The 57,671-nt window shown below is 66.5% G+C and carries 45 protein-coding genes and 1 pseudogene (2 of these 46 only partly in view); 32 read left to right on the forward strand and 14 right to left on the reverse strand.

Annotated features, from left to right (window positions below):
• The 7 genes from PFY01_RS15565 to PFY01_RS05335 all read left to right on the forward strand — a co-directional run.
• On the forward strand, positions 1-146 hold the end of the coding sequence (locus tag PFY01_RS15565; RefSeq protein ID WP_333780228.1) for a baseplate hub protein. The gene continues 1,096 nt to the left of window position 1, outside the view; 146 of the gene's 1,242 nt are visible here — the last part of the coding sequence; its start codon lies off the left edge, out of view; its stop codon occupies positions 144-146.
• Positions 147-560 carry a hypothetical protein gene (locus PFY01_RS05310; RefSeq protein ID WP_271042695.1) on the forward strand — a complete coding sequence of 138 codons (414 nt, stop codon included), beginning with the start codon at positions 147-149 and terminating at the stop codon, positions 558-560.
• Entirely contained in the window at positions 527-868 is a 342-nt protein-coding gene (locus tag PFY01_RS05315) for a hypothetical protein (RefSeq protein ID WP_271042696.1), read from the forward strand. The genes PFY01_RS05310 and PFY01_RS05315 overlap by 34 nt, the downstream gene beginning before the upstream one ends.
• Before the next feature lie 90 nt (positions 869-958).
• Positions 959-1,885 carry a DnaJ C-terminal domain-containing protein gene (locus PFY01_RS05320; protein WP_271042697.1) on the forward strand — a complete coding sequence of 309 codons (927 nt, stop codon included), beginning with the start codon at positions 959-961 and terminating at the stop codon, positions 1,883-1,885.
• A gap of 46 nt (positions 1,886-1,931) precedes the next feature.
• The gene (locus PFY01_RS05325; protein ID WP_271042698.1) at positions 1,932-3,092 is read left to right on the forward strand and encodes a phosphoserine transaminase; all 1,161 of its coding nucleotides are present in this window, start codon (positions 1,932-1,934) and stop codon (positions 3,090-3,092) included.
• A gap of 75 nt (positions 3,093-3,167) precedes the next feature.
• Positions 3,168-4,463, forward strand: a complete 1,296-nt coding sequence (locus PFY01_RS05330) for an adenylosuccinate synthase (protein WP_039244628.1) — start codon at positions 3,168-3,170, stop codon at positions 4,461-4,463.
• A 140-nt stretch (positions 4,464-4,603) separates the two neighbouring features.
• The gene (locus PFY01_RS05335; protein WP_271042699.1) at positions 4,604-5,383 is read left to right on the forward strand and encodes a response regulator; all 780 of its coding nucleotides are present in this window, start codon (positions 4,604-4,606) and stop codon (positions 5,381-5,383) included.
• 47 nt (positions 5,384-5,430) lie between these two features.
• Here PFY01_RS05335 and rpoH read toward each other — a convergent pair whose 3' ends face one another.
• Both rpoH and PFY01_RS05345 read right to left on the reverse strand, forming a co-directional pair.
• A complete protein-coding gene (gene rpoH, locus PFY01_RS05340; RefSeq protein ID WP_026108409.1) occupies positions 5,431-6,318 on the reverse strand; it encodes an RNA polymerase sigma factor RpoH in 888 nt (295 codons plus the stop codon).
• 230 nt (positions 6,319-6,548) lie between these two features.
• Complete coding sequence (locus PFY01_RS05345) at positions 6,549-7,568, reverse strand: RluA family pseudouridine synthase (RefSeq protein ID WP_271042700.1); 1,020 nt, start codon at positions 7,566-7,568, stop codon at positions 6,549-6,551.
• 83 nt (positions 7,569-7,651) lie between these two features.
• Here PFY01_RS05345 and PFY01_RS05350 point away from each other — a divergent pair, with 83 nt between their 5' ends.
• Entirely contained in the window at positions 7,652-8,287 is a 636-nt protein-coding gene (locus PFY01_RS05350) for a DUF2799 domain-containing protein (protein WP_271042701.1), read from the forward strand.
• Between the two features lie 9 nt (positions 8,288-8,296).
• On the opposite strand, the gene fba is transcribed toward PFY01_RS05350, so the two are convergent.
• The 3 genes from fba to gap form a co-directional block, all read right to left on the reverse strand.
• On the reverse strand, positions 8,297-9,382 hold the full coding sequence (fba, locus tag PFY01_RS05355) for a class II fructose-bisphosphate aldolase (RefSeq protein WP_039244618.1): 1,086 nt from the start codon (positions 9,380-9,382) through the stop codon (positions 8,297-8,299).
• Between the two features lie 145 nt (positions 9,383-9,527).
• Positions 9,528-10,724, reverse strand: coding sequence for a phosphoglycerate kinase (locus tag PFY01_RS05360; protein WP_271042702.1), 1,197 nt, complete (start codon positions 10,722-10,724; stop codon positions 9,528-9,530).
• 165 nt (positions 10,725-10,889) lie between these two features.
• Positions 10,890-11,897 (reverse strand): type I glyceraldehyde-3-phosphate dehydrogenase, encoded by a 1,008-nt coding sequence (gap, locus tag PFY01_RS05365; RefSeq protein WP_271042703.1) that lies wholly within the window; start codon positions 11,895-11,897, stop codon positions 10,890-10,892.
• A gap of 258 nt (positions 11,898-12,155) precedes the next feature.
• Here gap and PFY01_RS05370 point away from each other — a divergent pair, with 258 nt between their 5' ends.
• From PFY01_RS05370 to PFY01_RS05420, 11 genes are all read left to right on the forward strand, one after another.
• A complete protein-coding gene (locus PFY01_RS05370; protein ID WP_156494693.1) occupies positions 12,156-12,308 on the forward strand; it encodes a hypothetical protein in 153 nt (50 codons plus the stop codon).
• A gap of 91 nt (positions 12,309-12,399) precedes the next feature.
• The gene (locus tag PFY01_RS05375) at positions 12,400-14,139 is read left to right on the forward strand and encodes a dihydroxy-acid dehydratase (RefSeq protein WP_271042704.1); all 1,740 of its coding nucleotides are present in this window, start codon (positions 12,400-12,402) and stop codon (positions 14,137-14,139) included.
• Between the two features lie 3 nt (positions 14,140-14,142).
• Entirely contained in the window at positions 14,143-15,156 is a 1,014-nt protein-coding gene (gene ilvC, locus PFY01_RS05380; protein ID WP_271042705.1) for a ketol-acid reductoisomerase, read from the forward strand.
• A 19-nt stretch (positions 15,157-15,175) separates the two neighbouring features.
• Positions 15,176-16,888: an acetolactate synthase 2 catalytic subunit gene (gene ilvG, locus PFY01_RS05385; RefSeq protein WP_271042706.1), complete on the forward strand. Its 1,713-nt coding sequence runs from the start codon at positions 15,176-15,178 to the stop codon at positions 16,886-16,888.
• 1 nt (position 16,889) lies between these two features.
• Positions 16,890-17,141, forward strand: coding sequence for an ACT domain-containing protein (locus tag PFY01_RS05390; RefSeq protein ID WP_271042707.1), 252 nt, complete (start codon positions 16,890-16,892; stop codon positions 17,139-17,141).
• Positions 17,141-18,391, forward strand: coding sequence for a 2-isopropylmalate synthase (locus tag PFY01_RS05395; protein WP_271042708.1), 1,251 nt, complete (start codon positions 17,141-17,143; stop codon positions 18,389-18,391). Before PFY01_RS05390 ends, PFY01_RS05395 begins: the two co-directional genes overlap by 1 nt.
• A complete protein-coding gene (leuC, locus tag PFY01_RS05400; RefSeq protein ID WP_271042709.1) occupies positions 18,384-19,796 on the forward strand; it encodes a 3-isopropylmalate dehydratase large subunit in 1,413 nt (470 codons plus the stop codon). Before PFY01_RS05395 ends, leuC begins: the two co-directional genes overlap by 8 nt.
• On the forward strand, positions 19,789-20,376 hold the full coding sequence (gene leuD, locus PFY01_RS05405; RefSeq protein WP_271042710.1) for a 3-isopropylmalate dehydratase small subunit: 588 nt from the start codon (positions 19,789-19,791) through the stop codon (positions 20,374-20,376). Before leuC ends, leuD begins: the two co-directional genes overlap by 8 nt.
• Positions 20,373-21,479 (forward strand): 3-isopropylmalate dehydrogenase, encoded by a 1,107-nt coding sequence (leuB, locus tag PFY01_RS05410; RefSeq protein ID WP_091748404.1) that lies wholly within the window; start codon positions 20,373-20,375, stop codon positions 21,477-21,479. The genes leuD and leuB overlap by 4 nt, the downstream gene beginning before the upstream one ends.
• A gap of 217 nt (positions 21,480-21,696) precedes the next feature.
• Complete coding sequence (locus PFY01_RS05415) at positions 21,697-23,040, forward strand: ammonium transporter (protein WP_420197047.1); 1,344 nt, start codon at positions 21,697-21,699, stop codon at positions 23,038-23,040.
• 70 nt (positions 23,041-23,110) lie between these two features.
• Positions 23,111-23,806, forward strand: a complete 696-nt coding sequence (locus PFY01_RS05420; protein ID WP_271042712.1) for a TorF family putative porin — start codon at positions 23,111-23,113, stop codon at positions 23,804-23,806.
• Positions 23,807-23,865: 59 nt separating this feature from the next.
• Here PFY01_RS05420 and PFY01_RS05425 read toward each other — a convergent pair whose 3' ends face one another.
• The 4 genes from PFY01_RS05425 to PFY01_RS05440 are packed head-to-tail and all read right to left on the reverse strand — an operon-like array spanning position 23,866 to position 30,759.
• Entirely contained in the window at positions 23,866-26,238 is a 2,373-nt protein-coding gene (locus PFY01_RS05425) for a glucan 1,4-alpha-glucosidase (protein WP_271042713.1), read from the reverse strand.
• 8 nt (positions 26,239-26,246) lie between these two features.
• A complete protein-coding gene (locus tag PFY01_RS05430; RefSeq protein WP_271042714.1) occupies positions 26,247-27,188 on the reverse strand; it encodes an alpha/beta hydrolase in 942 nt (313 codons plus the stop codon).
• A complete protein-coding gene (locus PFY01_RS05435; protein WP_271042715.1) occupies positions 27,185-28,696 on the reverse strand; it encodes an MFS transporter in 1,512 nt (503 codons plus the stop codon). The genes PFY01_RS05430 and PFY01_RS05435 overlap by 4 nt, the downstream gene beginning before the upstream one ends.
• Positions 28,693-30,759, reverse strand: coding sequence for a glycoside hydrolase family 97 protein (locus tag PFY01_RS05440; protein ID WP_271042716.1), 2,067 nt, complete (start codon positions 30,757-30,759; stop codon positions 28,693-28,695). The genes PFY01_RS05435 and PFY01_RS05440 overlap by 4 nt, the downstream gene beginning before the upstream one ends.
• A gap of 103 nt (positions 30,760-30,862) precedes the next feature.
• On the opposite strand from PFY01_RS05440, the gene PFY01_RS05445 reads away from it, so the two are divergent.
• Positions 30,863-31,876: a LacI family DNA-binding transcriptional regulator gene (locus PFY01_RS05445; RefSeq protein WP_271042717.1), complete on the forward strand. Its 1,014-nt coding sequence runs from the start codon at positions 30,863-30,865 to the stop codon at positions 31,874-31,876.
• Between the two features lie 5 nt (positions 31,877-31,881).
• On the opposite strand, the gene PFY01_RS05450 is transcribed toward PFY01_RS05445, so the two are convergent.
• The gene (locus tag PFY01_RS05450; protein WP_271042718.1) at positions 31,882-33,525 is read right to left on the reverse strand and encodes an alpha-amylase family glycosyl hydrolase; all 1,644 of its coding nucleotides are present in this window, start codon (positions 33,523-33,525) and stop codon (positions 31,882-31,884) included.
• On the reverse strand, positions 33,522-35,339 hold the full coding sequence (locus PFY01_RS05455; protein WP_271042719.1) for an alpha-amylase family glycosyl hydrolase: 1,818 nt from the start codon (positions 35,337-35,339) through the stop codon (positions 33,522-33,524). Before PFY01_RS05455 ends, PFY01_RS05450 begins: the two co-directional genes overlap by 4 nt.
• Before the next feature lie 289 nt (positions 35,340-35,628).
• Here PFY01_RS05455 and PFY01_RS05460 point away from each other — a divergent pair, with 289 nt between their 5' ends.
• Positions 35,629-38,433: a TonB-dependent receptor gene (locus tag PFY01_RS05460; RefSeq protein WP_271042720.1), complete on the forward strand. Its 2,805-nt coding sequence runs from the start codon at positions 35,629-35,631 to the stop codon at positions 38,431-38,433.
• 199 nt (positions 38,434-38,632) lie between these two features.
• The gene (locus tag PFY01_RS05465) at positions 38,633-39,907 is read left to right on the forward strand and encodes a sugar MFS transporter (RefSeq protein WP_017505130.1); all 1,275 of its coding nucleotides are present in this window, start codon (positions 38,633-38,635) and stop codon (positions 39,905-39,907) included.
• A 69-nt stretch (positions 39,908-39,976) separates the two neighbouring features.
• Here PFY01_RS05465 and PFY01_RS05470 read toward each other — a convergent pair whose 3' ends face one another.
• The gene (locus PFY01_RS05470; RefSeq protein ID WP_017505129.1) at positions 39,977-40,441 is read right to left on the reverse strand and encodes a TetR/AcrR family transcriptional regulator; all 465 of its coding nucleotides are present in this window, start codon (positions 40,439-40,441) and stop codon (positions 39,977-39,979) included.
• A 273-nt stretch (positions 40,442-40,714) separates the two neighbouring features.
• Between PFY01_RS05470 and PFY01_RS05475 the strand changes: the two genes are divergently transcribed.
• The 3 genes from PFY01_RS05475 to PFY01_RS05485 are packed head-to-tail and all read left to right on the forward strand — an operon-like array spanning position 40,715 to position 46,632.
• The gene (locus tag PFY01_RS05475; RefSeq protein ID WP_055803768.1) at positions 40,715-41,917 is read left to right on the forward strand and encodes an efflux RND transporter periplasmic adaptor subunit; all 1,203 of its coding nucleotides are present in this window, start codon (positions 40,715-40,717) and stop codon (positions 41,915-41,917) included.
• Between the two features lie 3 nt (positions 41,918-41,920).
• On the forward strand, positions 41,921-45,199 hold the full coding sequence (locus PFY01_RS05480; protein ID WP_271042721.1) for an efflux RND transporter permease subunit: 3,279 nt from the start codon (positions 41,921-41,923) through the stop codon (positions 45,197-45,199).
• Positions 45,199-46,632, forward strand: coding sequence for an efflux transporter outer membrane subunit (locus PFY01_RS05485; RefSeq protein WP_271042722.1), 1,434 nt, complete (start codon positions 45,199-45,201; stop codon positions 46,630-46,632). Before PFY01_RS05480 ends, PFY01_RS05485 begins: the two co-directional genes overlap by 1 nt.
• 79 nt (positions 46,633-46,711) lie before the next feature.
• On the opposite strand, the gene PFY01_RS05490 is transcribed toward PFY01_RS05485, so the two are convergent.
• Positions 46,712-48,799 carry a catalase gene (locus PFY01_RS05490; protein ID WP_271042723.1) on the reverse strand — a complete coding sequence of 696 codons (2,088 nt, stop codon included), beginning with the start codon at positions 48,797-48,799 and terminating at the stop codon, positions 46,712-46,714.
• Positions 48,800-48,981: 182 nt separating this feature from the next.
• Between PFY01_RS05490 and murC the strand changes: the two genes are divergently transcribed.
• The 7 genes and pseudogenes from murC to lpxC all read left to right on the forward strand — a co-directional run bounded on the left by murC (position 48,982) and on the right by lpxC (position 57,451).
• Entirely contained in the window at positions 48,982-50,394 is a 1,413-nt protein-coding gene (murC, locus tag PFY01_RS05495) for a UDP-N-acetylmuramate--L-alanine ligase (protein WP_271042724.1), read from the forward strand.
• Complete coding sequence (murB, locus tag PFY01_RS05500; RefSeq protein ID WP_271042725.1) at positions 50,391-51,293, forward strand: UDP-N-acetylmuramate dehydrogenase; 903 nt, start codon at positions 50,391-50,393, stop codon at positions 51,291-51,293. Before murC ends, murB begins: the two co-directional genes overlap by 4 nt.
• Before the next feature lie 77 nt (positions 51,294-51,370).
• Complete coding sequence (locus PFY01_RS05505; protein ID WP_271042726.1) at positions 51,371-52,312, forward strand: D-alanine--D-alanine ligase; 942 nt, start codon at positions 51,371-51,373, stop codon at positions 52,310-52,312.
• Entirely contained in the window at positions 52,300-53,187 is an 888-nt protein-coding gene (locus tag PFY01_RS05510; protein WP_420197048.1) for a cell division protein FtsQ/DivIB, read from the forward strand. The genes PFY01_RS05505 and PFY01_RS05510 overlap by 13 nt, the downstream gene beginning before the upstream one ends.
• Positions 53,188-53,242: 55 nt before the next feature.
• Positions 53,243-54,535: a cell division protein FtsA gene (gene ftsA / locus PFY01_RS05515; protein WP_039247066.1), complete on the forward strand. Its 1,293-nt coding sequence runs from the start codon at positions 53,243-53,245 to the stop codon at positions 54,533-54,535.
• A gap of 248 nt (positions 54,536-54,783) precedes the next feature.
• A pseudogene (gene ftsZ / locus PFY01_RS05520) lies at positions 54,784-56,365 on the forward strand (cell division protein FtsZ).
• Positions 56,366-56,551: 186 nt separating this feature from the next.
• The gene (lpxC, locus tag PFY01_RS05525) at positions 56,552-57,451 is read left to right on the forward strand and encodes a UDP-3-O-acyl-N-acetylglucosamine deacetylase (RefSeq protein ID WP_055803796.1); all 900 of its coding nucleotides are present in this window, start codon (positions 56,552-56,554) and stop codon (positions 57,449-57,451) included.
• Here the strand turns inward: lpxC and pgeF are convergent.
• Positions 57,448-57,671, reverse strand: the end of a protein-coding gene (pgeF, locus tag PFY01_RS05530) for a peptidoglycan editing factor PgeF (RefSeq protein WP_271042728.1). Its footprint extends 547 nt past the window's final position; only the last 224 of its 771 coding nucleotides appear in the window; the start codon falls outside the window, past its right edge; the stop codon is at positions 57,448-57,450. The two genes, lpxC and pgeF, sit on opposite strands and share 4 nt — an antisense overlap.

Genomic DNA, 57,671 nt, shown 5'->3' on the forward strand with positions numbered 1-57,671 from the left:
AGCACTGCGCCATCCTTAGCGATTTCGGCGAGTCTGAGCCGAGGATGATCCACGCTTATTGGGGGCGTGCGGTGGTCGAAAGCTGGATGGGCGTGTGGTGGCGAAGACGGCTGGTCGCGGTGTTTCGATTTCCCGAGGAGGTTTGATTGGCCCAGGTCGTATTGAGCGCGGTCGGCCAGCAGGTCGGCGGCGGGATGGGGCGTGTGATCGGCTCGACGATCGGACGGGCGATCGACAATCGGGTGGTGGGCTCGCTGGGTCCGGCGCGGCAGATCGGGGCACGTCTGGAGACGCTGAAGGTTCAGGGCACGGCCGAAGGGTCGCCGATGGCCTGCGTCTTTGGACGGGCGCGGGTGACGGGTCAGGTGATCTGGGCGGCGCGGTTGTGGTGTTTCTGGACGACCGGCTGGCGCGCGCAGAGATCGGGCGGGGCGAGCGAGGACTGCCGCTGGTCTGTCGCGCGGGACCGGCTGGCGCGGCGCCGGGCGGTGAGGGGTTCAGCGAGGCTCTGTTCGTGGCGAGGGGCGTGCATGATCGGCCGTGGTCGCCGTCTGGTCTGACGGTCGAGACGTCGGCCAAGGGTCTGGCGATCCGATGGACGCCACGCGTGCGGCTGTTCGGCGACAACTGGGACGGAGAACCGACACCGGTCGATCCGATGCGATTCCGTCTGCGTGTGCGAGATGGGGATGTCGTGGTGCAGACAATGGAGGTCGAGGGGACGTCAGCATCCTATTCTACGGCCGACTTGGCGGCGGACTTCCCAGACGGCGCGACATCGACGGCGCGGATCGCCGTGGCGCAGTGGGGCGAGGGGTTTGGGTGGGGCTCAGAAGCAGAGGTGGAGGCGGAAATCCGGCGGGTCTGACGAAATAGGGCGGGTCCAGCCCTTTGCGCGGGGCGGGGCATGGCTTAACTGACGGCCTCTCGACCTTTTTCAGCTGGAGCGACAACGGACGTGGCAGGCGACCCCTACAAGGAACTGGGCGTTTCGAAGGGCGCGAGCGCGGACGAGGTCAAGAAGGCGTATCGCAAGCTCGCCAAGGAGCTTCATCCCGACAAGAACCCCGGCGACAAGATCACCGAGGACAAGTTCAAACGGGTGACGGCGGCCTTCGACATCCTGGGCGACAAGGAAAAGCGCGCCAAGTACGACGCGGGCCAGATCGACGGCGACGGCAACGAACAGTATCGCGGCTTCGGCGGGGGCGGTCGCGCCGGCGGCAGCCCGTTCGGCCAGGGCGGCAATCCCTTCGGACAAGGCGGCGGGCCGGGCGGCCGGGCCAACTTCGAAGGCGTCGATCTGGACGACCTGTTTGGCATGTTCGGCGGGGCCGGGCGTCAGCGCGGCGCGCGGGACTTCACCTCGCGCGGTCAGGACGTGAAGGCGACGCTGGACATCAGTCTGGAAGACGCCATCGCCGGGGCGACGCGGCGGATTCAGTTCTCAGATGGACGCACCCTGGACGTGACCATCCCCAAGGGCGCGTCGGAAGGCCAGACGATCCGTCTGCGCGGCCAAGGATCGCCGGGGCGCGGGGCCGAGAACGGCGACGCCCTGATCGAACTGAGGATCGAACCGCATCCGATCTACAAGCGCGACGGGGCGGACCTGACGATGGATCTGCCGGTGTCGGTGCCGGACGCGGTGCTGGGTGCCAAGGTGCGGGTGCCGACGCCGGAGGGCGTGGTGCAGATGACGCTGCCGGCCGGATCAAACTCGGGCAAGGTGCTGAGGCTGAAGGGGCGCGGCGCGTTTGCGCAAGGCAGGCGCGGCGATCTGCTGGCGCGGGTAATGGTGACGCTGCCGGACGCGCCGGACGCCGAACTGACCCAGTTTGCCGAGGATTGGCGGGCCAAGCGGCCCTATACGCCGGGGCGGTGAGTGCGCTCAAGCCGCGTGAAGCGCGGTTGCGCCAAAGGAAGAGAGCATGAGCACGAAGCCTGATGTGAAGCCGGCGCGGCCGTGGTTTTCGGCGGGGCCGACGGCGAAGCGGCCGGGCTATGCGCTGGGCGGATTGCCGTCCGATCTGCTGGGACGCGGTATTCGCGCGCCGGAGGTGGTCGAGCGGTTCGCGCATGGCCTTCGGCTGACGCGCGAGGTGCTGGAAGTGCCTGACAGCCATGTGATGCTCTATACGCCGGGGTCTGACACAGGTGCGGTCGAGGCGGCGCTGTGGGGCATGCTGGGCGCGCGGCCGGTGCAGGTCGTGGCGTTCGAGAACTTCGGCCTGACCTGGCTGGCGGACGTGAAGGATCATCTGGGGCTGGAGCCCGAGGCGCTGACGGCCCCGTGGGGCGAACTGCCTGATCTGAGCCGGGCCGACTGGTCCAAGGACGTGGTGTTCCCGTGGAACGGCACGACCTCAGGGGTGCGCGTGCCGGACGCCGACTGGATCGCCGACGATCGCGAGGGGCTGGCGATCTGCGACGCGACCTCCGCCGCCTTCGCCATGCCGCTGCCGTTCGACAAGCTGGATGTCGTGACCTTCAGCTTCCAGAAGGCGCTGGGCGGCGAGGCGGGCATCGGGGTGATGGTGCTGTCGCCGCGCGCGGTCGAGCGGCTGGATACGTACCGGCCGGATCGGGCGATTCCCAAGCTGCTGCGGCTGACCGACGGCAAGGGACGGTTCGATCGGGCGCTAGCGGACGGGGTGGCGATCAACACCTTCTCGATCCTGACCATCGAAGACTGGATCGACGCCCTGGACTGGGCCAAGGACATCGGCGGGTTGAGCGAATTGATCCGGCGGACAGACGCCAACTATGCCGCGTTGGCGGAATGGGTGGAGCGGACAGACTGGATCGCCTTCCTGCCGGATCGGCCGGAGATACGATCGACGACCTCGGTCTGCCTCAAGTTCACCGATGCGCGGATCGCCGCGCTGGACGACAAGGCGCAAAAGGCCTTCGTCATGCGGTTCAAGGCCCTGCTGGAAGGCGAAGCGGCCGTGTTCGATATGGAGCCGCACCGCAATGCGCCGCCTGGTCTTCGGCTATGGTGCGGCTGCACGGTTGAGACGGCCGATGTGATCGCAGCGACGCCCTGGCTGGAATGGGCCTTCGAGACGGCGGTCGGCGAAGTCGGATAAATCCGCCTGACGGGACGACATCGGACGATTCCCTCGCTATAGGCTGCGCCCGCATTCCAGTGCGGAGAGACGGTTTTGGCGAACGTAGCGGTGGTCGGCGCCCAGTGGGGCGACGAGGGCAAGGGCAAGATCGTGGACTGGCTGTCCAACCGCGCCGACATGGTCGTGCGGTTCCAGGGCGGTCACAATGCGGGCCATACGCTGGTCGTGGACGGCAAGGTCTACAAGCTGGCGCTGCTGCCCAGCGGCGTCGTGCAGGGCAAGCCGTCGATCATCGGCAACGGCGTGGTCGTCGATCCCTGGCATCTGGTTGGCGAGATCGAGAAGATCGCCGCCCAAGGCGTGGCGATCAGCCCTGAAATCCTGACCATTGCGGACAACGCCTGCCTGATCCTGCCCATCCACCCTGCGCTGGATGTGGCGCGCGAGGCGGCGGCCAGCGCGCCGGGCGCCAAGATCGGCACGACCGGACGCGGCATCGGCCCGGCCTATGAAGACAAGGTGGGGCGTCGCGCCATTCGGGTCTGCGATCTGGCCAATGAAGACGATCTGAAGGTCAAGATCGACCGGCTGCGCTCGCACCACGATCCGCTGCGCGCCGGTCTGGGGCTGGAGCCGATCGATCCCGACGCGCTGCTGGCGCAGTTGCTGGAGATCGCGCCGAAGATCCTGCCCTATGTGAAACCGGCCTGGCGCGTGCTGGATCAGGCGCAGAAGGACGGCAAGCGCGTGCTGTTCGAAGGGGCGCAGGGCGCCTTCCTGGACGTGGATCACGGCACCTATCCCTATGTCACCAGCTCCAACACGGTGGCCGGCCAGGCGGCGGCGGGTTCGGGCATCGGACCGCGCGGCGTCGGTTATGTGCTGGGCATTGTGAAGGCCTATACGACGCGCGTCGGAGAAGGCCCCTTCGCCTGTGAACTGAATGATGAGGTCGGCGCGCATCTGGCGACAGTGGGCCGCGAAGTCGGGGTGAACACCGGCCGCGCGCGCCGCTGCGGCTGGTTCGACGCTGTATTGGTGCGCCAGTCCGTTGCGATCAACGGCATCGACGGGATCGCCCTGACCAAGCTGGACGTGCTGGACGGGTTGAAGACGCTGAAGATCTGCGTCGGTTACAAGGTCGATGGCGAGGTGCTGGACTATCTGCCCTCGAGCCTGAAGGCCCAGGGCGCGGCCGAGCCGGTGTTCGAAGAGCTCGAGGGCTGGAGCGAAAGCACCGCTGGGGTCCGCAGTTTCAAGGACATCAACGCCAACGCCATCAAATATGTGCGTCGGATCGAGGAGTTGATCGGCGCCCCAGTGGCCCTGCTGTCGACCAGCCCAGAGCGCGACGACACCATTCTGATGCGCGATCCGTTCCAGGGCTGAGGTCTTGGAAGGGGGCGGCGTGAGGCGGCGGACTACGCAGAAAGACCTATTCAACAGGTCTTAACCCGTGGTCGGTAAGGATAACGGCTCCAACTTCGGAGTCTGATGTGTTCGCCGCAAACGCCAGAACCATAAGCCGCATGGAGCCTGCGCTTCGTCGGGTGGTCATCGTGGACGCCAATCTGTCGTCAGCGCGACTGCTGACGGACATCGTGAAGGGCATGGGTGCGCGCGAGGTCTATTCCGAGGGCGACGAGGAGCGGGCGCTAGAGTTGCTGCGCGACGTCGAGCCGGGCGTGATCTTCACAGAACGGTCCGGCGACAGGCTGAACGGCGAGACTCTGGCGCGGCGCATCCGACGCTCCAGCATGTCGTGCCGCATGTCGCCGATCATCATGGTGACGGGCGAGGCGACCGCCGCGGCGATCAAGGGCGCGCGCGACGCCGGCATCCACGAGTTCCTGAGAAAGCCGTTCACGACGGGTGACCTGTTCAAGCGGGTCGAGAATGTGACGTTGAAGCCGCGACCCTGGATCGAGGCCGTCGGCTACGTCGGGCCGGATCGTCGCCGGTTCAACTCGGGCGAATATTCGGGCGCGCGCAAGCGCCGCAGCGATGGTGCGGCTGGAGGCGGCCCTGCTGAAATCCGCGATCAGGCGTCGCGAATCCTGGTTTCGGCCATGTCGCAGTTCGAGCAGGATCCGTCGCAGGCGACGCGCGCCATTCGCCAACAGGCCGAGACGCTGAACGGTCTGGCCATCAAGACGGCGGACGCCCGACTGGCGATGGCTGTGGCGACTCTGGAGGCCTATGTGGCCAGCGGTCAGGTGACGAAGGCGGGACTGGCCCAGCCCGTCGGAACGGTGGTGGCGGCTGCGAGAGCGGCCGACGATACGGCCCCAGTGGCGCGCGCGTCGTGACCATCGACGGTTCGCCGCGCCGTTGAGGGCGCAGCGAACCGAGTTGCTCAGGCGTCGACCAAGTTCCGCTCTTCGGCGGCGGCGCGCATGGCCTTTTGCAGCTTCTCGAAGGCGCGGACCTCGATCTGACGCACGCGCTCGCGCGAGACGCCATACTGGCCGGCGAGTTCTTCCAGCGTGACCGGATCGTCCTTGAGGCGACGTTCCGTGAGGATGTGCTTCTCACGGTCGGTCAGCTCTTCCATGGCCTCTTGCAGGAGGCTCATGCGGATGCCCTTTTCCTCGTCGTCGGCGAGTTGGGTTTCCTGAGACACGGCCGTGTCGTCGGCCAGCCAGTCCTGCCACTCGCTTTCGCCGTCGGCGCGCAAAGGGGCGTTAAGCGAGGCGTCGCCGCCGAGACGGCGGTTCATGTTGGTGACCTCTTCCTCCGTCACGCCCAGTTTGGTGGCGATGGCGGCGAGGTGTTCAGGATGCAGATCGCCTTCCTCGAATGCCGAGATCTGGCTCTTGGCCTTGCGCAGGTTGAAGAACAACTTCTTCTGCGCCGCGGTGGTGCCCATCTTCACGAGCGACCAGCTGCGCAGGATGTATTCCTGGATCGAAGCGCGAATCCACCACATGGCGTAGGTCGCCAGGCGGAAGCCCTTATCGGCGTCGAATTTCTTGACGGCCTGCATCAGGCCGACGTTGCCCTCGGAAATGACTTCGCCGATCGGCAGGCCGTAGCCGCGATACCCCATGGCGATCTTGGCCACGAGACGAAGGTGCGAGGTGACGAGACGGTGGGCGGCTTCGGGGTCCTGGTGCTCAGACCAACGCTTGGCGAGCATGAACTCCTCATCCTTGGTCAGCATCGGAAATTTGCGGATTTCCGTCAGATAGCGCGACAGGCCTTGTTCAGGCGACATCACCGCGAGCGTACTATTGGCAGCCATATACAGGTCCCTCCAACCGTCTTGAACGAGCGGGCTCTTCGTCATCGGCCACGGTGTGTGCGCCGACGTCTCACCCCTCAACCGGTGAAGTAGCGATGGGTTGCCGCCATTTTTAGAGGCGGATCGTCACACGAAAGCGTGACCGTGGCCCTGGCGCCACTCGCGCCGATCGACGTCCTATATAGAACTTTGTCAGTTGCTATTCAAGACCTGCCCAGACGGGCGGCTGTTCAGAGTTCGGCGAGCCGTGTTTCGAGACGCTGCATGTCGTACGGCGGCGCGGTCTCGAAGCGAAGCGCCTCGCCCGTGACAGGGTGGACAAAGCCCAGGACGGCGGCGTGGAGGGCCTGACGCACCAGGCCCGCTTCTGCGATGGCGGTGCGAACGGGAATGGCTGGACTGCCTGAGCCATAGGTCGCGTCGCCAAGGATGGGCGCGCCTTTGGACGACAGGTGGACGCGGATCTGATGGGTGCGGCCGGTGTGCAGGGTGCAGCCGACACGCGCAGCCATGGGTGCGCCGCCAGCTTTCGCGGGCTGCCCGAAGGTCGCTTGGACGACATAGTCGGTGATGGCCTCGCGACCGCCGGCCTTGAGGACCGCCATCTTCTTGCGGTCGCCGGTGGAGCGCCCGATGCGGGTGTGGATGCGGCCGGTCGCGGGCGACGGCGCGCCGCGTGTCAGGGCGATGTAGGTGCGCTCGATGTCGTGCGCAGCGAACAGGGCGGAGAGGCCGGCGTGGGCGCGGTCGGTCTTGGCGGCGACCATGACGCCGGAGGTGTCCTTGTCCAGCCGGTGAACGATTCCGGGGCGGGCGACGCCGCCGATGCCCGACAGGCTGTCGCCGCAATGGGCCAGCAGCGCATTGACCAAGGTGCCGTCGGGCGTGCCGGGCGCGGGGTGGGCGGCCATGCCCGCAGGCTTGTCGATGACGATCAGGTCGGCGTCCTCGTAGAGAACGGTCAGGGGAATGGCCTGGGGCTGGGGCGTAGCTGGCGCGACGGGCGGCAGGGCGACGGCATAGAGGCCGGGCTGGGCCTTGGCGGAACCGCCGGTCAGGACCGCGCCATCGCGGCTGACAGCGCCCTCGGCCAGCAGGGCCTGGAGCCGGGCGCGCGACAGGGTAGGGAAGGCGCCGGCCAGGGCCTTGTCCAAGCGAACGCCGGCCGCGTCGATGCGGGCCTCCAGCACCTCGGCGGGGGCGCCGGTCGCGGGGTCTTCGTCGTCATCGATCAGATCTTGGGCGGACACGTCGTCTCCCTAGCACGACCGGCCGCTTGCGCGAGGGGTGCGGGTGAGGCGATAGTCAAGCTTGGGGGCGTTGGGGACATCCGATGAAGCGGTTGATGATCGCCGGGGGCGCGTTCGCCGCGGCGGCGCTGCTGAGCAGCTGCACCACCATGAGCAAGGACGAATGCCTCGCCGGCGCCTGGGGCGAGAAGGGCTATGCGGACGGGGCGTCGGGCTATCCGATGACGCGGCTGGACGACCACGCCAAGGCCTGCGCCAAGTTTCAGATCGCAGCCAATCCGGCCGCCTATGGCTCGGCGCGTGAGGATGGCTTGCGGACCTACTGCACCTTCCAGCGCGGCTGGGAGGAAGGGCGGGCGGGCAATGCCTATTATGGCGTCTGTCGGCCCGAGGAGGAGCAGGCGTTTCTGCCGGCCTATCGTGACGGCCGAACGCTGCATGAGGTCGAGGACACGTACGAAACGGCGGAAAGCGCCTCGAACAGCGCTGAGGCCCGGATCGAGAACCGCGAAGACAAGCTGGAGGCCAAGGAGCGAGAACTGCGCGGGGAGGGCCTGACGGACGAGGAGCGGGAGCGCATTCGTGACCGCATCCAAGAGGTCAGAGGCGAGATCCGCGATGCGCGTCGCAATGCCCGGGAGGCACGCGACGCGCTGGATCAGGCGGAATGGGACGTTCGCCGGGTGCGGCGTGAACTGAGCGGCCGCTACCCGGTCTAGACGACGATCCTAGGCCGCCTTGACGGCGGCGCCGCGGAAGGACGGATCCAGGTCGCCCGAGGCGTAGCGTTTGGCCATCTGTGCGGTGGAAAGCGGGCGGATCTTGGAGGCCTGGCCCTCGCAGCCGAACTGCTGGTAGCGCTCCATGCAGAGCTTCTTCATCGCCTCCTTGGCGGGCTTCAGATAGTAGCGCGGATCGAACTCGCCCGGCTTCTCCATCAGGGCTTTGCGGATGGCGCCGGTGATGGCCATGCGGTTGTCGGTGTCGATGTTGACCTTGCGCACGCCGTGTTTGATGCCGCGCTGGATTTCCTCGACCGGCACGCCCCAGGTCTGGGGCATTTCGCCGCCATATTGGTTGATGATGTCCTGCAGATCCTGCGGCACCGAGGACGAGCCGTGCATCACCAAGTGGGTGTTGGGCAGGCGGCGGTGGATTTCCTCGATCACGTTCATGGCCAGGACCTCGCCGTCCGGCTGGCGTGTGAACTTGTAGGCGCCGTGGCTGGTGCCCATGGCGATGGCGAGGGCGTCGACCTTGGTGGCGGCGACGAAATCGACGGCCTGATCCGGGTCGGTCAGCAGTTGCGAGTGGTCCAGCTTGCCCTCGAAGCCGTGGCCGTCCTCGGCCTCGCCCATGCCGGTTTCCAGCGAACCCAGAACGCCCAGTTCGCCCTCGACCGAGACGCCGCAGGCGTGGGCCATTTCGGTGACGCGACGGGTGACATCGACGTTGTATTCGTAAGAGGCGGGGGTCTTGGCGTCCTCCTCCAGCGAGCCGTCCATCATCACGCTGGTGAAGCCGTACTGGATGGCGGTGGCGCAGGTCGCCGGGCCGTTGCCGTGGTCCTGGTGCATGCAGACCGGGATGTGCGGATAGAGCTCGGCCAGGGCGTCGATCAGCTTGGCCAGAACGATGTCGTTGGCGTAGTTCCGGGCGCCGCGCGAGGCCTGGATGATCACGGGAGCATTGACCTCGTGGGCCGCCTCCATGATCGCCAGACCCTGTTCCATATTGTTGATGTTGTAGGCGGGCAGGCCGTAATCGTTCTCTGCCGCGTGGTCGAGCAGCTGTCGCAGCGTGATGCGCGCCATGGGGTAGTCTCCTGAGCCGAATAGTCTTTTTTGGTTGGGCGAGAGATTAGACGCCGGACAGCGCGAAGTCACGCCGTGTTACAGCCGTTTCAACACCGATTTCAAAGACAGGATGCAGGCGTGATCCGCCTGCATCGCTGAGCCTTCAGGCGCGCAAGGCCTCAACGCCGGGCAGGGGCTTGCCCTCCATCCATTCCAGGAAGGCGCCGCCGGCGGTGGAGACGAAGGTCAGGTCCGCGGCGACACCGGCATGACCGACGGCCGCGACCGTGTCGCCGCCGCCCGCCACCGCGATCAGGGCGCCGGCCTTGGTGCGCTCGGCGACGTGCTTGGCGGCCGCGACCGTGGCGGCGTCGAAGGGCGGGACCTCGAACACGCCCAGCGGGCCGTTCCAGATCAGGGTCTTGGAGCCGTCGATCGCGGCGTTCAGGCGCGCGACGGTGTCGCGGCCGGCGTCCAGGATCTTGTCGTCAGTCGAGAGCGCTTCGCCGGTTTTGACGGTGCGGGCGTCGGCGCCGGGCTTGACCTCGGTCGCCACGACGACATCGACGGGCAGCAGGATGTCGCAGCCCTTGGCCTCGGCTTCCGCCAGGATTTCGCGCGCCGTGTCCGCCATATCCTTTTCGGCCAGCGAGCCGCCGATATCGACGCCTTGTGCATACAGGAAGGTGTTGGCCATGCCGCCGCCGATGGCGAGCGTGTCCAGCTTTCCGACCAGGTTCTTCAGCAGATCCAGCTTGGTCGAGACCTTGGAGCCGCCGACGATGCCGACGACCGGCTTCTGCGGATTGCCGAGCGCCGCGTCGAGCGCGTCCAGTTCGCGGCGCATGGATTCGCCGGCGTAGGCCGGCATGTGGTGGGCGACGCCTTCGGTCGAGGCGTGGGCGCGGTGCGCGGCCGAGAAGGCGTCGTTGACGTAGAGATCGCCGAGATCCGCCAGCTTCTGGGCGAAGACCGGATCGTTGGCCTCTTCCGCCGCATGGAAGCGCACGTTTTCCAGCAGGACCACGCCGCCCGCGTCTAGATCGCGAATGGCCTCGACTGCGTCGGGACCGATACAGTCGTCGGCGAAGCGGACGGGGGCGCCGAGCAGTTCTTCCAGCGGCTGGACGACGGGTTTCAGGCTCATCGACGGAACGCGCTGGCCCTTGGGGCGGTCGAAATGGGCCAGAAGAGCGACCTTGGCGCCCGCGTCGCGCAGGCGTTGGATCGTCGGCAGGGCGACCCGCAGACGGGTGTCGTCCGTGACCTTGCCGCCCTCCATCGGGACGTTGAAATCCACGCGGACCAGAGCCGTCTTGCCGGCAAGGTTCTTGGCGTCGTCGAGGGTGCGGAAGGTCATGATCGTTTCCCTGTCTCCTCCCTGTCGCAAAGCGATGGGGAGGTGGCGCGGCGCGCTTGCGCCGTGACGGAGGGGCTTTGGCCCCAAGTTCGGTGCGATGGAAAGAGCCCCTCCACCACTTCGTGGTCCCCCTCCCCACGGTGTGGGGAGGAGACTTTTGCGATCCTACAGGAACTTCGCCATCTGCAACGCCGTGTCGCTCATGCGCGTCGCGAAGCCCCACTCGTTGTCGTACCAGCTCAACACGCGGGCCAGCTTGCCGTCGACGACCTGGGTCTGGGGCAGGGCGGCGGTGGAGGAGGCGGCGATGTGGTTCAGGTCGTGCGAGACCAGCGGGTCGGTCGTCGTGAACAGGACGCCCTGCATCGGACCGTCGGCGGCGGCCTGAAGCGCCGCGTTGATCTCTTCGACCGTGACCTCGCGACCGGCGACGACCTTGAGGTCCACGACCGAGACGTTCGGGGTCGGGACGCGGATCGACGAACCGTCCAGCTTGCCCTTCAGCTCCGGCAGGACCAGGCCCAGGGCCTTGGCGGCGCCGGTCGAGGTCGGGATCATCGACAGGGCCGCGGCGCGGGCGCGGTACAGGTCCTTGTGCATCGTATCCAGCGTCGGCTGGTCGCCAGTGTAGGAGTGGATGGTGGTCATATAGCCGCGCTCGATGCCGAACAGGTCGTTCAGCACCTTGGCCACCGGGGCCAGGGCGTTGGTGGTGCACGAGCCGTTCGACACGACGATGTCGTCGGCGGTCAGGGTCTCGTGGTTGACCTTGTAGACGATGGTCTTGTCGGCATTGTCGGCGGGCGCCGAGACCAGGACGCGCTTGGCACCAGCCTTCAGGTGGGCGCTGGCCTTGTCCTTGGAGGTGAAGATGCCGGTGCATTCGAAGGCGATGTCCACCTTCAGCCCGGCGTGCGGCAGATTGGCGGGATCGCGCTCGGCCGTGACCTTGATCTTGCCCGTGCCGACGTCGATCCAGTCTTCGCCCGACGTCACGGTGCCGGGGAAGCGGCCGTGGACCGAATCGTAGCGGAACAGGTGGGCATTGGTCTCGACCGGACCCAGATCGTTGATCGCCACTACCTCGATGTCCGTGCGGCCATGCTCGATGATCGAGCGAAGAACAAGACGGCCAATGCGGCCGAAACCATTGATGGCGACGCGAACGGTCATGGGAAGCTCCTCTGAACGGTAGGGTGTTGTGCGCTAGATATAGGTTGGCGTCTCAATGGAGCGGTCGCGGACTGGTTTCAACCCCGCACACGTAACATGATGTGATGTACGGTTACGCTTCGAAAACCACCTGCGTCGGCTTGAGGTAAGAAACACCCCGAGCGAGGTTCTTTTCGATCCCTTGCGCAAAATTATTGCAACGGGGGTTGTGCGACTCCAGCGGCTATGGTTTCTTGGCGTCAGAACAGGGAGCCACCCGTGGCCACGATGACGCGCGACATGACGAAGGGACGCACCGCCAAGGCGGTCGCAGCCGTTCGCGCGCCGGTCGGCCTGGAAAGCCCCGTATTCCTCATTACCCTCGTACTTCTCGGCCTGCTTACGCAAGCGGCGTGGATGCACGCGACCTGACCCTAGACACACTCAGGATCGCCTCGCACCACCCCGCCTCCGAAAGGAAGCGGGGTTTTTAGTGCGCGGCGGTTCGAAACGAACCGGACCGATGACGCAAAATTCTACCTCCCAGCCCAGAAAGCCCAATGCGCGCAGCGCGGCGGTGACGGCTGGCCCGAACCGGGCGGCCGCCCGCTCTTATCTGCGCGCCGCCGGCATGCAGGACGCCGACTTCGACAAGCCGATGATCGGCATCGTCAACACCTGGTCGACGGTCACGCCGTGCAACATGCATCTGGACCGACTGGCTAAGGACGTGCGCGCCGGCATCATCGCGGCGGGCGGCTATCCGGTCGATTTCAACACCATCGTCGTCACCGACGGCATCTCGATGGGCACGGCGGGGATGAAGGCCTCGCTGATCAGCCGCGAGGTTGTCGCCGACTCCATCGAGCTGGCCATCGAAGGCCACCAGCTGGACGGCGTGGTCTGCATCGTCGGCTGCGACAAGACGATCCCGGCGGCGGCCATGGCCTTGGCGCGAATGGATATCCCCGGCCTGGTCTATTACGGGGGCACCATCATGCCGGGCGTGATCGGGACTAAGGAGGTCTCGGTCCAGGAAGTGTTCGAGGCCATCGGCGCCCATTCGGCCGGCGCCCTGGACGACGAAGGCCTGAAGGCGGTCGAACAGGCCGTCTGCCCCGGCGCCGGGGCCTGCGGCGGTCAGTTCACGGCCAACACCATGGCCATGGCCCTGTCGGTCATGGGCATCAGCCCCATGGGCGCCAACGATGTGCCCGCCGTCGATCCGACTAAGGCCGCCGAGGGCGAACGCTGCGGCCGCCTGATCGTCGACCGCGTCTTTTCCGGCGACACGGCCCGCAAATACATCACCCGCGCCAGCCTGAAGAACGCCGCCGTCGCCGTCTCGGCCTCGGGCGGGTCGACCAATGCGGTCATGCACCTGACGGCGATCGCGGCGGAGGCCGGCGTCGAGTTCGGCGTCGAGGACTGCCATCAGGCCTGCATCGAGGCGCCGGTCATCTGCGATCTGAAGCCGGGCGGCCGCTTCCTGGCCTCGCACCTGTTTGCGGCCGGCGGCACGCGTCTGGTCACCCAGCGGATGGCTGAGGCCGGCAAGATCGTGAACACTCCCACCGTCACTGGCCGCAGCCTGTTCGCCGAGGCCGCCGAGGCCGAGGAAACGCCGGGCCAGGTGGTGGTGACCAACTTCGACGCCCCTGTGATGGATCGCGGCAGCTTCGCCGTCATCTATGGCGATGTCGCCCCGGAAGGCGCGGTCATCAAGCTGACGGGCCACAAGGTCGACACGTTCGAAGGTCCGGCCTGCGTCTTCGACTCAGAGGAAGACGCCTTCCACGCCGTTCAGGACGGATCGGTCGGCGAAGGCGACGTGATCATCATCCGCTACGAAGGACCCAAGGGCGGTCCGGGCATGCGCGAGATGCTGCAGGTCACCGCCGCCCTGAAGGGGCGCAAGATCGACAATGTCGCCCTGCTGACCGACGGCCGGTTCTCGGGCGCCAGCTACGGCTTCGTCGCCGGCCACGTCTCGCCGGAAGCCGCCGTGGGCGGCCCGATCGCCCTCATTCGCGATGGTGACCGCATCACCATCGACGTCACCAACCGCCGCATCGACGTCAATGTCGATCTGGCGACGCGCCGGGCGGGCTTTACGCCCCACGTAGTCCGCCCGGCGCGAGGTGTCTTCGCCAAATACCGCGCCTCGGTCGCCTCGGCCGCCCAGGGCGCTGTCACCATTCCCAACCCGCCGCCGGCCCAAGTCCCGGCAAGCCACAAAACCAACGCTGCTCAGGACGCCTGACCCATGGCCATCACCATCTACACCAACGAAGACATCAAGCCGGGCGCCATCGCCGGCCAGCGCATCGCCATCATCGGCTATGGCTCGCAAGGTCGCGCCCATGCGCAGAACCTGAAGGACAGCGGCCACGATGTGGTCGCCGGCGTCCGTCAAGGCGGCACGGGTTGGAAGAACGCCACCGCCGACGGCGTGCCCACCGCTGAGCCGGCCGAGGCCGTCAAGGGCGCCGACATCATCGCCATCCTGACGCCCGACATGGTTCAGGGCGACGTCTATCGCGACATCATCGAGCCGAACGCCAAGGAGGGCTCGGCCCTGCTGTTCGCCCACGGCTTCTCGATCATCTACGAGCGCATCACGCCGCGCGAGGACATGGACGTGATCCTGGTCGCGCCCAAGGGACCGGGCGATCTGGTCCGCCGCGAGTTCCAGCGCGGTCGCGGCGTGCCTTCGCTGTTCGCCGTCGAGAAGGACGTCACCGGCAAGGCCCGCGACCGGGCCATGGGTTACGCCAAGGGCAACGGCGGCGCGACCGGCGGCCTGCTGGAAACCACCTTCCGCGAAGAGACCGAGACCGATCTGTTCGGCGAACAGGCGGTCCTGTGCGGCGGCGCCAAGGAGCTGGTCATGCAAGGGTTCAACACCCTGGTCGAGGCCGGCTACCAGCCCGAGATCGCCTATTTCGAATGCCTGCACGAGCTGAAGCTGATCGTGGACCTGTTCTACGAAGGCGGCATCTCCAAGATGCACCACTTCATCTCCGAGACGGCCAAGTACGGCGCTGTCGCCAGCGGCCCGCGCGTCGTGACCGAAGAGACCAAGGCCCGCATGAAGACCATTCTGGACGAGATCCAGGACGGCACCTTTGCGCGCAACTGGATCGCCGAGAACGAGGCCGGCAAGCCGCAGTACGAGGCCTGGCTGAAGGCGGACCGCGAGAGCCAGATCGAACAGGTCGGCGCTCGTCTGCGCGAACGCATGGCCTGGCTGAATACGCCCAAGGCTGAAGCGGCCTGATCGCCGCCTGAACGACCGGATGACCCTGATGACCGCCGCCGCCTTCAAACCCTCAGCCGAGACCGCACCCCACTCAGGTGCGCGTCTGCTGGTCTCCACCCTGGAGCGGCTGGGGGTGGAGGTGGTGTTCGGCTATCCGGGCGGCGCCATCATGCCGGTTTATGACGCCTTGGCTGGCTCCAAGCTGAAACACATCCTGGTCCGCCACGAGCAGGGGGCGGCCTTCTCGGCCGACGCCTATGCCAGGAAGAGCGGCAAGGTCGGCGTCTGCATGGCCACCTCCGGCCCTGGCGCCACCAATCTGGTCACCGGCATCGCCAATGCGATGATGGATTCGGTGCCGATCGTGTGCATCACCGGCAATGTCGCCCAAGGCCTGATGGGCACTGACGCCTTTCAGGAGATCGACATCCTGGGCGTCACCCTGCCGATCGTGAAACATTCGATCCTGGTCCGCTCGGCCGCCGAGGTTCCCGCCGCGATCGAGGAAGCCTTTCATATTGCTAGGTCTGGCCGCCCCGGCCCGGTTCTGGTCGATCTGCCCAAGGACGTGCAGTTCGAGACGACCGGCGATGACTACGGATTTTCAATCCCCAACGAGACGGCACGCGTCGATCACGACGCCATCGCCGCCGCAGAGGCTGCGATCCGCACGGCGAAGAAGCCGCTGGTCTATATCGGCGGCGGGGTGAAGATCGGCGGCGCGACCGAGGCCCTGCGCGCCTTCGTCGCCGCGACCGGCATCCCTCAAGTTTCGACGCTGAATGCTCTGGGCACCATCCCGACCGATGCGCCGGGCATGCTGGGCATGCTGGGCATGCACGGCACGCGCGCCGCCAACCATGCGGTGCAGGACAGCGATCTGCTGATCGTCGTCGGCGCCCGGTTCGACGACCGCGCGACAGGCAAGTTGGCCGAGTTCGCGCCCAACGCCAGGATCGTCCATTTCGACATCGACGCCTCGGAAGTCGGCAAACTGCGCAGCGCCAATGTCGCCGTCGTCGGCGAGCTGCGCGAAGGCATTGAGGCGCTGACGGCGCGGATGCGGTCGGGCGCGGCGCTGGACATTCAGGCCTGGGCCGACGACTGCGCCGGTGCGGCCAAAGCGGGCGTTCACCGCTATGATGCGCCGGGCGAGGGGGTCTATGCGCCCGCCCTGCTGAAGGAAATCTCGGAAGCGGCGGGCGATGACTTCGTCGCCGCCTGCGACGTGGGCCAGCATCAGATGTGGGCGGCCATGCACTGCCGCTTCGCCAAGCCGGAAGCCCACATCACCTCGGGCGGTCTGGGCGCGATGGGCTTTGGTTTGCCCGCCGGCATCGGGGCGAAGCTGGCCGATCCTTCGGCGACGGTCGTCACGATCGCCGGCGACGGCGGCTTCATGATGAATATCCAGGAGCTGGCGACGCTGAAGCGTTACGGCATCCCGCTGAAGATCGTGCTGATCGACAACTCCTCACTGGGCCTGGTGCGCCAGTGGCAGGAGCTGTTCTTCGCCGAGAACTATTCCGAGATCGACCTGTCCGACAATCCGGACTTCGTGAAGGTCGCCGAAGCCTTCGGCATCGAGGCCTTCCGCATCGATCGCCGCGATCAGGTGTCCGACGGCATCCAGCGCCTGCTGGCCGCCGACGGCCCCTGCCTGGCCCATGTGGTCATCGACCCCCGAGACAATGTCTGGCCGCTGGTTCCGCCGGGCAAGAGCAATGCTGAAATGATGGAGGGCTCCTGAGATGAGCAACACGATCCACATCCAGATCGACCGTGCGGACGGTTCGCTTCAGCGTCTCATCGGCCTGGTGGAGCGCCGCGGCTTCTACATCGACGGCATGGCCCTGGCTGACGAGGGCGCATTCCGCCGCATCGCCCTGACGGTGCGCGGCCGCGACGCCGGCCGTTGCATGGACAATCTGGGTCGCCAGATCGACCGGCTGTTCGGCGTGCGCCGCATCAGCAACGACATTACTCAATCCGAGGCCGCGTAATGATTGCTCCCGAAAGCGTACGAGTATCGGGCGTATCCCGCACAGAGGAGATCGCCGCCGATCCCAACCGCGTCATCGTCTTCGACACGACGATGCGGGACGGGGAACAGGCTCCGGGCTTCTCGATGAGCGCCCAGGCCAAGGTGAAGATGGCCCAGGTTCTGCGGGACCTGGGCGTCGATGTCATCGAGGCCGGCTTCGCCGCCGCCTCGCCGGGCGACGAGGACTGCATCCGCCGCGTGGCGGGCGAGGTCGAGGGACCGATCTTCTGCTCCTTGTCGCGCGCCAACGAAAAGGACATCGACGCCACCTTCCGCGCCCTGGCGCCGGCGCCGAAGTCGCATCGTCGGTGCCACACCTTCATCGGCACCAGCCCGATCCACCGTTCCGCCAAGCTGAAGATGTCCACCAATGAGGTGCTGTCGACGGCCGTGCGGTCGGTGGAATACGCCCGGAGCCTGTTCGACGATGTCGAATTCTCGGCCGAGGACGCCTTCCGAACCGAGCCGGAGTTTCTGGCTGATGTGCTGGAGGCCGCCGCCGACGCTGGCGCCCGCACCCTGAACGTGCCCGACACCGTCGGCTATGCGACGCCGGAAGAGGTGCGCGAAACCTATCGCGCCCTGGCCGCGCGCATTAAGAAGCGTTACCCGCACGTGATCTTCTCGGCCCACTGCCACGACGACCTGGGCATGGCGGTCGCCAACTCCCTGGCCGCTGTCGAGGGCGGTGCGCGTCAGATCGAGGGCGCCATCAACGGCATCGGCGAGCGGGCCGGCAACTGCTCGATCGAAGAGGTCATCATGGCGCTGAAGGTCCGCGAGGACCGCTATGGCGTTACGACCGGCGCCGACAGCCGCCACTTGGTCCGCGCCTCCAAGATCCTGTGCGAGATCACCGAGACGGTCATCGCCCGCAACAAGTCGGTGGTCGGCATCAACGCCTTCGCCCACGAGGCGGGCATCCATCAGCACGGGATGCTGGCCGACAGCCGCACCTATGAGATCATGCGGCCCCAGGATGTGGGCTTCGAGGGCAGCTGGTTCGTGCTGGGCAAGCATTCGGGCCGTCACGCCATCGCCAAGCGCGCCGAGACCATCGGCCGTCCCATCGAGGGCGAGCGTCTGGCGGCGGTGGTCGCCGGCTTCAAGTCGCGCGCGGATCAGATCGGCGAGATCAACGACGCCGAACTGATCGCCATCATCGACCGGGTCAATGGCGTGTCCGAGATCGTGGCCCAATATGCCTGATTCCAAGACCCTGTTCGACAAGGTGTGGGACGCCCACGTCGTGCGGTCGGAAAAGGCCGATACGCCGGGCGTGCTGTATATCGACCTGCATCTGGTCCACGAAGTCACCAGCCCACAGGCCTTCAGCGAGATCGAGGCGCGCGGTCTGAAGGTCCGTCGCCCCGACCGCACCTATGCGACCCTGGACCATTCGACGCCGACGCTGCCGGCGGGGCTGAACGGGCTGAAGCCCTATGTCACGGCCCAAGCCGAGGCTCAGGTCCATACGCTGGAGCGGAACTGCGCCGCCCACGGCGTGCCACTGGCGGGGTGGGATTCGGACGATCGCGGCGTGGTCCATGTCATGGGGCCGGAACTGGGCCTGACCCAGCCGGGCATGACGGTGGTCTGCGGCGACAGTCATACGGCGACCCACGGCGCCTTCGGGGCCCTGGCCTTCGGCATCGGCACGTCCGAGGTCGGCCATGTGCTGGCGACCCAGTGCCTGTTGCAGCGCAAGGCCAAGGCCATGCGGGTGAAGGTGGACGGAAAGTTGCAGCCCGGCGTCTCGGGCAAGGACGTCGCCCTGGCGGTCATCGCCGCCATCGGTTTCGGTGGCGGCACCGGCTACGTCATCGAATACGCGGGCGAGGCGGTGCGGTCGCTGGACATGGAAGGGCGCATGACCCTGTGCAACATGTCCATCGAGGCCGGCGCGCGGGCGGGCATGATCGCCCCGGACCAGACCACCATCGACTGGCTGCGCGGCCGCAAACATGTGCCCGCTGACTATGAGGCCGCAACGGCCGCATGGCTGAAACTGGTGACGGATGCAGGCGCGGTCTTTGATAAGGAAGTGACCATCGACGGCGCCGCCATCCGACCCATGGCGACCTGGGGCACGACGCCGGATGCGGGCGCGCCGATAGGCTCGCCTGTGCCGCAACCGCAGTCGGACTCAGACCGCAAGGCCATCGCCTATATGGGCTTCACGGCCGGGGAGGCGACGACCAGCCAGCCGGTGGATGTGGTCTTCATCGGCTCCTGCACCAACGGACGCCTGCCCGATCTGCGCGCCGCCGCCGAGGTGCTGCGCGGCCGAAAGGTAAAGCCGGGTCTGCGCATGCTGGTGGTGCCGGGGTCCGAGGCCGTGCGTCGTGACGCCGAGGCTGAAGGCCTGGATCAGGTCTTCATCGCAGCCGGGGCCGAATGGCGCATTCCCGGCTGTTCGATGTGCATCGCCATGAACGGCGATTTCGTCGCGCCGGGCCAACTGGCCGTATCCACATCGAACCGCAATTTCGAAGGCCGCCAAGGCAAGGACGCCCGCACCATCCTGGCCAGTCCAGCGACGGCGGCGGCGACGGCGGTCGCTGGTGTGCTGACCGATCCGCGCGTCTTTCTGAAGGAGGTCGAGCATGTCTGAACCCTTCCAGGTGCTGACCTCCAAGACCGTGACCCTGAGCCAGGCCAATATCGACACCGACCAGATCATTCCGGCGCGGTTCCTGACCACGACCACGCGCGAAGGGCTGGGCAAGGCCGCCTTCTATGACTGGCGTTACGAGGACGACGGCTCGGAAAAACCCGAGGCCACTTTGAACCGGATCGATCCGGCCGAGCACCGCATCCTGCTGGCGGGCCGGAACTTCGCTTGCGGTTCGTCGCGCGAACATGCGCCCTGGGCCCTGCTGGACTATGGGTTCCGGGCGGTGATCTCGACCGAGATCGCTGACATTTTTACATCGAATGCGCTGAAAAACGGCCTTCTGCCCATCGTCGTCAGCCAGGCGGTTTGGGACGATCTGGCGTCGCAGCCGGACCAGCCGGTTACGATCGACCTCCAGGCCAATCAGATCCAGCGCGGCAATGCCGAACCCGTGCCGTTCGGGGTCGAATCCTTCGCCCGCCAATGCCTGCTGGACGGGGTGGACACCCTGGGCTGGCTGCAAGCAAACATGCCTGAAATCGAAGCCTACGAGCGATCGAAAGAGACCGTAAGATGAGCACCGCCGCCACCAAGACCTACAACATCGTCCTGCTGCCCGGCGACGGCGTCGGACCGGAGGTCACACGGGCCGCGCGCGACGTCCTGCGGGTCATCGGCGATTTCTATGGTCACCATTTCGAGTTCGCCGAGCATCTGATCGGCGGCGCGGCCATCGACGAGACGGGCGAGCCTTTGCCAGAGGCCACGCGCGCCGCCTGCGTCGCGTCCGACGCCGTGCTGCTGGGCGCCGTCGGCGGACCGAAATGGGATGGCGGCAAGGCGCGTCCGGAACAGGGGCTGTTGGCCATCCGCAAGGCGATGGGCCTGTTCGCCAATCTGCGGCCGTTGCAGGTGTCGCCGGTGCTGGCGCACCGCTCCCCGCTGAAGAAGGAGATCGTCGAGGGCGTCGATCTGATCGTCTTCCGCGAACTGACCGGCGGCGTCTATTTCGGCGAGAAGACCCGCACCGCCGACCGCGCCACCGACCTGTGCGAGTACACCGTGCCGGAGATCGAGCGGGTGACCCGCGCCGCCTTCCAGACCGCCCAACAGCGTCGCGGCAAGGTGACCTCGGTCGACAAGGCCAATGTCATGGAGACCAGTCGCTTGTGGCGCGAGGTCGTGACCCGCATCCATGCCGAGGAGTTCCCAGACATCACCCTGGAGCACGCCCTGGTAGACTCCATGGCCATGCACCTGATCCGCAAGCCGCGCGAATACGACGTCATCCTGACCGAAAACATGTTCGGCGACATCCTGTCGGACGAGATCTCTGTGCTGGGCGGCTCCATCGGCCTGTTGCCGTCGGCGTCGCTGGGCGCGGGCGGGCCGGGTCTGTTCGAGCCGATCCACGGCTCGGCGCCGGACATCGCCGGTCAGGATTTAGCCAATCCGGTCGGGACCATCCTGTCGGCGGCCCTGCTGCTGCGTCACAGCCTGAAACTGGAGGACGAGGCCGATTCCATCGAGGCCGCCGTCGCCGCCGTTCTGGCGGCCGGCGCCGTGACAGCCGATCTGGGCGGCGCGCTGGGCACGCGCGCGGCGACCGAAGCCGTCATCGACGCCATCCGCGCCATCCATTGGGCGGCGGCGCACCGGGTGCAGATGCACTGGGCCTGACAGCCTAAACTGAGTCTGAAAATCCTGCTGCTGAGCTTGGCTTTGTTGGCATGCACGATCTGACATAGGGCCGTATGATCGAAAGATCGTGCGGCCCTGATTTTTTTGGTTGTGACCGTTGCAAGAAAGTTGCGCCGTTCACGGTCTAGCCACTTGCGCCTATCGCAAATGCGGTAAAATCTTCGCAACTGCGAGATTGCATAGGGGGTACTAGCTCATGTCGCGGACCACGAAACGACTTACGGGAGCGGCTGCGCTCCTTCTTCCCACACTCTGTCTGATGGCCGCTGGCCCAGCCAATGCGCAGGACGCCGCGCCCGCCTTGCTCGGCCACCAAGCCGCGCTTGAGCTGGACAGCGCCGGCGCCTCATGGCTCGGCACCTCGACCGCCCTGGTTCTGCTGATGACCCTCCCCGGTCTGGCGCTGTTCTATGGCGGCATGGTGCGCAAGAAGAACGTCATCGCCACCATCACCCAGTCCGTCGGCGTCTTCGCCGTGGTGTCGCTGGTGTGGTTCATCGCGGGCTACAGCTTGGCCTTCGGCAAGAACGAAAGCGCCGGCCTTCAGCCCTTCATCGGCAGTCTGGACATGCTCTTCCTGAACGGCGTGTCGTTGAAGACCGCCAACGCCCTGCTGCCGGGCATTCCCGAGTTCCTGTTCATCTCCTTCCAGATGACCTTCGCCATCATCACCCCGGCGCTGATCACCGGCGCATTCGCCGAACGGTTCAAATATTCGGCGCTGTTGCTGTTCACCGCCCTGTGGTCGCTGCTGGTCTATGCGCCGATCTGCCACTGGGTCTGGGGCGGCGGTTTTCTGGGTTCGGCGGGCGTGCTGGACTTCGCGGGCGGCGCCGTCGTTCACGTCAACTCGGGCGTCGCGGGCCTGGTGTGCGCCATCTTCCTGGGTCGCCGTAAGGGTTATGGCACAGAGGTCATCACCGCTCACAACCCCGTCCTGACTATGATTGGCGCCTCGCTGCTGCTGGTCGGATGGATTGGCTTCAACGCCGGCTCGGCGGGCGCCGCAAACGACCTGATGGGCGTGGCTTTGCTGAACACCATCCTGGCCGCAGCCGCCGCCGCCCTGACCTGGAAAATCGTCGAATACATCGAGAAGAAGAAGGTCTCGCTGATCGGCATGCTGTCGGGCGTCGTCGCCGGTCTGGTCGCCATCACCCCGGCGGCCGGCTTCGTCGACCCCAAGGGCGCGGTCATCATCGGCCTGATCGCTGGCCCGGCTTGCTACGCCTCTTCGGTGTGGATCAAGAAGCTGCTGCGCTACGACGACAGCCTAGACGCCTTCGGCATCCACGGCGCGGGCGGCCTGATCGGCGCCCTTCTGACCGGCGTGTTCGCCACGACCGCGATCAACAGCCTGTCGGAAGGCGCCAACGTCGGCGCCCAGGCCCTGGGCCTGTTGTGGACCATCGTCTACAGCGCCGTCGGCACCCTGATCATCCTCTTCATCTGCAAGTTCACCACGGGACTGCGCGTGAGCGAGGCGGAGGAAGCCGCCGGTCTGGACACCTCTCTGCACGGCGAAGCATTGGAACACTGAAATCCGTGTATAGGGCGCGGCTCCCGATCCGCGCCCTTTCTCGGCCAACAAAAATAAAAGGGGATAGACTATGAAGAAGACCATCATCCGCGCGGCCGCCGCCGCGACTCTCGCCGCAGGTCTGATCGGCCTCGCGGCGCCGGCCTCGGCCCAGAGCGACGTCGACGTCGCCTGGAACGTCGGCGTCGTCAGCGACTACGTGTTCCGCGGCTTCACCCAAACCAGCGAAGACCCCGCCATTCAAGGCGGCGTCGACCTGACGTCGGGCAGCTTCTATGCGGGAGCCTGGGCCTCCAACGTCGACTTCGGCGACGACACCGACGCGGAAGTCGACCTGTACGGCGGCTATCGCACCGAGGCGGGCGGCTTCGCGCTGGATTTCGGCGCGATCGGCTATCTGTATGTCGGGGAGCCGGACGGCGCGGACTATAACTACGCCGAGTTCAAGGCTGCGGCCTCGCGCGCGGTCGGTCCCGCCACCTTTGGCGCGGCCGTCTATTACTCGCCCGACTTCTTCGGCGCGGACAAGGAAGCGACCTACGCCGAGGTCAACGCCGCCTTCTCGCCGGCGCCCAAGTGGACGGTGTCGGGCGCGCTCGGCAAGCAATGGCTCGACGTCAGCGACGACTACACCACCTGGAACGTCGGCGTCGGCTATGCCTTGACCGACAAGGTGGGCGTCGATGTCCGCTATCACGATACCGATGTGGACGGCGTGCCCGGCGCCGAAGAGCGCATCGTCGGGGCGGTGAAGCTCACCTTCTGAGCCGCGTCAGCCCGAATTGAGTACGGCCCCGGAGAGCGATCTCCGGGGCCGTTTTCGTATCAGCGGGCGTAGCGGTCGTGGACGGGGTCGTAGCTGTCCCAGACCTTGCCGTCGGCCAGAGACCGCAGCAGCTTCAGATATTCCGCGTGGGTCCAGGCCAGGGGCGTGGCCGAGTCCGTATTCTGACCCACAGCGTAGTCCTTGGCCGTCGGGTTGCCGACGCCGTCCCACACCTGTTCGGCCAGCATCAGCCCGCCGTTGGCGAACCGCTCCATGCCGCGCACATAGGTCTGGCGGATGGCGGCGATATCGGCGGCCGAGGGGTCGCCGTTCACGCTGACGCGAGCCAACTCATAGTGACCGCGCTCGCCCGTGAAGAAGGGCCAGACCCGACCGCGCTGACCGGGGCTCATCTCTCCGCCGACGCCATAGTTGGCGCCCGTCAGATGATCCTCGCCATAGCCATCGACGCCATAACGGCGCCAGCCCGGAGTCTTGTCGCCCTCGGGACCGAAGTCGTAGCGAACGCGATAGAGCGGCTCCAGCGACTGATCGTCATAGACGGGCAGGGTGGACAGGATGTGCGGGTCGTCAGCCTTCCGTACCCCATAGCGCACCAGTTCCAGGAAGCCGCCGTCAACGACGCGGTCTTCGGCCGGGGCGATCTGGCCATTGGCGGCGCCGATCGAGGCCTTGTCGTTCGGGTTCTCGTTCTGAGTGATGCGGATGTAGTAGCGACCGTCGCCGAAGTCGCCGTTGGTGGTGAACATCCGCTCTTCGATCTTGGACGCATAGCTGTCGGCCGCGATCTGGTAGCGCGTCGCGCCGGCGGCGTCGCCCGAGGCTCGCGCCATTTCAGCGGCGACCGTCAGGCCCGCGACCACGGCGGCGGTCGAGGACGGCGAATAGCCTTGCTGCTCCTCCCAGCGTTCCTGCTGGGTGAAGGGCGGCTTAATCTCCGCGTCGTTCCACATCAGCCCGATCTTGCCGCCGTCGACCAGGAAGTCGGCCGCCGGCTTCAGCATGGACCGATAGTGTTCAGTCATCTGCCCGTCCGACAGCCAGCCCATCTTCCACAGACGATAGCCCAGCATGATCGGCATGGCTGTCTGGTCCAACTGGACCGCAACCCATTCCAGTTCGCCATCGACGTGCGTCTTCTGCAGGAACCAGCCGCCGGCGCCGGTGTTGCCGGGCGTGTTCGGGCCGACCTGGACCTGGGGCAGATAGTTGAAGGCCGCCAGCGGCGTCTCCTTGTCGCCCAGCGCCGCCAGAGTCATCGCCACCTGATAGAAGTCGCGCGGCCAGACGGCCTTGTAGCCGGTCGAGGACTTCGACGCGTCCACCGTGTCGCCCCACGGGTTCGACAGGGACGCGATCAGGGCGCCGGCGTGGGTGCGATCCTCCTGCACCTTCAACATCAGGGCCGAGGCGTAGGCCAGTTTGCCGCCGTCGGTCGCCTGCTCGGCGATGCGCGGCAGTTCGGTGAGAGAGGCGACATAGTCCTCCCAACCCACGCGCTCGCCCTCGCCGTTGAAGCGGGCCAGCACCTCGTCCAGACCGGTCGAGAACGAACCGTCCGCAGCGGCGCGCGCCTCAGCTTCGCTGGCGCCGAAGCCGATGACGAAGTCGCGCGTGATCCGGCTGCTTTGGCGCAGGCGCGGCAGGGCGCCGGTCATCATGGTGTTGCCGGCTTGGTCGCCGGTCGAGGCGTAAGTCCAGTCCAGCTTGCCGTCCTTCAGATCCGTCAGACCGTCCGAGGCGCTGACGAAGCCGACGCTGGCCTTTTCGAAGGCCTCGCTGGGCTTCAGGAACAGGTGGGTGTCGCCTTCCCAGGCGTGAAAGCCGTCGCGTGTGACCTGACCGCGATCCTCGACGCCGGTATTCGCGATGTGCGGCTCCAGCATCAGATAGGGCGTCACATCGCCTTTCAGCGCCGTGATGGTGACGCGCAGCACCAAGGCGTTGCGGTCGGGATCGCTGAAGATCTGCTTTTCGATCTCGAAGCGGCCGTTCTTGTCCTGGGTCGTGACGCGATAGGCCGGCGACAGCGGACGCCCTTGGGCGTCGACGTGCAGATACTCGGTGCGGCTGGTGGTGTCGTCGCCTTCGACGACCAAACCGTCCTGGGTCAAGCCGGCAAAGCGCAGCGCCTTTATCTGGGCCTCATGGATCAGGCCATACATGGTTTCGGTCAGGACGCCGTCGGCGATGGAATACCAGACCTTGGACACCGCGCCGGTCGGGCCGCCGTCGCGATATTGGCCGTCGACATAGGCCTCGTAAGAGGCGCCGGCGCCGGTCTTGGCCGCACTGGACCAGACCGGCGGGGCGCCGGGCGCGCCGGGGGCGACGCCCGATTGGGCGTTTGCGGCGGAAGCGAGGGCCAGGCCGGCGGCGCCGGCGAGGCAGAAGGTACGGAAGTGACGCATTGTGGTCCTCACGGGTTGCGCGTGGGGGCGGGGAAAAGAAGGAAGGTCAAAGGCACGTCCAGCCGCTGGTTCCAGGACGCTTCGTTGTGCTGGGCGCCGGGGAAGACCAGGCTGCGGAAATCGCCGGCGCCATAGCCGCGACGGCGGAAGGTCTGGTCCACCTGGGTCTGGAAGACGGCGTAGAACTGATCCAGCGTCTCGTCGCCTCGGTCGAAATAGAAGCGGTGGTCGCCCGGCTCGGGCAGGCCGCGTTCGATCACGCCGGTCCAGGCGGCGACCAGGCGTTCGCGCCAGGCGTCCAGCGCCGCGCCGGGCTCGAGCCCTTCGACCTTTAGCGGCCAATGGGTGGACAGACAGGCGGCGGCGGAAAAGACCTGCGGCTGTTTCATCACCGCATACATGGAGATCAGGCCGCCCATGCTGGAGCCGGCGATCATCGTGGCCTGCGGCCCGGTCAGGGTGCGGTAGGCGCCGTCGATGAAGGGCTTCAACTCCTCGACCAGGAACCGCAGATAGGCGTCGGACAAGGACGGACCGCCGTAGATGGCCTGGACCTCGTCGCGCATGTCGGCGGGCAGGGCGGCGATCAGGTCGGCGGGGACATATTCCCTCAGCCGCAAGTCCGTGTTCCATATGCCCACCACGATCGGCGCCCGCACCTGACCGCTCGCGATCAGCCGCGTCAGATGCTCGTCGACGTCCCATTCGCCGAAGTTGGCCGTGGCCGGATCGAACAGGTTCTGGCCGTCGTGCATATAGAGGACAGGCCAGGCGGCGTCGGTCGCCTCATATCCGGGCGGCAGCCAGACCGAGACGTTGCGCGCCTTCACATGGGCCGACGCGACCGCTTCATGCAGCACCAACCGCCCGCCCGCGAGGGCGCCCTCGGCGCGCGCCGCGCAGGCGAAGGGCAGGGCGGCCATGAGGGCCAGAAGACCTCGACGGTTCATCCGCGATGCTCCTTGACCATCAGCGCGCTGGCGGCGGCCAGAACGAAGGAGATGGCGCCCAGCACCAGGGCCCAGATCGCCTGACCATCGAACAGGCTCTTCAGGATCAGGCCCAGAACTGTGGCGGCCAGCAACTGGGGCACGACGATGAAGATGTTGAAGACGCCCATATAGACGCCCATTTTTCGGTCCGGCACCGCCGCCGACAGGATGGCGTAGGGCATGGAGACGATCGACGCCCAGGCGAAGCCGACGCCGACCATCGGCAGCCACAAGAGGCCCGGCTCGCGGATGGCGAAGATGCCGAACAGGCCGGCGGCGCCAAGCATCAGCATCAGCGCATGGGTCGCCTTGCGTCCGATCCGCTTGGCGATGACCGGCAGGGTGAAGGCCGCCAGGGCCGCCACGCCGTTATAGACCCCGAAAAGAACCCCCACCCAGTCCGCGCCCGTGGCGTAGGCGGCCGAGGTGGTGTCGGTGGCTCCGTAATGGACGCGGGTCACGGCTGCGGTGGTGTAAATCCACATGGCGAACAGGGCGAACCAGCTGAAGAACTGAACCACAGCCAGGCCGCGCATCGTCTCGGGCATGCGGAAGATGTCGTTCAGGATTTCGGTCGCGGCGTTGGTGATGCGGCGACGTTGCATCATGCCGACGGCGATCTGCAGCAGACCGAACCCGGCGAAGAAGCCCGCCACGATCAGCAGCTCCTTCTCCAGATCGAGCGCGCCGATCAGCACGAAACCCAGTCCGCCGAGGACGGCGCAGACCAGGCCCGACGTCATCCAGCCCTGGACGCTGCGGGCCGGCGCTTCGGCCTCGACGGGCGCGGTCGGCGCGTCGTCTCGTGCGCGTTCGAAGGCCGCGATCTGTTCGGGGCTGTATTCCTTGGTCGACAGCACCGTCCACAGCACGGCCGAGAACAGGCCGGCGGCGCCGACGTAGAAGGCGATCTTGACCGACAGGGGCACCACGCCCGCCTCGGCGGTCGAGGCGATGTCGAAGACGTTGGACAACAGCCACGGCAGGACCGAGGCGAAGACTGCGCCGGCACCGATGAAGAAGCTCTGCATCGCATAGCCGGCGGTGCGCTGCTCCTCCGGCAGATTATCCCCGACGAAGGCGCGGAACGGCTCCATGGTGATGTTGATCGAGGCGTCCATGATCCACAGCATGGCTGCGGCGAACCACAGGCTGGGGCTGTTGGGCATGGCGATCAGGGCCAGGGTGGTGGCGATGGCCCCGACCAGGAAATAGGGGCGCCGCCGGCCGAAGCGGGTCCAGGTCTTGTCGCTGAAATGGCCGATGATCGGCTGGACCAGCAGACCCGTCAGCGGCGCGGCGATCCACAGGATCGCCAGGCTGTCGACCTCGGCACCCAGCGTCTGGAAGATCCGGCTGGTGTTGGCGTTCTGCAGGCCGAAGCCGATCTGGATGCCGAAGAAGCCGACGCACATGTTCCAGATCGCCAGGCCGGACAGGCGCGGGCGGTGCGAGAGCAGGGTCATCCGCGTCGCGCCCGACCGACCGGCACGAACCGGATCGCCTGACCGCCGCCGGGGGCCAACGCCAGGGTCAGGGTGTCAGACGACGTCACCTCGCGCTGCTCGATGACGATGTCCTCGCGCTTGCCGCGATAGTCGGCGTTCGGCCCGTCGCGGTAGATTTCGGCCCGATATCGACGGCCGGCGTCCAGGAAGTCGAGGGGAGCCTTCAGCACGCGCGGATGCTCGTCGGTGACGGCGCCCAGGGCCCAGACATCCGTGCCGCGCTGCTTGCGAACCGTGACGACATAGTCGCCCATGGCGGCGTCCAGCGTGCGGCTCTCGCTCCAATCGACCGGCACATCCTTGATGAACTGGAACGGGCCGGGGTTGGCCTCATAGTTGACCAGCAGGTCCGCCGCCATCTGGATCGGGCTGTAGATCACGACATAGAGCGCCAGCTGCTTGGCCCAGGTCGTCTGCACGCCGCCGGGGCTGCGCGTCTCCATGCCGAAGATGCCGGGCGTATAGTCCATCGGCCCGGCCAGCAGGCGGGTGAACAGCAGGTTCGGCTCATGCTCGGGCGGATTGCCGGGATTGCCCCAGGCCGAGTATTCCATGCCGCGCTGGCCCTCGCGGCTGATGATGTTCGGATAGGTGCGGCGAAGGCCGGTGTCCTTGAACGGCTCGTGAGCGTTGACGGCGACCTTGTGGCGATAGCCGGCCTCGACCACGCGCATATGGTGCTGCGCCATCGCCTGGCCCTCGTGCCAGGCCATGACCATCTGTCCGTCCGGCCCGGCGACGCGGGCGCCTTGCGCGTCGGCGACATAGCCGGTCTTCACCGAATGGACGCCGAGGCGTTCATACAGGGCCATGGCCGGTTCGAGCTGCTGCTCATAGTGGAAGGCGTTGCCGCCGGTTTCGTGGTGGCCGATCAGTTGCACTCCCTTGGACCGCGCGTGGGCGCAGACCGCTTCGATGTCGAAGTCGGGATAGGCCTCGGTGAAGCTGAAGTCCGCGCCGTTGGCGAACCACTGGCCGTCCCAGCCCTTGTTCCAGCCTTCGACCAGAACGCCACCCAGGCCGTGCTTGGCGGCGAAGTCGATGTGTTTGATCGCATTCTCGGTCGTGGCGCCATGCTTGGGCCCGGAGTTCCAGGTCTTCAGGTCCAGGTGCATTTCCCACCAGACGCCGACGTACTTCATCGGCTTGAACCAGCTGACGTCGCCCAGCTTGTTGGGCTCGTTCAGGTTCAGGATCAGGCTGGAATCCAGCAAGCCCGCGGCGCTGTCGGAGATTTGCAGGGTCCGCCAGGGCGTGTTGAACGGCGCCTCGCGCACCACCGCCGCATTGGTCAAGCCCGGCGTCAGCTGAGCGCGGAACTTCGTCTCCTCTGACCGGCGCAGATTCATGCCCGCATAGTCGATGCAGGCGGCCTCGTGGATCGAGACGTGCAGGCCCGACTGGCCCCGAACCGTCATCGGCGTCTGGGCGCTGCCGACAGCATCGATGGGCGTGCGGCTGTAGAGATATTCCTCGCGGTTCCACTCCCAGGCCGGGCACCACAGGGCCTCGCCGTTTTCGGCCAAGTTGAACTCGGTGATCTCCGAACCGATGCGGACAGTGGTCAAGCCAGCCTGCTGCGGGAACTCGTAACGGAAGCCCAGACCGTCGTCGTACAGGCGGAAGACCACGTCCACGCGGCGTCGCAGGCCGCCGGTCTCGGCATAGGCGACGCGCCATTCATTGTAGTGGTTGCGGATGAACTGCCGCTCGCCCCACGGCTGCTCCCAAGTGTCGTCGACCGTGACCGGCTGGCCTGTGGTCAGGGTCAGGCCGCGCTCGATGGCCGGCGCGTCGGTCAGGAGGAAACCCAACTTGGACGGGGCCACCACGACCCGGCCCTGACGCAGCACCGAATACATCGGCCGTCCGTCGTTGTCGGTGAAAGCCTCGACCGTCAGCACGCCGCCTGGCGACGACGCGCGGGCATGGTTCGGCGCGGTCTGGGCGCGCGCGCCAGTCGCCCCCAGAGCCAGGATCGACACGCCGCCAAGGGCCAGGAAGGATCTGCGCTGCATCATGGGAACTCCGTTACGCCGCCTCTTGCCAACCGCCGCGAACGGTGGCTGAAATATTTGCAGAAAATTTTGCAGCTTCACCATGCTGCTGTGAGGACCCGCGACCTTGAGCCGCAAGACCACCCGTCTGGAAGACATCGCTCGCCTGGCCGGCGTGTCCATCGCCACCGCCTCGCGCGCCCTGAACGACAGCCCCGCCGTCAACGATCGCACCAAACAGACGATTTGGAAGCTGGCCAAGGAACACGACTATCCGTTCCGCCGCCACATGCCCGCCGGCCCCATCGGTGCCCAGGGCACGATCGCCCTGGTGGTGCCGCGTCCGCAGGGGCGCGAAGGGCGCCTCAGCGACCCCTTCTTCCTGGAGCTTCTGGCTGGGGTTGGCGAGGCGGCGCGCGAACGCGGCTGCGACCTGCTGATGAGCCATATCTCGCCCGCCAACTATGACGAGCTGTCGGGCGCGCTGAACACAAGCCGCGCGGACGGGGTGATCTTCCTGGGGCAATCCAGCCTGCATTCGGCCTTCAACCGGTTGGTGGACGCCGACCATCGCTTCGTCGTCTGGGGCGCCGAACTGCCGGATCAGGACTATTGCTCCATCGGCTCGGACAATATCTCGGGCGGACGCCGCGCGACGTTGCATCTGGCGCGACTGGGGCGAAAGCGCATCGTCTTCCTGGGCGATCTGGATCCGCCCGAGGCCATGCAGCGGCATCGCGGCTATCTGGACGCCATGAGCCAGAGCGGACTGGACGTGGACGCCGACCTGATCGTGCCTGCGCATTTCGAGGTCGAATCCGCCGAGGCCGCCGTGGACGCCCTGATCCGACGCGGGCTGGATTTCGATGGGGTCGTAGCTGCGTCCGACCAGATCGCGCTCGGCGCCGTGCGTGCCCTGTTGCACGCCGGCGTCGAGGTGCCGGGCCAGGTCTCGGTCATCGGTTTCGACAATGTGCCGTTCAGCCGCTACTCGCGCCCGGCGCTCAGCACCATCGCCCAGGACACGATGAAGGCCGGCCGGTTGATGGTGTCCAAACTGCTGGATCACGGCGGCGCCGCAGCAGGCCGTTCCGAGCGCGTTCCGACCGAGCTGATCGTTCGCGAGACCTGCGGCGGCTGACCCCGTCATCCGGCGTCGGCGAAGATCAGGCCAGCCAGCGGCCTCAACGTAAATCCGTCCGCCTCGGTCCAGTTGACCGCCGCGATCCGGCGCGCGCCGGCAGGCGCAGACCAGTCCACGGCCTTGAAGCCCAGGTTGAAGACGCACAGCAGACGCTCGCCGCCTTCGGCCTGTTCGAACCGGCGGAAGACCACGAGGTCGCCCGCGCTTTCGATCTCGAGCCCGCCGGTCCGCAGCGCCGGATGGGCTTGACGCAGGGCGATGATGCGTCGCGCGGCGTGCAGGATCGATGTCGGGTCCGCCTCCTGCGCATCCACCGCCAATGCCAAGTGGCGCGGATCGACCGGCAGCCAGGGCTCAACCGTCGAGAAGCCGGCGTTGGGCGCCGAGGCCACCCAGGGGATCGGCGTGCGGGCTCCGTCGCGGCCCAGAGTCTCAGGCCAGTTGGCGATGGCCTCGGGATCGACCAGCCGCTCGAACGGCACCTCGGCCTGAGGCAGGCCCAACTCTTCGCCCTGATAGACGAAGACATTGCCGCGCAGGCACATCAGCAGCAGCAGGGCCATTTCCGAGAAGGCCTTCTCGTCCCGGCCCTGGGCCCAACGCGACACTGCGCGCGGCGCATCGTGGTTGGAGAAGGTCCAGGACGGCCAGCCCTCGCCCTGCTGATCCGGCCACATCCCATCGCCCACGCCGATCAGTTCGCTCTTCAGCGTATCGGCGTAGAGGTAGAGGAAACCGTAGGCCGAGTGCAGACGATCGTTGCCGGCGGTGAATTCCTTCATCTCGCGATCGGCGTGATCACCGCCGACCTCCGCCACCGTGAACCGGCCTTCATAGCTGTCGGTCAGGGCGCGGATGCGGTTCAAGAAGCCGATGATGTCCGGGTGGGACTGATTGTAAATCTTGTCCTGGAAATCGAACGGCCGCGTGCGCTTCTTGCCGTCTTGGATCGGCGGATTGTCGCGCAGGGACGGGTCGTGGATGGCGAAGTTGATCGCATCCAGACGGAAGCCGTCCACCCCCCGATCTAGCCAGAACCGCGCCGCCGCGATCAGGGCGTCCTGAACCGCCGGGTTCCTGACGTTCAGCTGAGGCTGCGAGGCCAGAAAATTATGCATGTAGTACTGGCCGCGCCGCGCGTCCCAGGTCCAGGCCGGGCCGCCGAACACCGACTGCCAGTTCGACGGCGGCGAGCCGTCCGGCTTGGCGTCGGCCCAGACATACCAGTCGGCGTGCTCGCCGTTTCGGCTGGCGCGGCTATCGGTGAACCAGGGATGTTCGTCCGAGGTGTGTGAGAAGACCTGATCGATGACGACCTTCAGCCCCAGTGCATGGGCGCGCGCGATCAGGGCGTCGAAGTTGGCCAATGTGCCGAAGATCGGATCGACGTCGCAGTAGTCCGACACGTCGTAGCCGAAGTCCTTCATCGGCGACGTGAAGAAGGGCGACAGCCAGACGCCGTCGACGCCTAGAGAGGCGACGTGGTCGAGGTGCTGGGTGATCCCCTTCAGATCGCCGACGCCGTCGTCGTTGGAGTCGGCGAAGCTGCGCGGATAGATCTGATACAGCACCGCGCCGCGCCACCAGTCGTGCGCCAATGCGGGGGCGGCGTCAGCCGCGGAAAGATCGAGGGGCAGGGCAGTCACGGCACGCTCTTGCAGACGAGGTAATCGAGGGGGGGCACGCGAACGGCGACGCTGGCGGGCGCGGAGGATTCGGGTGCGCAATCGCCGCGCAGAGCTTGCCACCGCAGCGAGCCGGGCTCCACCTCGACTTGAGCGGCGACGGGCGCAGTGGAGGTGTTGAACAGGGCCAGGATCTCCGATCCGTCCTCGCCGACGCGCGACAGGGCGAACAGACCGGGCTTGTCGCCATAGGCGCGCACGACCTGACGGCCGCGTCGCAGGGCCGGCTCCTCGGCGCGGATGCGGGTCATCTCTGCGATCGCCCGGTAGAGGGGGGCGTCCGTGGAATAGGCCGGCTGGCGACCGCCAACGGGCGTCTCGTTCGCATAGACCGGCGTGCGGCTGGGCCACATGTCCTGGCGCGAGTTTCCGTATCCGCCCGCGCCGGCGAAACCCTGTTCATCCCCGTAATAGAGCGTGGGCACGCCCCGGCTGAACATCATCAGGGCATGGGCCAGTTTGATGCGCGCCAGCACCTCGGCGTCGTCGGCGTTTGGATTGGCCTGTTTCACGAAGAAGCCGACCCGGCCCATGTCATGGTTGCCCAGGAAGGTCGGCAGGATGGCGGCGGTTTCAGCGCCCTTGTCATAGATCGTGTCGGCGTCGAACAGCTTGACCAGGGCGTCGGTCCCGACCTTGCCAGACGCCACATCGGTCGCCTGTTTCTGGAACGGGAAGTCCAGCACCGCCGGATAGCCGTCGACCCGCGTGAACCGCGCCGTCACCGCCGGATCGGGATCATAGACCTCGCCGAAGATGTGGAAGTTCGGGATGCCCTTGGCCTCGGCGCGGCCGATCATGGCGGGGATGAAGGCCTGCCAGAAGCCCGGGTTCACATGGCGGGCGGTGTCGATGCGGAAGCCGTCGATCCCGTATTTGTCGATCCAGCCGCCGAAGATGTCGATCATGCCCTGGATGACCACCGGGTCCTCGGTCAGCAGGTCGTCCAGCCCGGCGAAGTCGCCGTCCAGGCTGCTTTCGCCGGTGAAGGTGCTCTCACCCCGGTTATGATAGTGGATCGGATCGTTCAGCCAGGCCGGAACCTTGGCGTTCTCCTCGCCCGCCGGGACATAGGGTGTGTAGGCGTAGTCGGCCCGGGTCAGGCGCGAGAAGTCGCGACCGTCGAAGCCTTCATTGATCGGCGCACCATCGACGCCGCCGCGACGGGTGTAGGGATAGTCGGCGCGACTGCGATAGGCGCAGCGGCCTTCCGGGCATTCGCGATACTGGATGACGTCGGCGGTGTGGTTGGCGACGATGTCCAGATAGACCTTCATCCCGCGCGCATGGGCCGCCTCGACCAGGGCGCGCATCGCCGCCTCGTCGCCGAAGTGCGGATCGACGGCGGTGAAGTCGGTGATCCAGTAGCCGTGGTGCGCCGCGCCGGTGTAGTCGCCGTGGCTCTGCACCGGCTTGTTCTTGAACACGGGCGCCAGCCAGACCGCCGTCGCACCGAGGCCCTGGATATAGTCCAGTTGTTGGGTCACGCCCGCCAGGTCGCCGCCGTGATAGAAATCGGTATCGGCCGGATCGAACCCGCTTTTCAGCCGGTCGGCGGCATAACCGCCGTGGTCATTCGTGGCATCGCCATTGGCGAAGCGATCCGGCAGCAGGAAGTAGATCACCTCGTCCTGTGGAAGGCGTTGACGCAGAGCGGACAGGGTGTCTTCGGCCTGGCGCGTTTCCGCCGCAGCCGGCGTTGCAAAGCCGCTCAGCAGAGCCGCCGCCGCCATCGCCGCGTGCAGCCCAGCCCTTCTTGGGGTTCCCCTCGCCATGACGCTCACTCCCTTGCGTCTGGAAAGTGCAAAGCCTTCCAGATCGATTTGCAAGATTTTGCAGCAATGTGCAGGGCTGTCAACGCGTCGCTGAAATGCTGCAATGCGTCATGGAAATGGCGCGAAACCGCAAGTTCTCTTGTGCCGACGACCTCGGAAACGGCTTGAAGTGCGACGGAAATCAGACCCCCGCATTAACTGCTTGCAACACTCCCAAAGATTTGCATATTTTTGCGACGGCTTCAGATCGCGACGTTCAGAATCGCGGTCAGCCCCAGGGAGGATGACCATGTTCCAACGTCTCAACCGGCGCGCGCGCCTGCTATCCGGCGTCGCCTTCGGCGCAGCCGCCCTGATGGCGGTCGGCTCGGCCCACGCACAAACTGCGCCCGCCACGACGGCGCAGGCCGACGATCAAGCCACCGAGGTCGGCGAAATCGTCGTCACCGGCATTCGCCGCTCGATCGAGGCCGCAATCTCGGCCAAGGCCAACAACACCTCGATCGTCGAAGTCATCTCGGCCGAAGACATCGGCAAGCTGCCGGACGTCTCGATCGCCGAATCTCTGGCGCGCCTTCCGGGCGTAACGATGCAGCGCCTCGACGGCCGCAGCCAGGCGATCTCCATCCGTGGCCTGGGCCCTGATTTCACGACCGCCCTGCTGAACGGGCGCGAACTGGTCACCACCGGCGACAACCGCGGCGTCGAGTTCGACCAATTCCCCGCCGAACTGCTGAACAGCGTCGTTGTCTACAAGACCCCGGACGCGGCCCTGATCGGCCAAGGTTTGGGCGGCACCGTCGATCTGCGCACCGTTCGCCCGCTGGCCTACGGCCGTCAGGCCATCGCGATGAACTATCGCCACGAGTGGAACGAGATCGGCGCCCTGAACTCGGGTACGACCGACAACGGCGACCGCTACACCATCTCTTACATCGACCAGTTCCTGGACGGCACGCTGGGCGTGGCTCTGGGCTACGCCCACATGAGCTCGCCCTATCAGTCCGAGCGCTTCAACGCCTGGGGCTATCCCAACTACACGGACGGCAATCTGCTGACCGGCGGCGTGAAGCCCTACGTCATGTCGTCTGAGCTGGAGCGCGACGGCTATATGGGCGTGCTGGAATGGCGCCCGAACGACCGCATCCACTCCACGATCGACGCCTTCTATTCCGAGTTCAAGAACACCCAGGTTCTGCGCGGCATCGAATTCCCGCTGGCCTGGGGCGGTTCTTCCGGTGACTGCACCGTGAACGTCCCGTCGGCGGTCTGCCGTCCTGGACCCGCGCTGCGCCCTGGTTACACCGTGCAGGACGGCCTGATCGTCGCCGGCACCTGGGACAACATCAAGGGTGTCGTCCGCAACGACCTGAACAAGCGCGACAGCAACATCACCGCCTTGGGCTGGAACACCGAATTCACGCTCAGCGATGACTGGTCGGCGAACCTGGACCTCAGCTACTCGAAGGTCGAGCGCAACGACATCATCCTAGAAACCAACGCAGGTACCGGCCGCAACATCAACGGCGCGCTGGACACTCTGGGCTTCGAACTGACCGACGATGGCGTGACCCGCTTCACCAGCCGTCTGAACTACGCCGATCCGAACCTGATCAAGATCACCAGCCCGCAAGGCTGGGGTGGCGACGTGATCCCTGAAGGTCAGGCCGGCTATCTGAACACGCCGTCCATCGAGGACGAACTGAAGGCCGCCCGCTTCTCGGTAACGCGCCAACTGCACCAGAGCCCGTTCAAGTCGATCGACTTCGGCGTCAACTACACCGAGCGTCAGAAGAGCTTCGTCAACGATCAGTTCTATCTGGGCGTCCCCGGTGGCGGCGATCTGACCGTACCCTCGGCCTTCCTGCTGGACCCGACCGACCTTGGCTATCTCGGCATCAGCGCCGTGCTGAGCTATGACGCTCTCGGCCTGGTCAACAGCGGCGCCTTGAACCGCATCCGCAACCCGAACGCCGACGTCACCGCCGGCAACTGGGAGGTGACAGAAAAGGTCTCAACCGCCTATGTCCGCGCCAACATCGATCACAATCTGTTTGGCCGCGCCCTGACCGGCAATGTCGGCATGCAGTTCGTCTATACCGACCAAAGCTCCAGCGGCTTCTCGGCGCGGCAGGTCGGACCGGGCGTCTCCGAGACCATCGCGGTGACGGGCGGCGACGAATATCTGGAGATTTTGCCTAGCGCGAACTTCATCCTGGAAACCGGCGAGGACATGTTCGCGCGTCTGGCGGTTTCGCGCACCTTGGCCCGTCCGCGCATGGACGATATGCGCGCCTCGCGAAACTACAGCTATAACCCCAGCTTGGCCCAATCGACCGACATCAACCGTTCCCCCTGGGGCGGCGGCGGCGGCAACCCGGAACTGCGGCCGTACATCGCGGACGTGATCGACGTGTCGTTCGAGAAGTATTTCGCCAACCGCAAGGGCTACATCTCGCTGGCGGCTTTCTACAAGAACCTGGAAAGCTACGTCTTTAATCGCAATCAGATCTTCGACTTCACCGGCTATCCGATCGGCGTGATTTCGCCGACAAACCCCGAGCCGGCCTTGCGCCAAGGCCTGGTCGGCGCGCCTGACAACGGCGAAGGCGGCTGGATCAAGGGTCTTGAGCTTTCGATCTCGGCGCCGTTCGACATCTTCCATCCGGCCCTGGAAGGTTTCGGCGCCCAGTTCAGCGCTTCGACCACGGACAGCGAAGTCCAGCCCGATCCGACCCAGGCCCCGACCGCTCTGCCGGGTCTGTCGGAAAACGTGATCAACGGCTCGCTCTACTATGAGCGCTATGGCTTCCAGTCGCGGATTTCGGCCCGTTATCGCTCGGATTACCTGGGCGAGGTCGCCGGCTTCGGCAACGGCCGCACCCTGCGTTCGGTGGCCGCTGAAACGGTCGTCGATGCCCAGGTCGGCTATGAGTTCCAGTCCGGTCCGCTGGAAGGCCTGTCGGTTCTGGCTCAGGTCAACAACCTGACCGACGAGCCGTTCAAGACCTTCGAGAACGGCGATGAGCGCCGGACCATCGACTATCAGCACTACGGCCGCACCTTCGCGGTCGGGCTGAACTACAAGTTCTGATTTCCCCTCTCTTCTGAGCAAACTTGGGCCGCCGCGTTCGCGAGGCGGCCCTTTTCTTTGCCTGCGCCCCGGCCCCGCGGGAAAGTTTCGTTACAGAGCGCGCTTTTCGGCTGGACGCGCCTTTCGCGATGTCCGAACCAAGCAGGATGAGAACCGCGCGACCACAGCGCGGCCGTTCGATTTCACTGGGGGATCATTCATGACCGTTCCGGACGCCGGAAAACGCCAGGGCGCAGGCCTGGCCTTCGCCTATGTCACCACGCTGTTCTTCGCCTGGGGCTTTGCGACCTCGCTGATCGACCCGCTGATCGCGGCGGTGAAGCGCGTGTTCGACCTGAACAACGCCGAGGCCTTCCTGACCACCTTCGCCTGGTTCATCGCCTACGGGTTGATGTCTCTGCCGGCGGCCTCGGTCCTCAGCAAGCTGGGCTACAGCCGTTCGATCATCGGCGCCCTGATCGTCATGGTCGCGGGCTGCCTGATCGTGCCGGCCGCCACCGCCGCCGACTGGTATCCCGGCGTCCTGATCGCCCTGTTCGTCATCGCCTCGGGCGTGACCCTGCTGCAGGTCGCGGCCAATCCGCTGGTCGCCGAGCTGGGCAGCCCCAAGGGCGCCTCCAGCCGTCTGAACCTGTCGCAGGCCTTCAACTCGCTGGGCACGACCGTGGGGCCATGGCTGGGCTCGCACGTCCTGCTGACGGGCGGCGTCTTCGCCGCTGGCGCTGTGGTCACCGCCGCAACCCGCACCCAGTCGCTGCGCAGCATCGACATGGCCTTCCTGGGCATGGGCGCCTTCTTCGCGTTGATCGCCGTCTTCATCTTCACGGCGCGCAAAAAGATCAATGCGGCGGCGCCTGAATCGCACAATGCGGTCTCGCCGTTGAAGGCCCTGTCGTCGCCCTGGGCCGTGTTCGGCGCCTTGGCCATCTTCCTCTACGTTGGTTCCGAAGTCGCGATCGGCGGCATGCTGACCAACTTCCTGGAAAGCCCCGACATCCTGAACGCCCCCATCGAGACGGCGGGCAAGATGGTCGCCCTGTACTGGGGCGGCGCCATGGTCGGCCGCTTCATCGGATCGGCCGTCCTGACCAAGGTTCGTCCCGGCATCGTCCTGGCCTGCTGCACCGTCGCGGCGGCGGTGCTGTGCCTGACCGTCAGCCAAATCGGCGGGCCGACGGCGGCCTATGCCGTTCTGTCGATCGGCCTGTTCAACTCGATCATGTTCCCGACCATCTTCACCCTGACGCTGGAGCGCTCGACCGCTCCGACTTCGGCGACGTCGGGTCTGCTGGTGTTCGGCATCATCGGCGGCGCCCTGCTGCCCCAAGTCGCGGCGCATATCGCCGATGCGGCCGGCAAGCTTCAGCCCGCCTTCATCGTGCCGATGCTGGGCTACGTCGGCCTGACCATCTTCGCGATCGGCTGCATCCGCACCAAGGCGCGGACCGAAGTGACCTCGACCGCCTCGCACTGAGCCGGTCGCCAGACAAGACAAAGGGCGCGGAGGTCAGCCTCCGCGCCCTTTTTCATTTCGGCGATTGGGTCAGCCGTCGATCAGGGACTGAAGAATGGGCGCCAGGCGGTCGCGCATCTCCTCGCATTGAGCGGGTTCGATGTTGAAGCTGCCGCCGCCCAGTTCGCGACTGACCGACATGCCCATGATGAAGCCGGCCAGGAGACGCGCGCGGACCGTGGCGTCCGGCCCGCTCAGCCATTCCTCCAGCGGACCGAAGAACCGCTGGGTGCAGGTGTTCTGAACCATTTCCGACGCCTTGGCCGAGCCGATGGAGCGCAGCATGATCGACATGCCCTTCAGCTTTTCGGCCTTCTTGGGTTCGAAGACGATCTCATGCGCCACGCGCCGGCCGAAGTCGGCCTTTTCGCCCTGCATCAGGGCGCTGCCGTCGCCGCAGCTGTCCAGCGCGGCCAGGAACAGGTCGTCCTTGGAGCCGAAGTAGCGGCTGATCAGGGCCGCATCGACGCCGACATCGCGGGCGATGTCGCGCATGCCCACGTCGTCATAGCTCTCGGCCGCGAATCTCTCGCGCGCAGCATCGAGAATGGCCGTGCGCGTGGCGGCGGCGTTTCTCGGGCGTGGGCCGGGACATAACAAGGTGATGACACTCCACAGACAATAACCGTAGATCACATATGGCTTTGTCAACGTCTGTTGACAAGCGCCACGGCTCCGACCATTAAGTCACCACGCGTTGACAAGGCCGACTCCCCATCGGCCTCTGTCCGCACGACAGGGATTTACCTCCGACAGGGAGATGCGCAGATGCGCGGGCTGAAGATTGCGGCGGTATCCGTCATGGTGACGGGTGCGCTTTATGGTTGTTCCCCAAAGGCAGAGGCGCCCGCACAAGGCGCGCCGCCCGTGACGGTGGCTGTGCCGCTCAAGCAGCAGGTGCGGGACTGGGACGAGTTCACCGGTCGCTTCGAAGCGGTCGAGAGCGTGGACGTGCGCGCCCGCGTCGGCGGCTATATCCAGGCTGTCCACTTCCGCGACGGCCAGATGGTCCAGCGCGGCCAGTTGCTGTTCACCCTGGATCCGCGCCCGGCCCAGGCCGCCCTAGCGCAGGCTCAGGCCCAGGTGGCCCAGGCTCAGTCGCAACTGTCGCTGGCCCGCGCCAACCTGGCTCGTAGCGAGGCCCTGCTGGCCTCGCAGGCGGTGTCCAAGGCCGAATATGATTCCAACAAGGCGGCCGTCGATGCGGCCCAGGCCAATCTGGCGGCCGGCAACGCCGCCGTCCGCAATGCGCGTCTGAACCTGGAATACACTCGCGTCACCGCGCCGACCTCGGGTCGCGTGTCCGACCGTCGCGTCGATCCGGGCAATGTCATCGCCGGCGGTTCGTCGGCCGGTGACATCCTGACCACGATCATCTCGGGCGGCCCGATCCATTTCGTCTTCGACGGCTCGGAAGCGGTCCTGCTGAAATACTTGCGTCAGGGCGGCGCCAATCAGGGCGCGGTCGTCAACGTGCGCTTGCAGGACGAGAGCACGTACAAGCATACTGGCCGTCTCGACTTCTCTGACAACGCCGTGGACACCGCCTCGGGCGTGATCCGTCTGCGCGCCATCCTGCCCAACGCCGACGGCTTCCTGCGTCCGGGCATGTTCGGCAGCGCGCAGGTCGCGGGCGCCGGCGCCTATGACGCCCTGCTGGTCCCGGATTCGGCCATCGGCACGGATCAGGCCCGCCGCACCGTCGCCGTGGTCAACGCCGACGGCACCGTGACGAACAAGGCCGTTCAGCTCGGCCCGATCGTGCAGGGCTTGCGCGTCGTCCGTTCGGGCCTGGCCCCGACTGACCGCGTCATCATCGCGGGTCTGCAACGCGCCGCTCAGCCGGGCTCCAAGGTCACGCCCAAGAACGGCAAGATCGAACCCGTCGCCGGCGATGCGTCCCAGGCGCCCGTCACCCAGTCGGCGCCCGCGTCCAGCGCCTCCTTCGCCAACAGCCTGCCGGCCGGCTAAGCCATGAACATCTCCCGCTTCTTCATCGACCGGCCGATCTTCGCGGCCGTGATCGCGGTGGTGATCTCCATCATCGGCATCGCCGCCTATCCGCTGCTGCCGCTGTCGCAGTATCCGGAGATCGCGCCGCCGACGATCACCATCAACGCCGCCTATCCCGGCGCCTCGGCCGAGACCCTGGCCGAAACCGTCGCCGCCCCCATCGAGCAGGAGGTGAACGGCGTCGAGAACATGCTCTACATCTCCTCCTCGTCCACATCGGACGGAGCGGTGGCCATCACCGTGACCTTCCAGCCCGGCACGGACCTGGATTCGGCACAGGTGCTGGTCCAGAACCGGGTGGCGCTGGCCGAGCCCCGTCTTCCCGAGGCGGTTCGCCAGACGGGCGTCGTGGTCAACAAGGCCGAGAGCGGCTTCCTGATGATCCTGGGGCTGACGTCGCCCGACGGGACCCTGGATAACGACTATGTCGGCAACTACGCCAACTCCACGCTCCGGGACCGTCTGCTGCGGATCGAGGGCGTGGGCGCGGTTCAGGTGTTCGGCGGCGGCAACTATTCGATGCGCGTCTGGATCGACCCGGCCAAGGCGGCCGAGCGCGGTCTGACGGGTCCCGAGATCGTTTCCGCCCTGCGCGCCCAGAACGTCCAGGCCGCCGCCGGCTCCATCGGCCAGCCGCCGTTCCCCAACAGCGCGGCCGCCTTCCAACTGCCGGTCCAGGTTCAGGGCCGTCTAAGCGATCCCAATGAGTTCGCCAACGTCGTCCTGAAGACGGACGCCCAAGGCCGCGTCACCTATCTGCGCGACGTGGCGCGGATCGAACTGGGCGCCCAGGACTACGGCATCCGCGGCTTCTTCGACGGCCAGCGCGGCGTCGGCATCGCCATCGTGCAACAGCCGGGCGCCAACGCCCTGGGCACCGCCGATCGCGTCCTGAAAGAGGTCGAGGCCCTGAAGTCCGAAGTGCCCGCCGGCATGAAGGTGGACGTGCCCTACAACCCGACCGAATTCGTCGCCGCCTCGGTAGAGTCGGTTCAGCACACCCTGGTCGAAGCCGTCATCCTGGTCATCATCGTGGTCATGGTCTTCCTGCAGACCTGGCGCGCGGCCATCATCCCCATCGTCGCCATTCCCGTCGCCCTGGTCGGCACCTTCGCGGTGCAGCTGGCGCTGGGCTATTCGATCAATTCCCTGTCCCTGTTCGCCCTGGTCCTTGCGGTCGGCATCGTCGTCGATGACGCCATCGTCGTGGTCGAGAACGTGGAGCGGGCCATCGGTGAGGGGCTCAGTCCAAAGGAGGCCGCCTATCGATCGATGCAGGAGGTTTCCGGCGCCCTGATCGCCATTGGCCTGGTGCTGGTGTCGGTGTTCGTGCCGACGATGTTCGTGCCTGGCATTCCCGGCATCTTCTATCGCCAGTTCGCGGTCGTCATCGCCTCGGCCTCGGTCATCTCGCTGTTCGTGTCCCTGACCCTGTCGCCGGCCATGGCCGCCCTGCTGCTGAAGCCGCACAAGAAGGATCACGAGCACGCTCGCAAGCCGGGCGTCCTGGGCACGGTCGTCTATTACGGCGGCTGGGCCGGGCGTAAGTTCAACGAGGGCTTCGACTGGCTGTCGGATCGTTACGGGCGCCTGACCGCGCGTCTGGTGCGCACGGTCGGTCTGGTGCTGATCATCTACGCCGGTCTTCTGGGCCTGACCGCCTGGCGTCTGGTCGACACCCCTTCGGGCTTTATCCCTGAACAGGATCAGGGCTTCCTGATCGGCGTCATCCAACTGCCGGCGGGCGCGTCTCTGGACCGCACCCAGGCGGTGATGGAACGCGCCACCAAGATCATCCAGGGCACCGCCGGGGTGAACGGCACCGTGGCCTTCGCCGGTCTGGACGGCTCCAGCTTCTCGTTCGGCTCCAACGCCGCCACCATCTTCGTGCGCCTGAACGGCTTCGAGGAACGCTCCAAAGAAGAGGCCGCCACGGCTCTGGCCGGCGCCATCACCCAGGCGACCGGACAGATCGAGGACGCTCAGATCTTCGTCATCGCCCCGCCGGCGGTCCAGGGTCTGGGCACCGGCAACGGCTTCTCGATGATGATCCAGGACCGCGAAGGCGCCGGCTATCGTCCGCTGGAAGGCGCGACCTTCGCCATGATGGGCGCGGCCGCCCAGAAGCCGACCGAGGTCAGCCAGGTCTTCTCGACCTACAACACGGCCTCGCCGCGCATCACCGCCGACGTCGACCGTGACAAGGCGCTGATGCTGGGTGTCCAACCCAGTTCGGTGTTCGACACACTGGGCGTCTATCTCGGCTCGTCCTACGTCAACGACTTCAACATGCTGGGCCGCACCTTCCGGGTGACGGCGCAGGCGGAGCCGACGGCGCGCGACGACATCGCCGACATCGCCAATCTGAAGACCAAGTCGTCCACGGGCGCCATGGTGCCGATCGGATCGGTGGCCAATCTGGTCAACGATTCCGGACCGGCGCGGATCATGCGCTACAACCTGTTCCCGGCGGCCGAACTTCAGGGCAACGCGGCGGCAGGGGTCTCTTCCGGTGAGGCGCTGCAGATCATGGAAACCATGGCCGCCCAGACCCTTCCGCAGGGCTTCTCCTACGAATGGACGGGTCTGGCCTATCAGCAGAAGGCGGCGGGTTCCGGCGCGACGGTCATCTTCCTGATGGCGGTGGTGTTCGTCTTCCTGGTGCTGGCGGCTCAGTATGAAGCGTTCACGCTTCCGCTGGCGGTCATCCTGATCGTGCCGATGTGTCTGCTGGCGGCCATCATCGGGGTGAACCTGCGTGGCCTGGACAACAACATCCTGGTCCAGATCGGTCTGGTCGTTCTGATCGCCCTGGCGGCCAAGAACGCCATCCTGATCGTCGAGTTCGCCAAGCAGGCCGAGGAAGAGCAAGGCATGAACCGGTTCGAGGCTGCGGTCGCCGCCGCCAAGACCCGTCTGCGTCCGATCCTGATGACCTCGTTCGCCTTCATCCTCGGCGTCGTGCCGCTGATGCTGGCCTCGGGGCCGGGCGCGGAGATGCGTCAGTCGCTGGGCACGTCCGTCTTCTCCGGCATGCTGGGCGTGACCTTCTTCGGCCTGATCTTCACCCCGGTCTTCTATGTGGTCAGCCGCTGGCTGTCCTCGAAACTGCCGCAAGGCAAGAAACCGACCCCGACGCCTGACCGTCCTTCGGACCGGCCCGTGCGTTATGACGAAACCAGCGACCTGACCGATCCGAACGCGCCTGCGCCCGCGACCGGCCGGGGAGGGGACATCTGATGACCCGCAACAAGACCCTCAGCTTCCTGACCGCCGCAGCCTCCAGCGCCCTGCTGGCCGCCTGCGCCGTCGGGCCCAAGGCGCCGGTCGCCGACCTGCCCGTCGCCGGCACAGGCGCCTTCGTCGGCTCGGCCAGTCCCACCGTCTCGACCGCCACGGCGCGCGACGACTGGTGGAGGCTGTATGAAGACCCCACGCTGGACGCCTTGATTCAGCAGGCCTTCGCCGAGAACAACCAGCTCGAAGCCGCCTTCGCCAATCTGCGCGCAGTCCGAGCGTCGCTGTCGGAGGCCCGCGTGGGTCGTTTTCCGACCACGACAACCAGCGCCCAGGCTCAGCGCAGCCGCGCCTCGGCCGCCACGGTCCAGGGCCTGCCCGCCGGGCAGGATGCGCCCGAGATCGACACCTATGACGTCGGCATTCAGGCGGCCTATGAGGTCGATCTGTTCGGACGGGTGGAATCCACCATCCGCGCCGCCCGCGCCGACGCCCGCGCCGCCGAGGCCGCTCTGGCCACGGTCCAGGTGACGGTCGCGGCCGAGACGACCCGCGCCTATGCCGACACCTGCTCGGCCAATGCGCAGATCGCGGTGGCCGAACGGACGCTGGAGCTGCAACGCAACACCGCCAACCTGACCCAGACCTTGCTCGACGGCGGGGCGGGCACAGGGCTGGATGTGGCCAGCGCCCGCGCGGCCCTGGCCCAGACGGCGGCGACCCTGCCGACCCTGCGCGCAGCCCGTAACGAGGCCCTGTTCCGCCTAGCGACCCTGACCGGCCGCACCCCGGCCGAGGCCAGCCAGGCCGCCGCCGCCTGCGTGCGTCCGCCACAGCTCAGCCAGCCGATCCCGGTCGGCGATGGCGCGGCGCTTCTGGTCCGCCGTCCCGACGTGCGCCAGGCCGAGGCCGAACTGGCCGCCGCCGCCGCGCGCGTGAACGTGGCGACCGCCAACCTGTTTCCGCAAATCAGCCTGGGCGGCTCCTTCGGCTCCACCGCGCTGGACGCTGGCGAACTGGGCGACGACCAGAACTTCCGCTTCAGTTTCGGCCCGCTGATCAGCTGGTCCTTCCCCAACGTCTTCGCCGCCCGCGCCCAGATCAAGGCCGCCGGCGCCCGTTCGGACGCCGCCCTGGCGAACTTCGACCAGACGGTGCTGACGGCCCTGCAGGAGACGGAAACGGCCCTGTCCAACTACGCCAACGAGCTGGACCGCCGTGCGGCCCTGACCGAAGCCAGGGACCAAGCAGCCCGCGCCGCCGACCTGTCGCGCCTGCGATTCAACGCCGGCGCCGACAGCTTCCTCTTGGTGCTGGACGCCGAACGCACCCAGGCGGCGGCGGACGCCGCCCTGGCCCAGTCCGACGCCTTGGTCACCAGCTACCAGATCGCCTTGTTCCGCGCCTTGGCTGGCGGCTGGCAAGCCGACAGCTGACCGCGTCGCGATGCTGAAAACGAAAGGGCCGGGCGACGTATCGCCCGGCCCTCTGTCGTTCTGATCAAGTTTACTTCGGTCAGGCCAACATGCGCACCTTGGGCTCGCGATCCCATTGGCGGGTGCGGGCGGGGGCGAGGAGGCCTTTGGGGGCCTTGGACAGATCGATCACGCCTGCATCCGGCTCGACGCCCGCCTTGTCCAACAGGGGCTGGGCCTCAGCGGTGTGGCCGATGGCCTTGAGGTGGCCGAAGGCGTCCTTGGTGAAATCGACTGCGGCGCCTTCTTTCAGCATCTGGGCACACCCGTCCTCGGACAGAACGATCGCCACGGCGTCGAACAGGACCGAAGGGCTGCCGGCCAGCTGACCGTCTGCCGGCAGCGTCTTGCCGTCCTTCAGTCTGGCGCCGCCGATCTTGGGCGCGACGATGAAGACAGAGCCGCCGTCGCCTTCAACCGCCGCCTTCACGGCGTCGACGACCGCGCCGTCCGAACCGTCGGCGACCAGAATGGCGACCTTTCGGCCCTTCAGGGTGTCGGGATATTTGCCGACGATGCGCAAGGCGGGCGAGGCGTCCAGATCGATGGGCGCCACACCGGGGTCGGACGCCTTGGGCAGGGGCAGGTTCAGGCCGTCTGCGACCCGCTGGGCCAGGGTCTCATCGACGTTCTGCAGATTGGCCAGAACACGCTCGCGAACGTGGGCGAGCGACACCTTTGACAGTTCGAAGACGATGGCGCTGGCCAGGTGGGCCTGTTCGATCTCGGTCTGGGAGCGGAAGAACAGCCGTGCCTGGCTGTAGTGATCGGCGAAGCTTTCGGCGCGCAGCCGGACCTTTTCGCCCTCGACCGGGATGGGCGCGGTGCGGAAACCGCCCTTGTGATCTTCACGCGGGCCGCCGTCCTCGCCCGCCTCGGACAGGCTGTTGGGCTCATAGTTGGCCCGGCCCTTCGGCACGGCCATCTGCATGTGCCCGTCACGCTGGAAGTTCTGGAAGGGGCAGCCCTTGGCCTGATTGATCGGGATCTGGTGGAAGTTGACCGTGCCCAGGCGCGACAGCTGGGTGTCCTGATAGGAGAACAAGCGGCCCTGCAGCAGCGGATCCTCCGAGAAGTCGATGCCCGGCACGATATTGGTCGGCAGGAAGGCGACCTGTTCCGTCTCGGCGAAGAAGTTGTCCGGGTTGCGGTCCAGCACCATTCGCCCGATCACCCGGATCGGGTAATCCTCCTCCGGCACCAACTTGGTGGCGTCCAGAATATCGAAGGGCAGGGCGTCGGCCTGTTCCTGGGTGAACAGCTGAACCCCGAACTCCCATTCGGGGAAGTCGCCCTGATCGATGGCCTCATACAGGTCGCGACGGTGATAGTCGGGGTCTGCGCCGGCGATCTTGACCGCCTCGTCCCAGCAGGTGGATTGCGTGCCCAGCTTGGGCCGCCAGTGGAACTTGACCAGCGTCGCCTCGCCTTCGGAATTGATCAGCCGGAAGGTGTTGACGCCGAAGCCTTCCATCATGCGGAGGCTGCGCGGGATGCCGCGATCCGACATGGCCCACATGACCATATGCATGCTCTCGGGCATCAGGCCGATGAAGTCCCAGAAGGTGTCGTGGGCGCTGGCCGCCTGGGGATAGCCCTTGTCGGCCTCCATCTTCACTGAGTGGATCAGGTCCGGAAACTTGATCGCGTCCTGGATGAAGAAGACGGGGATATTGTTGCCGACCAGATCCCAGTTGCCTTCGGTCGTATAGAATTTGACCGCAAAGCCGCGCACGTCGCGCGGCGTATCGACCGAGCCCGCGCCGCCGGCGACGGTCGAAAAGCGGGTGAACAGTTCGGTCTTCTTGCCGACTTCGGTCAGGATCTTGGCCGTGGTGAACTCCGACAAACTGTCGGTCAGTTCGAAGAAGCCGTGGGCGGCAGAGCCGCGGGCATGGACGATCCGCTCAGGGATACGCTCGTGGTCGAAATGCTGGATTTTCTCGCGAAGGATGAAGTCTTCCAGCAGGGTCGAGCCGCGCGGGCCGGCTTTCAGCGAGTTCTGATTGTCGCTGATCGGCGTGCCGTGATTTGTGGTCAGCCGGGTCTCAGGCGTCGAGGCGGTCTGGTGCACCTCGCCGGCGTTGCCGATTGTCGGCGCGCCGGCCGGCTTTGCGTTCTTGGCCATCTTGGGAGTCCTTTGGAGCAGCGGCGCAAGCGGGAGCCGCGCGCGTTCCCCAAGACAACTCGGTGGAGGCACAATAGTTCTGTCCGAGTTCGTGCACAGCCGCGCCCGATCGTCCTTAGAAAAGTTCGCTCCGTATGCGGCGCGCCCTTCGCAGGAGGCGAGGCGGCGTTTATGAGGCGAAAATGATCGCACGCTTTCGCCCCGTCCCGTTCGACCTCGGTCCCGTTCATTTCGTCGGCATCGGCGGCATCGGCATGAGCGGCATCGCCGAGATCATGCTGAAGATCGGCTACTCGGTGCAGGGCTCTGACGCCAAGACCAGCGCCAATACCGAACGGCTGGAACAGCTGGGCGCCAAGATCTTCATCGGCCACGACGCCGCCCATGTGGGCGAGGGCGTTTCGGCGGTTGTCTATTCGACGGCGGTCAAGGCCGAGAACCCCGAGATGAAGGCGGCTCGCGAGCGCCGCATCCCGCTGGTGCGCCGGGCGGAGATGCTGGCCGAGCTGATGCGGCTACAGTTCTCGATCGCGGTGGGCGGCACGCACGGCAAGACGACGACGACCTCTATGGTGGCGGCCCTGCTGGATGCGGCGGGCCTGGATCCCACGGTGGTCAACGGCGGCATCATCAACGCCTACGGCACCAACGCCAAGGTCGGCGACGGCGACTGGATCGTGGTGGAGGCGGACGAGTCGGACGGCAGCTTCCTGCGCCTGAAATCGACGGTCGCCATCGTCACCAATATCGACCCCGAACATCTGGACCACTACGGCGACTTCGACGGGGTGCGGAAGGCGTTCGTGGATTTCGTCGAGAACATACCCTTCTATGGTTTCGCCGCTGTCTGCCTGGACCATCCCGAAGTGCAAAAGCTGGTCGCGGCCATCGATAACCGGCGGCTCGTGACCTACGGCGTCAATCCGCAGGCGATGGTGCGGGCCGACAATGTCGAGATGGGGCCCGACGGCTGCCGCTTCGACGTGGTCATCCAGAATGGCGAAACCCATGTGATCTCCGGCGTCCATCTGCCGATGGCCGGCTGGCATAATGTGTCCAACGCCTTGGCCGCCATCGCCGTGGCGCGCGAACTGGACGTGTCGGACGACGCGATCCGCACCGGCCTAGCCGGGTTCGGCGGGGTCAAGCGGCGCTTCACTACGACGGGCGTCGTGGGCGGCGTCCGCATCGTCGACGACTATGGCCACCACCCGGTCGAGATCGCCGCCGTGCTGAAGGCCGCGCGTCAGGTGACGGACGGACGGGTCATCGCCGTGGTTCAGCCGCACCGCTACACCCGTCTGCGCGATCTGATGGACGAGTTCTCGACCTGCTTCTCGGACGCCGACAGCGTGATCGTCGCCGACGTCTATCCGGCCGGCGAACAACCGATCGAAGGTGTGGACAAGCACGCCCTGGCCGACGGAGTGCGTCGCTACGGCCACCGTCACGTCCAGGCCCTGGAGAACGCCGCCGTCCTGCCGCGCCTGATCAAGGACGAGGCCAAATCCGGCGACGTCGTCGTGCTGTTGGGCGCCGGCGACATCACCAGCTGGGCCTATGGCCTGCCGGCTCAGCTGGAGGCTCTGGCGTGATCGATTTGCCCGACGTGCGCGGCAAGCTGCTGCGGGACGAGCCGCTCGCGCCCTATACCTGGTTCCGGGTGGGCGGCGCGGCCGAAGCCCTGTTCATTCCGGCGGACGCCGAGGATCTGGCGGACTTCCTGAAGGCGCTGGACCCGGCCGTGCCGGTGACGGTTCTGGGCGTCGGATCGAACGTCATCGTCCGTGACGGCGGGGTCGAGGGCGTGGTGATCCGCCTAGCGGGCCGCCCGTGGGCGCAGATCACGACGGACGGCGACACGGTCACGGCCGGCGCGGGCGCGCTGGACTCGATGGTCGCCAAGGCCAGCGCCAAGGCGGGGATCGCCGGGCTGGAGTTCTATGCCGGAATTCCGGGCACGATCGGCGGAGCCCTGACCATGAACGCCGGCTGCTATGGCTCCGAGACCAAGGACGTGCTGGTCTCGGCCTGGGGGCTGACGCGGGCTGGCGAGCGGGTCGATTACGATCTGGCCGACTTCGGCTACACCTATCGCCATTCCCGGGCACCGGCCGACATCATCTGGATCGAGGCGACCTATCGCGGCACGACCGACGAACCCGAGGCGGTGGCGGCCCGGATCTCCGAGATCACCAGCCGTCGCGAGACCACCCAGCCGATCCGCGAGAAAACGGGCGGCTCGACGTTCAAGAACCCCGAGGGCCATTCGTCGTGGAAGCTGGTGGATGAGGCCGGCTGGCGCGGCAAGCTGCATACCGAGACGGGCGGTGGGGCCAAGTTCAGCGAACTGCACTCCAACTTCATGATCAATCCCGGCGAGGCGACAGCCGCCGACATCGAAGGCCTGGGCGAGGCGGTTCGCGCCGATGTCCTGGCCAAGACCGGCGTTCAGCTGGAGTGGGAAATCAAGCGGATCGGCCGAGCGGGATAAAAAACCCGCGCAAAAATGGTCGGCGGACGCGAATGGTTGACGGCCTGTTAAACATGTAGGCCCCAATCCAGGGCGTCATGGCCCGCGCTTTCAAAGACCTTCACGTCGCCGTCCTGATGGGCGGCCTTTCCGCAGAGCGGGAGGTGTCCCTCTCGTCGGGCGAGCAGTGCGCGCGCGCGATGGAGCGGCAGGGCGTGCGCGTCAGCCGCGTGGATGCCGGGCGCGACTTGGCCAATGTGCTTTCGGGTCTGATCAAGCCGGACGTGGTGCTGAACTGTCTGCACGGCGCTTGGGGCGAGGACGGCTGCGTCCAGGGCGTGCTGGAGACCCTGCGGATTCCCTACACCCATTCCGGCGTGCTGGCCTCTGCCCTGGCGATGGACAAGGACAAGTCCAAGGCCGTGCTGCGGGCGGCCGGCATTAAGGTGCCGGGCGGTGGTCTTTACGATCGTCACGAAGTCGCCAGCCGCCACGTCATCGACCCGCCCTATGTGGTCAAGCCGAATGCCGAGGGCTCGTCGGTCGGCGTCTTCCTGGTGCGCGAAGGCGCCAACCGTCCGGTTTCCGAAGTGGGGGAGCCGGGCTGGGCTTACGGCGAGCAGGTCGTCGTCGAGCCCTATATCGCCGGCAAGGAGCTGTGCGTCACCGTGCTGGGCGAACCGGCCGGACCGCGCGCCCTGACGGTCACCGACATCACCCCGACCAAAGGCTTCTATGACTATGAGGCCAAGTATGCGCCGGGCGGATCGGTGCACGTCCTGCCGGCCGTCCTGCCGCCGTATGTGTTCGAACAGGCGCTGCGTCAGGCGGAGGCGGCGCATGTCGCCATGGGCTGCCGCGGCGTGTCGCGATCCGACTTCCGTTATGATGATGTTAAGGACGATCTGGTCTTGTTGGAGGTCAATACCCAGCCCGGCATGACCCCGACTTCGCTCGCGCCCGAGCAGGCCGCCCATACCGGGATGAGCTATGACGATCTGGTTCGGTGGATGGTGGAGGACGCCTCATGCCCGCGGTAGTTCGCGGCGGTCGGCGACAGGGTTCTAATCAGGCTCCACAGCGCGGTTCGGCTTCCAAAGGCGGAGGACGATCGCGCGGCGGGGCCCAGAACGCGTCCGCCGTTCCCGGCAAGATGGCCGCCATCGGCCGTGTCGATATTTCGCCGCGCACCGCCGTGATCGCCCTGGGCGCCGGCGCGCTGCTGCTGGTCGGGGTTCTGGCCACGGGCGCCCGCGCGGAGCGGATCGGCGCCTCGGTTTCGCATGGCCTGGACAGTGTGACGGCCGGTATGGGCCTGACGCTGAAGCGGGTGCACATCACCGGCGCCTCGCCGGAGGCTGAGCCGGCGATCCAGCGCGCGCTCGGCCTGTATTCCGGTCAGTCGATCACCAGCTTGGATCTGGACGCCATTCGCACGCGGGTTCAGGGCGTGGGTTGGGTCAAGGAGGCGCGCGTGGTGCGCCTGTTGCCCGACACCCTGATCGTCGAGGTCAAGGAACACGACCGCCTCGCCGTCTGGCAGGAGGCCGGTCAGATCAAGGTCATCGATAACCGGGGCCAGGTCATCGACGGCGCCGACGCGCGCCGCTATCCGACCTTGCCGCTCGTCGTTGGCAAGGGCGCCGACGTGGCGGCGGGTGACATCCTGCCACTGCTGGCCCAACGCCCGCGACTGATGGGGATGGTGGACGCCCTGGTGCGCGTGGACGAGCGACGCTGGGACCTGCGTCTTAAGGACGGCAGCCTGATCCAACTGCCCGCCACCGAACAGGAGGCGGCCCTGATCCGCCTCGATGCTCTGGATCAGCGCGAACGCCTGCTCGACCTGGGCTTCGCCCGTGTCGATCTCAGAACCCCGGACGAGGTCGCCGTGCGACCCGCCGGCGACGCCTAAGGACCGTAGAGACATGACCAAGCAACGCGGCGCGGCGAATGATCACGGTCGGGGCATGGATCCTCGCGCCGGTCGTGCGCCGGTCGTCGCTGCGCTGGATATCGGTCAATCCAAGGTCTCGTGCTTTATCATGAAGCCGGACGGCGTGCGTCATGCCGACCGCACCATCCGCGTCGCGGGCGCCAGCCACGTCCAGTCCAAGGGCGTCAGGGGCGGGGCGATCATCAACATGGACGAGGCGGCCCAGGCCATCGGTCACGCCGTCGAACGCGCCGAGCGCGCCGCCCAGAGCCCGGTTTCCGGCGTCGTCGTCACCACGGCTATCGGCCAAATGGCCAGCCACCGGGTGCAGGCCCGCGTCTCGCTGGGCGCCAATCCGGTCGGGGACGCCGATCTGGCCCGCGCCATCGGCATGGCCCTGGCCCAGATTCGCCTGCCCAACCGTCGCCCGATCCACGTTCTGCCCATCGCCTGGTCGGTCGATGGCGCGCGCGGCGTGCATGATCCGCGTTCGATGCGGGGCGGCTCGCTGGGGCTTGATCTGTTGGTGGTCTCGATGGCCGAGAATGTGTTCACGACCCTCAGCCACTGCCTGGAGCTGGCGCACCTCGACCTGCAGGGCGTCGCCGCCGCACCCGTCGTCTCTTCTCTGGCCGCGCTGGAAGAGGACGAGATGGACCTGGGCGCCGTCTGCATCGACATGGGCGGCGGCTCGACCAGCGCCGCCGTCTGGGGCGGCCGGTCCTTGCTGCATATCGAAAGCCTGAACGTCGGCGGCGACCACGTCACCTCCGATATCGCGCGCGGCCTGTCGACGTCCAAGGCCGGCGCCGAACGGCTCAAGACCCTTCACGGCTCGGCCATGGCCAGCGCCAACGAGGACCGCGAAATGCTGGAAGCCCCGCCACGCGGCGAGGACGCCTCGGCCGGCCCCGTCATCGTCCCGCGTGCCATGCTGAAGACCGTCATCGCTCCCCGCGTCGAGGAAACGCTCGAACTGCTCCGTGATCGACTGAAAAACGCAGGCGTCGGCCTGGAGCCGGGCGCGGGTCTCGTCCTGACGGGCGGGGCCAGCCAGCTGAACGGCGTGCGCGAGCTGGCGGTGCGTGTCTTCGACCGCCCCGTCCGCCTCGGAAAACCCCAACGGGCGCCACATTTGGCCGACGCCGCCTCCGGTCCCGCCTTCTGCGCCACCGCCGGCGTCCTCCTCCGCGCCGCCTACGGCCCGCGCGAGGCGGTGTCGGCGCGGAAGCTGATGGCGCGGCAGATTACGGCTGCAGATGCGCCCCGCATTCACCGTGGAAACGTGGTGGGACGCGTGGCCGGCTGGCTGAGAGATAATCTGTGAAGGCCCCCACGACCCATGCTTTAGCTCCAGTCACCGCGCGCCAACCCTACCTGAGATCCAAACTTCCATCTTCGTGGAAAACTTCAGCAACGCTTCCGGTTTGGGGTGTTCTTCGGTCCGACTCACATTATCGCCGTAACCTTCTCTTAACCTTCATGGGCGCAATCCTTAACGCGCTCATAACCAAAGCGATTCGGCGGGGCGGTCGGTTGGTTTGAAGGGGCGGGTCAGCAGGTCGGAAACAGAAAATGTCGCTCTCATTGGTCAAGCCGCAACACACTGAACTGAAGCCCCGCATCGTCGTGTTCGGCGTCGGCGGCGCTGGCGGCAACGCCGTGAACAATATGATCGACGCCGGTCTCGAAGGGGTCGAGTTCGTCGTGGCCAACACCGACGCGCAGCACCTCAGCTTCGCCAAGACCGATCGCCGCATCCAACTGGGCGAGACCATCACCCAGGGCCTGGGGCGCCCACCCCGAAGTCGGCATGAACGCCGCCGAGGAGTCCGCCGACGAGATCCATCAGCACCTGGAAGGTGCGCACATGGTCTTCATCACCTGCGGCATGGGCGGCGGCACCGGCACCGGCGCGGCGCCGGTCATCGCCAAATGCGCGCGTGATCGCGGCATCCTGACCGTCGGCGTCGTGACCAAGCCCTTCACCTTCGAAGGCCGTCATCGCATGCGTCTGGCCGACGCGGGCGTCGCCGAGCTGCAACGCTATGTCGACACCCTGATCGTCATCCCGAACCAAAACCTGTTCCGCGTCGCCAATGAGCGCACGACCTTCGCCGACGCCTTTGGCATGGCCGATCAGGTCCTGCACTCGGGCGTGCGTTCGATCACCGACCTGATGATCCTGCCGGGCCTGATCAATCTGGACTTCGCTGACGTGCGCGCGGTCATGTCCGAGATGGGCAAGGCAATGATGGGCACGGGCGAGGCCACGGGCGACGACCGCGCCCTGCTGGCGGCCCAGAACGCCATCGCCAACCCGCTGCTGGACGAAACCAGCCTGAAGGGCGCCAAGGCCGTGCTGGTGAACATCACCGGCGGTCTGGACATGACGCTGCTGGAAGTCGACGAGGCCGCCAACGCCATCAGCGCGGAAGTGGACGGCGACGCCAACATCATCTTCGGCGCGGCCTTCGACCCGGCTCTGGATGGCAAGATCCGCGTCTCGGTCGTCGCGACCGGAATGGACGAGGGCGAAGTGCGTCGCATCGAACCCATCGCCCCGCCGGCCGCCAGCGCGCCGCTGGCCAGCCATGATGCGCGCCGCTCGGCCGGCGGCCTGTACGGCACGCAAGCCTCGCGCGCCCCGGAACCGACCCGCGACACCTATCGCGAGCCGGTCCGCGCAGAAGCCCCGCGCGCGCCCGAGCCCCGTATCGAGCCGGCGCCGGTCGTGCCGACCTTTCAGGCCCCTGCCGCTCGCGAACCGGAACCGCGCCCCGAGCCGGTGATCCGCGTTGCCGAGCCGCAGCCGCGCGCTCTGGACCCCATCGTTGATCCTTGGGTCGAGGAATATGAAACCCGCGCGCCGGCCCCGCGCGTCGCGCCGCAAGGCGATCTCTATGAGCGCGCCGCGCCTGCGGCCCAGAAGCCTCAGGCCGACGATGGTTACGACGACCGTGACCACCGCCGCAGCGGCTGGAGCCTGTTTGGTCGCGGCAAGCGCACCCAGCCTCAGCACGACATGTCCTATGCGCCGCAATCGTCGCATCAGGCGCGCGCGTCGGCTCAACCGGTCCAACATCAAGAACCGGAGGCGGGACAGGCCGATGACGACCTGGAAATCCCATCCTTTCTCCGCCGTCTGGCCAACTAAACGTCCGAAATAACGATGAAACGCCCCGGAGCCCGCCTCCGGGGCGTTTCTCGTTCTCGGATGTGTCTCAGACCGAAACAATCCGAAACCGGACTTTGATTTCGCGCTTGCGGCATGACCGCTAGATGAAACGCAGGGCGCAATCCGCACGGCGTGCGGCGCGCAAAGGAAAGAGCGAGTTCAGGTTTGTCGGTCAGAAGCGACCATCACGAACGCACCATCGTCGCCCCGGCCATCATCGCCGGGGTCGGGGTGCACACCGGCCGCCGGGTGCGGCTGGCGGTTCGGCCTGCGCCATCGGGCACGGGCATCGTCTTCGTGCGCACTGACATCACCGACCGCGACAACCGCATTCCGGTGTCAGGCGAGGCCGTGGTTGACGCCCGCCTGAACACCATGATCGAGAACGGCGCGGGTGTTCGCCTGTCGACGATCGAGCATCTGATGGCCGCTTTCGCCGCCCTGGGCGTGTCGAACGCCGTGGTCGAGGTGGACGGACCGGAGCTGCCGATCCTGGATGGTTCGGCGCTGGAGTTCGTGAAGCTGCTGGATCGGGCCGGTTTCCGACCGCAGCCGACGCCGCAGCGCTATATCGAGATCCTGGAAACGGTCCATGTCGTCGAGGGTGACAAGCATGCGGCCCTGATGCCGTGCGACCGCTACGAGATGCGGTTCGAGATCGACTTCCCGTCGGCCGTGATCGGCAATCAAGTGATCGACTTCGTCGTGGACGAACCGACCTTCCGCAAGGAGATCATGGCCTGCCGCACCTTCGGTTTCGCCCATGAGGTCGAGGCGTTGCGCAAGGCGGGTCTGGCGCGGGGCGGCTCGCTGGAGAACGCCGTGGTCATCGACGGCGACGAGATTTTGAATCCCGGCGGCCTGCGCATGGAACGCGAGTTCGTCCGTCACAAGGCGCTGGACGCCATCGGCGACCTGTATGTCCTGGGCGCGCCGCTGCTGGGTCGCTACGAAGGCTACAAGGCCGGTCACGCCCTGAACAACAAGCTGGTCCGCGCCCTGTTGGCCGCCCCGCACGCCTGGCGTGAAGTGACCCGCGTGCCGGAGCTGGCGCGCGCGGGCTAAGCCCCGATCACCGCAATCAATCGACCGAAGTCCGGCTCGCCGTGCTGAAAGGCGCGGCGGTTCGAATAGAACCGCTCTGCGTCCGCGCAGGTGTCGTGGCCGGTCCAGACAGCCTGACCGATCCCCGCCTGCTGCAGCCGCCACAGGACGAAGCCGGGCAGGTCAAACTGGCGTTTGTCGTCGGTCTCTCCCGGGTGGAAGAAGCGGTCGCTGCCAGGAT

The organism is Brevundimonas vesicularis (assembly GCF_027886425.1).
GTDB classification, from domain to species: Bacteria; Pseudomonadota; Alphaproteobacteria; order Caulobacterales; family Caulobacteraceae; genus Brevundimonas; species Brevundimonas vesicularis_C.

Coding starts and splice junctions, on each gene's coding strand:
- PFY01_RS05485 (WP_271042722.1), top strand. CDS start 45,199: ATGACCCGCAACAAGACCCTCAGCTTCCTGACCGCCGCAGCCTCCAGC.
- PFY01_RS05425 (WP_271042713.1), bottom strand. CDS start 26,238: ATGCGTCACTTCCGTACCTTCTGCCTCGCCGGCGCCGCCGGCCTGGCC.
- PFY01_RS05395 (WP_271042708.1), top strand. CDS start 17,141: ATGATTGCTCCCGAAAGCGTACGAGTATCGGGCGTATCCCGCACAGAG.
- PFY01_RS05440 (WP_271042716.1), bottom strand. CDS start 30,759: ATGATGCAGCGCAGATCCTTCCTGGCCCTTGGCGGCGTGTCGATCCTG.
- leuD (WP_271042710.1), top strand. CDS start 19,789: ATGTCTGAACCCTTCCAGGTGCTGACCTCCAAGACCGTGACCCTGAGC.
- murC (WP_271042724.1), top strand. CDS start 48,982: ATGATCGCACGCTTTCGCCCCGTCCCGTTCGACCTCGGTCCCGTTCAT.
- ilvC (WP_271042705.1), top strand. CDS start 14,143: ATGGCCATCACCATCTACACCAACGAAGACATCAAGCCGGGCGCCATC.
- PFY01_RS05325 (WP_271042698.1), top strand. CDS start 1,932: ATGAGCACGAAGCCTGATGTGAAGCCGGCGCGGCCGTGGTTTTCGGCG.
- leuC (WP_271042709.1), top strand. CDS start 18,384: ATGCCTGATTCCAAGACCCTGTTCGACAAGGTGTGGGACGCCCACGTC.
- fba (WP_039244618.1), bottom strand. CDS start 9,382: ATGGCGCGCATCACGCTGCGACAGCTGCTCGACCACGCGGCAGAGAAC.
- PFY01_RS05420 (WP_271042712.1), top strand. CDS start 23,111: ATGAAGAAGACCATCATCCGCGCGGCCGCCGCCGCGACTCTCGCCGCA.
- PFY01_RS05375 (WP_271042704.1), top strand. CDS start 12,400: ATGACGCAAAATTCTACCTCCCAGCCCAGAAAGCCCAATGCGCGCAGC.
- PFY01_RS05480 (WP_271042721.1), top strand. CDS start 41,921: ATGAACATCTCCCGCTTCTTCATCGACCGGCCGATCTTCGCGGCCGTG.
- rpoH (WP_026108409.1), bottom strand. CDS start 6,318: ATGGCTGCCAATAGTACGCTCGCGGTGATGTCGCCTGAACAAGGCCTG.
- PFY01_RS05505 (WP_271042726.1), top strand. CDS start 51,371: ATGGCCCGCGCTTTCAAAGACCTTCACGTCGCCGTCCTGATGGGCGGC.
- ftsA (WP_039247066.1), top strand. CDS start 53,243: ATGGATCCTCGCGCCGGTCGTGCGCCGGTCGTCGCTGCGCTGGATATC.
- PFY01_RS05435 (WP_271042715.1), bottom strand. CDS start 28,696: ATGACCCTGCTCTCGCACCGCCCGCGCCTGTCCGGCCTGGCGATCTGG.
- PFY01_RS05475 (WP_055803768.1), top strand. CDS start 40,715: ATGCGCGGGCTGAAGATTGCGGCGGTATCCGTCATGGTGACGGGTGCG.
- PFY01_RS05430 (WP_271042714.1), bottom strand. CDS start 27,188: ATGAACCGTCGAGGTCTTCTGGCCCTCATGGCCGCCCTGCCCTTCGCC.
- PFY01_RS05390 (WP_271042707.1), top strand. CDS start 16,890: ATGAGCAACACGATCCACATCCAGATCGACCGTGCGGACGGTTCGCTT.
- PFY01_RS05455 (WP_271042719.1), bottom strand. CDS start 35,339: ATGGCGAGGGGAACCCCAAGAAGGGCTGGGCTGCACGCGGCGATGGCG.
- PFY01_RS05360 (WP_271042702.1), bottom strand. CDS start 10,724: ATGACCTTCCGCACCCTCGACGACGCCAAGAACCTTGCCGGCAAGACG.
- PFY01_RS05335 (WP_271042699.1), top strand. CDS start 4,604: ATGGAGCCTGCGCTTCGTCGGGTGGTCATCGTGGACGCCAATCTGTCG.
- PFY01_RS05470 (WP_017505129.1), bottom strand. CDS start 40,441: ATGCGCGACATCGCCCGCGATGTCGGCGTCGATGCGGCCCTGATCAGC.
- gap (WP_271042703.1), bottom strand. CDS start 11,897: ATGACCGTTCGCGTCGCCATCAATGGTTTCGGCCGCATTGGCCGTCTT.
- PFY01_RS05415 (WP_420197047.1), top strand. CDS start 21,697: ATGTCGCGGACCACGAAACGACTTACGGGAGCGGCTGCGCTCCTTCTT.
- PFY01_RS05490 (WP_271042723.1), bottom strand. CDS start 48,799: ATGGCCAAGAACGCAAAGCCGGCCGGCGCGCCGACAATCGGCAACGCC.
- leuB (WP_091748404.1), top strand. CDS start 20,373: ATGAGCACCGCCGCCACCAAGACCTACAACATCGTCCTGCTGCCCGGC.
- PFY01_RS05510 (WP_420197048.1), top strand. CDS start 52,300: ATGCCCGCGGTAGTTCGCGGCGGTCGGCGACAGGGTTCTAATCAGGCT.
- PFY01_RS05460 (WP_271042720.1), top strand. CDS start 35,629: ATGTTCCAACGTCTCAACCGGCGCGCGCGCCTGCTATCCGGCGTCGCC.
- ilvG (WP_271042706.1), top strand. CDS start 15,176: ATGACCCTGATGACCGCCGCCGCCTTCAAACCCTCAGCCGAGACCGCA.
- PFY01_RS05350 (WP_271042701.1), top strand. CDS start 7,652: ATGAAGCGGTTGATGATCGCCGGGGGCGCGTTCGCCGCGGCGGCGCTG.
- PFY01_RS05465 (WP_017505130.1), top strand. CDS start 38,633: ATGACCGTTCCGGACGCCGGAAAACGCCAGGGCGCAGGCCTGGCCTTC.